General features: G+C 50.5%; 56 protein-coding genes (2 of these 56 only partly in view). 17 read left to right on the top strand and 39 right to left on the bottom strand.

Annotation, left to right across the window (positions count from 1 at the left end):
* On the bottom strand, positions 1–286 hold the beginning of the coding sequence (locus ACI3EW_RS05445; RefSeq protein ID WP_118299128.1) for an ABC transporter ATP-binding protein. The gene continues 539 nt to the left of window position 1, outside the view; 286 of the gene's 825 nt are visible here — the first part of the coding sequence; its start codon is at positions 284–286; its stop codon lies beyond the left edge, outside the window.
* Between the two features lie 3 nt (positions 287–289).
* Positions 290–1,612 (bottom strand): efflux RND transporter periplasmic adaptor subunit, encoded by a 1,323-nt coding sequence (locus tag ACI3EW_RS05440; RefSeq protein WP_405580339.1) that lies wholly within the window; start codon positions 1,610–1,612, stop codon positions 290–292.
* 432 nt (positions 1,613–2,044) lie between these two features.
* Between ACI3EW_RS05440 and ACI3EW_RS05435 the strand changes: the two genes are divergently transcribed.
* Together ACI3EW_RS05435 and ACI3EW_RS05430 are read left to right on the top strand one after the other, a co-directional pair.
* Positions 2,045–2,926 carry an ABC transporter ATP-binding protein gene (locus ACI3EW_RS05435; RefSeq protein WP_118299130.1) on the top strand — a complete coding sequence of 294 codons (882 nt, stop codon included), beginning with the start codon at positions 2,045–2,047 and terminating at the stop codon, positions 2,924–2,926.
* On the top strand, positions 2,913–3,773 hold the full coding sequence (locus ACI3EW_RS05430) for an ABC transporter permease (RefSeq protein ID WP_118529509.1): 861 nt from the start codon (positions 2,913–2,915) through the stop codon (positions 3,771–3,773). Before ACI3EW_RS05435 ends, ACI3EW_RS05430 begins: the two co-directional genes overlap by 14 nt.
* A 403-nt stretch (positions 3,774–4,176) precedes the next feature.
* Here ACI3EW_RS05430 and ACI3EW_RS05425 read toward each other — a convergent pair whose 3' ends face one another.
* Together ACI3EW_RS05425 and ACI3EW_RS05420 are read right to left on the bottom strand one after the other, a co-directional pair.
* A complete protein-coding gene (locus ACI3EW_RS05425) occupies positions 4,177–5,076 on the bottom strand; it encodes a YitT family protein (protein WP_405580336.1) in 900 nt (299 codons plus the stop codon).
* A gap of 388 nt (positions 5,077–5,464) precedes the next feature.
* Positions 5,465–5,806, bottom strand: coding sequence for a DUF3870 domain-containing protein (locus ACI3EW_RS05420; protein WP_118298490.1), 342 nt, complete (start codon positions 5,804–5,806; stop codon positions 5,465–5,467).
* A 503-nt stretch (positions 5,807–6,309) separates the two neighbouring features.
* Between ACI3EW_RS05420 and ACI3EW_RS05415 the strand changes: the two genes are divergently transcribed.
* Positions 6,310–7,200, top strand: a complete 891-nt coding sequence (locus tag ACI3EW_RS05415; protein WP_215703158.1) for a DUF4392 domain-containing protein — start codon at positions 6,310–6,312, stop codon at positions 7,198–7,200.
* A gap of 460 nt (positions 7,201–7,660) precedes the next feature.
* Positions 7,661–8,557 carry a LysR family transcriptional regulator gene (locus ACI3EW_RS05410; protein WP_118298492.1) on the top strand — a complete coding sequence of 299 codons (897 nt, stop codon included), beginning with the start codon at positions 7,661–7,663 and terminating at the stop codon, positions 8,555–8,557.
* A 166-nt stretch (positions 8,558–8,723) separates the two neighbouring features.
* Here ACI3EW_RS05410 and nudC read toward each other — a convergent pair whose 3' ends face one another.
* The gene (gene nudC / locus ACI3EW_RS05405; protein ID WP_215703157.1) at positions 8,724–9,608 is read right to left on the bottom strand and encodes an NAD(+) diphosphatase; all 885 of its coding nucleotides are present in this window, start codon (positions 9,606–9,608) and stop codon (positions 8,724–8,726) included.
* A 569-nt stretch (positions 9,609–10,177) separates the two neighbouring features.
* Between nudC and ACI3EW_RS05400 the strand changes: the two genes are divergently transcribed.
* Both ACI3EW_RS05400 and ACI3EW_RS05395 read left to right on the top strand, forming a co-directional pair.
* Positions 10,178–11,542, top strand: a complete 1,365-nt coding sequence (locus ACI3EW_RS05400; RefSeq protein WP_405580330.1) for an MATE family efflux transporter — start codon at positions 10,178–10,180, stop codon at positions 11,540–11,542.
* A gap of 446 nt (positions 11,543–11,988) precedes the next feature.
* Positions 11,989–12,399 carry a helix-turn-helix domain-containing protein gene (locus tag ACI3EW_RS05395; RefSeq protein ID WP_147352701.1) on the top strand — a complete coding sequence of 137 codons (411 nt, stop codon included), beginning with the start codon at positions 11,989–11,991 and terminating at the stop codon, positions 12,397–12,399.
* Here the strand turns inward: ACI3EW_RS05395 and ACI3EW_RS05390 are convergent.
* Positions 12,353–12,616, bottom strand: a complete 264-nt coding sequence (locus ACI3EW_RS05390; protein ID WP_118529503.1) for a helix-turn-helix domain-containing protein — start codon at positions 12,614–12,616, stop codon at positions 12,353–12,355. The genes ACI3EW_RS05395 and ACI3EW_RS05390 overlap by 47 nt on opposite strands.
* Positions 12,617–12,806: 190 nt before the next feature.
* Here ACI3EW_RS05390 and ACI3EW_RS05385 point away from each other — a divergent pair, with 190 nt between their 5' ends.
* Entirely contained in the window at positions 12,807–13,235 is a 429-nt protein-coding gene (locus tag ACI3EW_RS05385) for a hypothetical protein (protein ID WP_405580326.1), read from the top strand.
* A 7-nt stretch (positions 13,236–13,242) separates the two neighbouring features.
* Here the strand turns inward: ACI3EW_RS05385 and ACI3EW_RS05380 are convergent, their stop codons facing one another.
* Entirely contained in the window at positions 13,243–13,776 is a 534-nt protein-coding gene (locus ACI3EW_RS05380; RefSeq protein WP_405580323.1) for a GTP pyrophosphokinase, read from the bottom strand.
* On the opposite strand from ACI3EW_RS05380, the gene ACI3EW_RS05375 reads away from it, so the two are divergent.
* Positions 13,741–14,001, top strand: a complete 261-nt coding sequence (locus ACI3EW_RS05375) for an ATP-binding protein (RefSeq protein ID WP_405580320.1) — start codon at positions 13,741–13,743, stop codon at positions 13,999–14,001. The genes ACI3EW_RS05380 and ACI3EW_RS05375 overlap by 36 nt on opposite strands.
* A 147-nt stretch (positions 14,002–14,148) precedes the next feature.
* On the opposite strand, the gene ACI3EW_RS05370 is transcribed toward ACI3EW_RS05375, so the two are convergent.
* Positions 14,149–15,540: an alanine/glycine:cation symporter family protein gene (locus ACI3EW_RS05370; protein WP_485663318.1), complete on the bottom strand. Its 1,392-nt coding sequence runs from the start codon at positions 15,538–15,540 to the stop codon at positions 14,149–14,151.
* A 175-nt stretch (positions 15,541–15,715) separates the two neighbouring features.
* Positions 15,716–16,636 (bottom strand): LysR family transcriptional regulator, encoded by a 921-nt coding sequence (locus ACI3EW_RS05365; RefSeq protein WP_215703153.1) that lies wholly within the window; start codon positions 16,634–16,636, stop codon positions 15,716–15,718.
* 143 nt (positions 16,637–16,779) lie between these two features.
* Here ACI3EW_RS05365 and ACI3EW_RS05360 point away from each other — a divergent pair, with 143 nt between their 5' ends.
* The 3 genes from ACI3EW_RS05360 to ACI3EW_RS05350 are packed head-to-tail and all read left to right on the top strand — an operon-like array spanning position 16,780 to position 20,003.
* Positions 16,780–17,661: a DUF6282 family protein gene (locus tag ACI3EW_RS05360; protein ID WP_118298502.1), complete on the top strand. Its 882-nt coding sequence runs from the start codon at positions 16,780–16,782 to the stop codon at positions 17,659–17,661.
* Complete coding sequence (locus ACI3EW_RS05355) at positions 17,655–18,968, top strand: SLC13 family permease (RefSeq protein ID WP_405580315.1); 1,314 nt, start codon at positions 17,655–17,657, stop codon at positions 18,966–18,968. Before ACI3EW_RS05360 ends, ACI3EW_RS05355 begins: the two co-directional genes overlap by 7 nt.
* A 36-nt stretch (positions 18,969–19,004) precedes the next feature.
* Positions 19,005–20,003, top strand: a complete 999-nt coding sequence (locus ACI3EW_RS05350) for an isocitrate/isopropylmalate dehydrogenase family protein (RefSeq protein WP_118529495.1) — start codon at positions 19,005–19,007, stop codon at positions 20,001–20,003.
* A gap of 148 nt (positions 20,004–20,151) precedes the next feature.
* Here ACI3EW_RS05350 and ACI3EW_RS05345 read toward each other — a convergent pair whose 3' ends face one another.
* The 5 genes from ACI3EW_RS05345 to ACI3EW_RS05325 all read right to left on the bottom strand — a co-directional run bounded on the left by ACI3EW_RS05345 (position 20,152) and on the right by ACI3EW_RS05325 (position 26,091).
* Positions 20,152–20,937, bottom strand: a complete 786-nt coding sequence (locus tag ACI3EW_RS05345) for a tRNA threonylcarbamoyladenosine dehydratase (protein WP_118298505.1) — start codon at positions 20,935–20,937, stop codon at positions 20,152–20,154.
* Positions 20,938–21,252: 315 nt separating this feature from the next.
* Positions 21,253–22,302: an aldo/keto reductase gene (locus ACI3EW_RS05340; RefSeq protein WP_118298506.1), complete on the bottom strand. Its 1,050-nt coding sequence runs from the start codon at positions 22,300–22,302 to the stop codon at positions 21,253–21,255.
* Positions 22,303–22,321: 19 nt separating this feature from the next.
* Positions 22,322–22,681 carry a TIGR04076 family protein gene (locus tag ACI3EW_RS05335; protein WP_405580311.1) on the bottom strand — a complete coding sequence of 120 codons (360 nt, stop codon included), beginning with the start codon at positions 22,679–22,681 and terminating at the stop codon, positions 22,322–22,324.
* A 98-nt stretch (positions 22,682–22,779) separates the two neighbouring features.
* Positions 22,780–24,159, bottom strand: coding sequence for a Na+/H+ antiporter NhaC family protein (locus ACI3EW_RS05330; RefSeq protein ID WP_215703151.1), 1,380 nt, complete (start codon positions 24,157–24,159; stop codon positions 22,780–22,782).
* A gap of 534 nt (positions 24,160–24,693) precedes the next feature.
* On the bottom strand, positions 24,694–26,091 hold the full coding sequence (locus ACI3EW_RS05325; protein WP_405580306.1) for a P-loop NTPase family protein: 1,398 nt from the start codon (positions 26,089–26,091) through the stop codon (positions 24,694–24,696).
* A gap of 293 nt (positions 26,092–26,384) precedes the next feature.
* Here ACI3EW_RS05325 and ACI3EW_RS05320 point away from each other — a divergent pair, with 293 nt between their 5' ends.
* Positions 26,385–27,155: a hypothetical protein gene (locus ACI3EW_RS05320; RefSeq protein WP_405580303.1), complete on the top strand. Its 771-nt coding sequence runs from the start codon at positions 26,385–26,387 to the stop codon at positions 27,153–27,155.
* A gap of 133 nt (positions 27,156–27,288) precedes the next feature.
* Here ACI3EW_RS05320 and purD read toward each other — a convergent pair whose 3' ends face one another.
* From purD to ACI3EW_RS05235, 17 genes are all read right to left on the bottom strand, one after another.
* Entirely contained in the window at positions 27,289–28,566 is a 1,278-nt protein-coding gene (gene purD, locus ACI3EW_RS05315) for a phosphoribosylamine--glycine ligase (RefSeq protein ID WP_118529490.1), read from the bottom strand.
* Positions 28,567–28,653: 87 nt separating this feature from the next.
* Positions 28,654–29,247 carry a phosphoribosylglycinamide formyltransferase gene (gene purN, locus ACI3EW_RS05310; RefSeq protein ID WP_118298512.1) on the bottom strand — a complete coding sequence of 198 codons (594 nt, stop codon included), beginning with the start codon at positions 29,245–29,247 and terminating at the stop codon, positions 28,654–28,656.
* Positions 29,241–30,272, bottom strand: a complete 1,032-nt coding sequence (gene purM / locus ACI3EW_RS05305; RefSeq protein WP_118298513.1) for a phosphoribosylformylglycinamidine cyclo-ligase — start codon at positions 30,270–30,272, stop codon at positions 29,241–29,243. Before purM ends, purN begins: the two co-directional genes overlap by 7 nt.
* A 221-nt stretch (positions 30,273–30,493) precedes the next feature.
* Positions 30,494–31,012 carry a 5-(carboxyamino)imidazole ribonucleotide mutase gene (purE, locus tag ACI3EW_RS05300; protein WP_118298514.1) on the bottom strand — a complete coding sequence of 173 codons (519 nt, stop codon included), beginning with the start codon at positions 31,010–31,012 and terminating at the stop codon, positions 30,494–30,496.
* A gap of 550 nt (positions 31,013–31,562) precedes the next feature.
* Complete coding sequence (locus tag ACI3EW_RS05295; RefSeq protein WP_118529488.1) at positions 31,563–33,632, bottom strand: aminopeptidase; 2,070 nt, start codon at positions 33,630–33,632, stop codon at positions 31,563–31,565.
* 19 nt (positions 33,633–33,651) lie between these two features.
* Positions 33,652–33,969, bottom strand: a complete 318-nt coding sequence (locus ACI3EW_RS05290; protein WP_118529487.1) for a calcium:proton exchanger — start codon at positions 33,967–33,969, stop codon at positions 33,652–33,654.
* A complete protein-coding gene (locus ACI3EW_RS05285) occupies positions 33,950–34,417 on the bottom strand; it encodes a VanZ family protein (RefSeq protein WP_118298517.1) in 468 nt (155 codons plus the stop codon). Before ACI3EW_RS05285 ends, ACI3EW_RS05290 begins: the two co-directional genes overlap by 20 nt.
* 166 nt (positions 34,418–34,583) lie before the next feature.
* Positions 34,584–34,733, bottom strand: a complete 150-nt coding sequence (locus ACI3EW_RS05280) for a hypothetical protein (RefSeq protein ID WP_182426546.1) — start codon at positions 34,731–34,733, stop codon at positions 34,584–34,586.
* Positions 34,734–34,748: 15 nt separating this feature from the next.
* The gene (pyrE, locus tag ACI3EW_RS05275) at positions 34,749–35,423 is read right to left on the bottom strand and encodes an orotate phosphoribosyltransferase (protein WP_118298518.1); all 675 of its coding nucleotides are present in this window, start codon (positions 35,421–35,423) and stop codon (positions 34,749–34,751) included.
* A 112-nt stretch (positions 35,424–35,535) separates the two neighbouring features.
* Positions 35,536–36,438: a dihydroorotate dehydrogenase gene (locus tag ACI3EW_RS05270; RefSeq protein WP_118298519.1), complete on the bottom strand. Its 903-nt coding sequence runs from the start codon at positions 36,436–36,438 to the stop codon at positions 35,536–35,538.
* On the bottom strand, positions 36,435–37,268 hold the full coding sequence (locus tag ACI3EW_RS05265) for a dihydroorotate dehydrogenase electron transfer subunit (protein WP_118529486.1): 834 nt from the start codon (positions 37,266–37,268) through the stop codon (positions 36,435–36,437). Before ACI3EW_RS05265 ends, ACI3EW_RS05270 begins: the two co-directional genes overlap by 4 nt.
* 135 nt (positions 37,269–37,403) lie before the next feature.
* Positions 37,404–38,321 carry an orotidine-5'-phosphate decarboxylase gene (gene pyrF / locus ACI3EW_RS05260; RefSeq protein WP_118298521.1) on the bottom strand — a complete coding sequence of 306 codons (918 nt, stop codon included), beginning with the start codon at positions 38,319–38,321 and terminating at the stop codon, positions 37,404–37,406.
* A 318-nt stretch (positions 38,322–38,639) separates the two neighbouring features.
* Positions 38,640–39,407 (bottom strand): nitroreductase family protein, encoded by a 768-nt coding sequence (locus ACI3EW_RS05255; protein WP_118321566.1) that lies wholly within the window; start codon positions 39,405–39,407, stop codon positions 38,640–38,642.
* A 175-nt stretch (positions 39,408–39,582) separates the two neighbouring features.
* Positions 39,583–41,379, bottom strand: a complete 1,797-nt coding sequence (gene pepF / locus ACI3EW_RS05250; RefSeq protein WP_405580291.1) for an oligoendopeptidase F — start codon at positions 41,377–41,379, stop codon at positions 39,583–39,585.
* A gap of 28 nt (positions 41,380–41,407) precedes the next feature.
* A complete protein-coding gene (locus ACI3EW_RS05245; protein WP_118298524.1) occupies positions 41,408–42,082 on the bottom strand; it encodes an LrgB family protein in 675 nt (224 codons plus the stop codon).
* 2 nt (positions 42,083–42,084) lie between these two features.
* Complete coding sequence (locus ACI3EW_RS05240) at positions 42,085–42,444, bottom strand: CidA/LrgA family protein (protein ID WP_118529483.1); 360 nt, start codon at positions 42,442–42,444, stop codon at positions 42,085–42,087.
* A gap of 458 nt (positions 42,445–42,902) precedes the next feature.
* Positions 42,903–44,204 (bottom strand): IS110 family RNA-guided transposase, encoded by a 1,302-nt coding sequence (locus ACI3EW_RS05235; RefSeq protein ID WP_227117340.1) that lies wholly within the window; start codon positions 44,202–44,204, stop codon positions 42,903–42,905.
* Positions 44,205–44,624: 420 nt separating this feature from the next.
* On the opposite strand from ACI3EW_RS05235, the gene ACI3EW_RS05230 reads away from it, so the two are divergent.
* Complete coding sequence (locus ACI3EW_RS05230; RefSeq protein ID WP_215703143.1) at positions 44,625–45,485, top strand: GNAT family N-acetyltransferase; 861 nt, start codon at positions 44,625–44,627, stop codon at positions 45,483–45,485.
* Between the two features lie 94 nt (positions 45,486–45,579).
* On the opposite strand, the gene ACI3EW_RS05225 is transcribed toward ACI3EW_RS05230, so the two are convergent.
* Positions 45,580–46,311: a GTP pyrophosphokinase gene (locus ACI3EW_RS05225; protein WP_118298527.1), complete on the bottom strand. Its 732-nt coding sequence runs from the start codon at positions 46,309–46,311 to the stop codon at positions 45,580–45,582.
* A gap of 255 nt (positions 46,312–46,566) precedes the next feature.
* Between ACI3EW_RS05225 and ACI3EW_RS05220 the strand changes: the two genes are divergently transcribed.
* Positions 46,567–47,412, top strand: coding sequence for a D-amino acid aminotransferase (locus tag ACI3EW_RS05220; RefSeq protein WP_485663317.1), 846 nt, complete (start codon positions 46,567–46,569; stop codon positions 47,410–47,412).
* 120 nt (positions 47,413–47,532) lie between these two features.
* Here ACI3EW_RS05220 and ACI3EW_RS05215 read toward each other — a convergent pair whose 3' ends face one another.
* Positions 47,533–48,186 (bottom strand): endonuclease III domain-containing protein, encoded by a 654-nt coding sequence (locus tag ACI3EW_RS05215; RefSeq protein ID WP_118298529.1) that lies wholly within the window; start codon positions 48,184–48,186, stop codon positions 47,533–47,535.
* 81 nt (positions 48,187–48,267) lie between these two features.
* Complete coding sequence (locus ACI3EW_RS05210; RefSeq protein WP_182426547.1) at positions 48,268–48,510, bottom strand: acyl carrier protein; 243 nt, start codon at positions 48,508–48,510, stop codon at positions 48,268–48,270.
* 407 nt (positions 48,511–48,917) lie between these two features.
* Here ACI3EW_RS05210 and ACI3EW_RS05205 point away from each other — a divergent pair, with 407 nt between their 5' ends.
* Positions 48,918–49,610, top strand: coding sequence for an iron-sulfur cluster assembly scaffold protein (locus tag ACI3EW_RS05205; protein ID WP_118298532.1), 693 nt, complete (start codon positions 48,918–48,920; stop codon positions 49,608–49,610).
* 19 nt (positions 49,611–49,629) lie between these two features.
* The gene (locus tag ACI3EW_RS05200; RefSeq protein WP_118298533.1) at positions 49,630–50,649 is read left to right on the top strand and encodes a GGGtGRT protein; all 1,020 of its coding nucleotides are present in this window, start codon (positions 49,630–49,632) and stop codon (positions 50,647–50,649) included.
* A 267-nt stretch (positions 50,650–50,916) separates the two neighbouring features.
* Here the strand turns inward: ACI3EW_RS05200 and ACI3EW_RS05195 are convergent, their stop codons facing one another.
* The 4 genes from ACI3EW_RS05195 to ACI3EW_RS05180 all read right to left on the bottom strand — a co-directional run bounded on the left by ACI3EW_RS05195 (position 50,917) and on the right by ACI3EW_RS05180 (position 55,557).
* Positions 50,917–52,299 (bottom strand): MATE family efflux transporter, encoded by a 1,383-nt coding sequence (locus tag ACI3EW_RS05195; protein WP_485663316.1) that lies wholly within the window; start codon positions 52,297–52,299, stop codon positions 50,917–50,919.
* Between the two features lie 189 nt (positions 52,300–52,488).
* Positions 52,489–53,883, bottom strand: coding sequence for an NADPH-dependent glutamate synthase (gene gltA / locus ACI3EW_RS05190; protein ID WP_142411048.1), 1,395 nt, complete (start codon positions 53,881–53,883; stop codon positions 52,489–52,491).
* A 22-nt stretch (positions 53,884–53,905) separates the two neighbouring features.
* A complete protein-coding gene (locus ACI3EW_RS05185) occupies positions 53,906–54,793 on the bottom strand; it encodes a sulfide/dihydroorotate dehydrogenase-like FAD/NAD-binding protein (RefSeq protein ID WP_118529391.1) in 888 nt (295 codons plus the stop codon).
* Positions 54,794–55,023: 230 nt separating this feature from the next.
* Positions 55,024–55,557: a dihydrofolate reductase gene (locus ACI3EW_RS05180; RefSeq protein ID WP_118529390.1), complete on the bottom strand. Its 534-nt coding sequence runs from the start codon at positions 55,555–55,557 to the stop codon at positions 55,024–55,026.
* Positions 55,558–55,832: 275 nt separating this feature from the next.
* On the opposite strand from ACI3EW_RS05180, the gene ACI3EW_RS05175 reads away from it, so the two are divergent.
* Positions 55,833–56,453: a hypothetical protein gene (locus tag ACI3EW_RS05175; RefSeq protein WP_118298539.1), complete on the top strand. Its 621-nt coding sequence runs from the start codon at positions 55,833–55,835 to the stop codon at positions 56,451–56,453.
* 261 nt (positions 56,454–56,714) lie between these two features.
* Here ACI3EW_RS05175 and addA read toward each other — a convergent pair whose 3' ends face one another.
* A protein-coding gene (gene addA / locus ACI3EW_RS05170) for a helicase-exonuclease AddAB subunit AddA (protein ID WP_405580496.1) crosses the window boundary here: on the bottom strand, positions 56,715–57,026 show its end. The gene runs 3,435 nt beyond the window's last position; only the last 312 of its 3,747 coding nucleotides appear in the window; its start codon lies off the right edge, out of view; the stop codon is at positions 56,715–56,717.

Raw genomic sequence — 57,026 nt, 5'->3', positions numbered from 1 at the left:
AGAGTTCATCCGGCGACAGCGCCGCCGTGTCAATCCCATCCAGATAGTAATGACCGAGTGTCGGGCGGTCGAGACAGCCCAGAATGTTCATCAGGGTGGATTTTCCCGATCCGGAATGGCCCATGATCGCCACAAATTCCCCGCGGCGGATCGTCAGGTTGATCTTTTTTAATCCCAGGACCCGGATCGCGCCCGTGTCATAGATCTTCACGAGATTTTCTAGGCGGATCAGCTCGTCCGTCACATTTTCCGTAAGCCAGGCAGCTCCTCTCCATTTTTCAAACATCTCTTATTCCCCCTGTTTTGCCGCTGAATTGACAGCCATTCCTTCCGGATACTGCTCTCCCGGCTCCGCGATCAGAAGCGAATTTTCGTCCAGCGCATGGCCCTCCTGCGGGATGATCTCCGCCTCCACATCTCCTTCCACGCCGATGGTGACCGGAACCCAGGAGACGACCCCGTCCGTGAGCTTCTGGACATAAGCTGCCCCGTCTTTCTCCATGACTGCCGACACAGGGACTGTCAGGGCGTTTTCCGATTCCTCCAGCACGATCGAAGCGCGGGCGGTGATCCCGGCGATCAGCTTCGTATCGCTGTCCGTGATCCGGATCGTTGTCGGGATGACACGTTCGGTGGATCCGCCGCCTTTTTCCTCTCCGGTCGGGGAGATCGAGTCGACAACTCCGTGGACCGTCCCGCCGTTTAAAATATCCGCTGATATCTCCGCCTCCTGTCCGAGTGCGACTTTTCCGATCGAATATTCGCTGACTTTGATCTCAAGTTCCAGCTGGTCGAGGTTTTCGATCACAAACAGCGGGGCATCGTTCTCCATCTTGTCGGCAAACCGTCCGACTTTCGTATTTACGCGGACCACGGTGCCGTCGATCGGCGCTTTCAGCACGGTATCCTCCAGGGATTCCGTCGCTTTCTCGTAGTCATATTTTGCCTTTTCGATCTGGAGGCGGTAGGAATCGTCCGCAACCGCTGTCCCATTCTTCACGGTATAGGAGTCCCGCTCGCGTTTCGCGTCATTGAGTCCGTTTTCCGCAGTCTCAAGGTCTACTTTCGGCACGCTGCCGCCGTCATAGAGTGCTTTTGTCCGGTCGTAGTTCGCCTGTGCGGTGTTCAGGTCCTGTATGGCTTTCGCGTAGCCGTTTCGTGCTTCTTTGTCTTTCTCCGCGCAGGTGCTCACTGCGAGATCGTAATCGTTTTTTGCGATATCTGCCGTTTTTCTTACATCGGAGTCATCGAGGACTGCCAGTGTCTGTCCTTTTGTGACTTTGTCCCCTTCTTTTACCGGGATCTCCAGGATCTCCGCATGGAGGTTGGAAACGACGTCCACGCTGTCGGTTCCGGATACCGGGCCGGTGACGGAGAGGCGGTTCTGGATCGTTTTTCTCACAGGGTTTACGGTGTCCACCACCGGGACCATGTCTTTTCCGCCGCCGAGGATCTTTCCGGCTGCGATCCCAAGGACCAGGATGACGGCTGCCGAAACGGCGATCTTCTTTTTCTTTCCACCTTTTTTCTTTTTTGGTTCTTTTTTTCCGCTCATCAGAGCTTCCAGTTCCTGATCGAACTCATCAGGTGAGATTTTTTCTTCACTGCTCATGGTTTACTCCCTTGGTGTTTGTGTTTTTTTTTATACTAAGGAGTAGTATAGCAGGGAAAGCTTGCGTTTTTTGGACTTCTGTCTTTCGGTTTTCTTGCGGAATTTTTACGGTTTTGGGGGGATTGGCGAAGGATACGCGCAGGCCACCCACCAGGCATGGGTGCCGGGATTTTCGGGGCGGTTCCTCTAGGCTTGCGAAAGAATGCTAAGGGCGGAGGTGCGGGGACACAACTCGCTTCGCTCAGACAAGTGTCCCCGCACCTCCAACGCATTCTTTTGCGAGCCAATAGGAAGCCAAGCCCCGCAAATATGCACCCGTGCCTGGTGGGTGGTCTGCGCTGGTGCTGGACAAAAGGAAAGATTGATGGATAACGGTTCACGTGTGCAGATATGGATTCATATTTTATAATAAATACTGTTTGTGAGGTGTCCATGACTCCGAAGTTGGAAGTGAATGGGGTGGATTTCTCCTATCATACGTTGGAGGGAGAGACGAAGGCCCTTTCTGATATATCGTTTCATGTGAACAGCGGGGAGTTTCTTTGTATTGTCGGGCCGTCGGGGTGTGGGAAGTCTACGCTGCTTTCGCTGCTTTCCGGGCTTCTGGCGCCGGAGCGGGGGGAGATCCTTCTGGATGGGATCCCGGTCGCGAAGGGATCGTCCGGGATCGGGTATATGCTGCAGCGTGATCATCTGTTTGAGTGGCGCACGATTTTTTCAAATGCTTCTCTCGGGCTTGAGGTTCAGGGGAAGTGTGATCCCGGGCATATCGGGCGGCTGAGAGAGCTTCTTGATGCGTATGGGCTTCAGTATTTTTATGACGCAAGGCCGTCCGAGCTTTCCGGCGGCATGCGGCAGCGGGCGGCGTTGATCCGGACACTGGCGCTGGAGCCGGATCTTCTGCTTCTCGATGAGCCGTTTTCTGCTCTTGATTATCAGACAAGACTCTCCGTCTGTGATGATATCAGCTCGATCATCCGCAGCCGGAAAAAGACGGCGATCCTGATCACGCACGATCTCTCCGAGGCCGTCAGCGCGGCAGACCGGATCCTGGTCCTGACGAGCCGGCCCGGGCGGATCAAGGGGGAGCTTCTGATCCGTTTTCCGGATCATGAGACGAGTCCTTTGAAGCGGCGGAATTATCCGGAGTTTTCTTCTTATTTTAATGAATTGTGGAGGATTCTTGGAAATTCAGGGGAAGGTGATGAGATGGCTTTGGACGGAAATGATCGGAAGTATGGGGGTGTTCCTCTAAAGGATGAAAATGACGGACCGAAATGTGGGATCGGAGGTGGAGCGGATGAAATTTCATGATATCGCTTCTTTTCTTTTTTTCCGGCGGCGGGGTGCGATCCCCACGGAAGCGCTCTCCGTCTCTCCCGCCCAGCATCGCTATCTGGAACAGGAACGGCGGATCCGCAGACAGATTTTTGCCTGCCGGGTCTTGTTTCTGATCCTGTTCCTTGTTTCCTGGGAAGTCAGTGCCCGCATCGGGATCCTGAATGATTTTATTTTCAGTTCTCCGTCCCGCGTGCTCTCCTGTTTTCTTTCCATGGCGGCGGACCGGACGATCTTTTATCACACGGGGATCACGATTCTTGAGACGATGCTCAGCTTTTTTCTCGTGACATGCATCGGGATCTTCGGTGCGGTGGCGCTCTGGTCCAGCAGGCGGCTGGCAAAGATCCTGGAGCCGTATCTTGTCATGCTGAACAGCCTGCCGAAGTCCGCCCTCGCCCCGGTCCTCATCGTCTGGCTCGGCAACAACATGAAAACGATCATCACGGCGGCCGTCTCCGTGGCGGTCTTCGGCTCGATCTTAACGCTCTACAACGGCTTTCTCTCCATGGACCCGGATCAGATCCGGCTGATCTATACGCTCGGAGGGAAGCAGAAAGATGTCCTCACAAAGGTCCTGCTGCCAGGTTCTGTCCCTCTCATCATCAGCAACATGAAGGTCAACATCGGTCTCTGTCTCGTCGGCGTCATCATCGGGGAATTTCTCTCCGCGCAGGCAGGCCTCGGCTTTCTCATCATCTACGGCAGCCAGGTCTTCAAACTGGACCTCGTGATCATGTCTATCGTGATCCTGTGTGTGCTGTCGGCGGTGCTGTATCAGGCGGTGACGATGCTGGAGAAAAGGTGTGTGCGACATCATTAAGTCGAATGTACGCAACACTTAACGCAGGAATTTCCTGTCAAACAAGCAAAAACACGATTCGCGAGTTTCCCCTTGTTATCGCGACAGTCGCCAAGGTCTCGCGCAAGCGCGGACTTTGGCTCGTTGTCCGCGTAAATAAAAAGACAGCACACGTACTCCTTCCATGTCGACAATCAGAGTTCTGTGTGCTGTCTGTAATTTATTACGTAACTGTTCAGTACCCTCACACCTACAGGAACCTCCCCCGGAGCTTCCCTTCGGATGCATGGCAAGTTACGAGCAAAAATTCATTCCAGATCGGCTTCGCCGATGGGATTTTTGCCTTCCGTCCCATGTTTTATTACGGTCAGCGCAGCAAGTGCGCAGACCTACTGAATAGTTACTTTATTACTTTTTGATTTTCTTAATCCAGGGACTCCCGGTAGAATCCTCCGTAGAAGTTCTCCGTCTTAAATACGTTGATGATCACATGCTCATCCACATCCTGGATCAGCTGGACGATATCGTTGATCTCATAGGAAGAGATCACGGTGTGGAGCAGATACATCTTTTTGTGGCTGTAACCGCCGATCGCTTCCACACAGGAAATTCCGTGGTGGTACTGGCTGACGTACTTTTTCATGATCTCCTCCGCCTTCTCGGTCGTGATCTGTAAGGTCACGCGGTCGTAGCGGTGATGGAAGGTGGAGATCATCTTTGTGGAAATGAACTGGAACAGGATCGAATAACCTGCATATTTCCATCCGAACATGTGTCCGAAGATCACAAGGATGCAGACATTTCCCATGAACACGTAATTCCAGATCGACTTTCCTGTCTTATTTGAGACATAAAGTGCGATAAAGTCGGTACCGCCGGTCGATGCATTTCCTTTCAGTGCGAGAACAACAGAGAGTCCATAAAGAACACCTCCGAAGATCACATTCAGGGTCAGGTCATCAAACAACGGGGTATAATGGCAGACTTTTAAGAAAAAGCTGGCGAAAAATACCTGTAAAAGTGAAAATACGGTAAATTTCACGTTAATGCTGCGGCAGCACATGAGTGCGACCGGGAGATTCAGGACAACTAACGCCAGGGAAGTCGATACGGAAAATCCGTACAGCTCGGTAATTCGGTCGATCAGGATCGCAAGTCCTGTAAATCCGCTGGACAAAAGTCCCGCCGGACGGATAAACGCCAGGATCACATAGGACTGCAAAAGGGCAGATGCCAGAACTGCCACAAAAGAAATCGCACAGCGGAATGCGAAATTTTTCCGCATCCCGCGCACCTTTTTCGTTACATCATTCCACGAACTCATAAGTGGGGTACTCCTTTTTCATACTTTAGATTTTCATGATAACAGGGTCACATGTTTCTCAACATATCGCAGAAAACCTGTCTCCCGGATATTTCTGTGGAATCATTTTTTCATGCCAGACCTCTGTCTATCTGCCGCTTTTTCATGGGGTTTTGAAAAACAGCATTCATAACTTTATCATGTTTTTTCCCCTTGTCAATCCATCCCGGAAAAAACAAGAAAAAAACAGCCGGAGACAAGCTCCGGCTTAAGAATGTTAAAATTTATACTCTTTTGTTTCCAGATCTATACAATTATGTTATAGTTCTCATCTCTGCTCTGTTAAAAGTTCCTTTAACCGGTCGTTCAGCTCAGTCTGATCAGACATTCCTGCATCTTTTCAGTCTCCTCAGCTCTTCTTCTGCGGACAATTCTCCCCGATTGCCGTGAGATACCGGTTGCACGCGTCCTTCATACACGCGATCAGAGGCTTTTGCGTCAGCGCAAAATACCGCTCCCGGATCTCCTTCTCGATCGCCGGAATATCCGTCTTTAAACTTTTTCCGACAAACATCGATGCCACAAACCGCTTTGTCACATCCAGGATCGTATTGCAGTCCAGCTCCAAAATTTTTCCAGTCTCCCGCTCCACGATCAGACTGATATAAAATTCCCCGTGCAGATTGTAGATCGCATCCTCTTTGCTCGGCTTCGCCTGGCCGACCACGAGGATCGTGTTCCTGTTCTCCATAATGTATTCCCCTTTTCCCAAAACTCTGTACTTCCATTGATCAACTTATAACCTTACTGCGTTACAGTACACGGGCACTCTATGCCCGCGCACTGTAACAGGATTTTGCCGATGCTTCGCATTCCGAATCGGCAAAATCTGCGGTCATAACAGTATCATACGGAATTTTCAGTTCAGAAAATTCCTACCCATAAAAAGTAACTTTACTGCTTATTATACCACCGGAATTTCCCTTTTTCCATTGACATTTCCACCCATTTCCACTAAACTAAAGATACAAAAACAGATTCTTTTATTTATCGGGACTCCTGCCCGGATGCTCCCACCGTAAATAAGAGCCATGAATCTTCCAACAAGGGGATCAGTGGCTTTTTTTGTTGCCCTGATACGAAAAAAGCATTCTCCTTCTCATCACATTCGCGCTGCCGCAAAAGCCCCGGACCGTCCCAGGCGATCCCATCTCCGCTTCCCTGCAGCCCGATCATCAATTGGAGGATATGAACATGACATTCTTTAAAGATCTGGATACCATTATGAAACAGGACTTCGGAAACCGCGGACTCTTAAAAGCACTGCCGGACAACCCGATCCGCGAAACACTTGAAACACTCTCCACTGCCCGCCGCGTGATCCTTCTCACCGGTTTCCCGGTCCGCCTTGAAGACGGAACCTATGTAGGCGAGACAGACGGACCTCTCGGCATCGCCGATATCGCCGCCGCCCTGACAGCACTCGGCGTCTCCGTCCTCGTGATCACCGACGAACCCGCCTTCTCCATCGTGAGCGACGTCGTCTGCTACCGCGCACCTAAAGCAAAACTCATGATGCTGCCAAAAACAGACACCGAAGACTTCATCCGAAGCTGCATCAAAAACTTCTCCCCGACCCACTTCATCTCCTTAGAACGCCCAGGAAAAGCCGCCAATGGCCACTATCACAGCATGCGCGGTGAAGTCCTCGACGACATGATCACCGACTCCGCCCTCTTCCTCTCCGAGGCAAAAAAAGCCGGAGCAGTCACGATCTCCATCGGTGACGGCGGAAACGAAATGGGAATGGGAACCTACCGGAATGTGATCGAGACATTTGTCCCGTTCGGAGATAAGATCTGCACCGCCGAAGCCGCCGATCTCACACTCGCAAGCGGCGTCTCCAACTGGTGGGGCATCGGCATCGCCGCCCTCTGCTCCCTCCTCGCCGAGAAGAGCCTGCTCCCGACCCGCGCCGAAGAGACCGAATCTCTCCGTCTCGCCGTAGCCGCAGGCAGCGTCGACGGCTGCACCCGAAAAAATGAAATGACCGTAGACCACCTCGATCTCGAGACACACCTCGGAATCCTCGACTCCGTCGATGAAATCCTCAAAAAAGAACTGGGCCTCTGTGCGATCGCCTAAGCCAGGATTGCACACAGTCCAGTACCAGATATCAGAAATCTTCAAAACATACCGCATCTGACATCACCACTATCCAGGATCGCACAGCGCAGCGCCTGCGATCCCCACCCAGCACAGCCAATTTCAGCGCCGGCCGGCCTCCGGATCCGGGTGCCTGATTTCAGGGGCTTGGCTTCCTCTTGGCTCGCGGGAGAATGCGTTGGAGGAGATGGGACACTTGTTTGAGCGCAGCGAGTTGTGTCCCATCTTCTCCGCCCTTAGCATTCTTCCGCAAGTCTAGAGGAACCGCCCCTAAAATCCCGAGTGCCCGGAGCCGGAGGCCGACCGGCGCGTACCTTTCGCCATCAATTTCATATTGACATCCCCACCCCCATTCATTATAATAGCTATAAATAATACGAATACCACATATGAAAGGGGGTTATGTTCCTGCGGTCCCTGACAGGACAGCGGTATTTTCATGGAACAACATCTGTCACAATACAAAATCTTCTACGAGGTAGCCCGCTGCGGCAACATCTCCCGGGCTGCCAAAGAACTCTACATCAGCCAGCCCGCCATCAGTAAAGCCATCAGCAAACTTGAAGAAAGCCTCGGAACCAGACTCTTCAACCGAAACTCCCGCGGAGTCCAGCTCACAAGAGAAGGAACCATCCTCTTCCAGCATGTGAACACAGCCTTCGACTCCATCGGTCACGGCGAACGCGAACTCAAACGGATCCATGACTTCCATATCGGAAACTTAAAGATCGGCGTCAGCAACACCCTGTGTAAATACGTCCTCCTCCCCTACTTAAAAGGCTTTATCGGAAAATATCCACATGTAAACATCGCCATCGAGAGCCAGTCCACCTACCAGACACTCGACATGCTCGATGCCAGAAAGATCGATATCGGCCTTGTCGCTGAGCCAAAAAACAGAAAAGGACTCCACTTCCAGCCCCTGATGGAGATCAGCGACATCTTCGTCTGTACGCCTGCCTACCTGGAGAATCTTCATTTAAGAGAAGGAAACGACCCGGATATCTTTAAGACCGGAAATATCATGCTCTTAAACCGCTCCAACATGAGCCGGAAACACGTCGATGCCTACCTGTCCGACAATCAGATCGAGATCAACCAGATCCTCGAGACGACTGACATGGAACTCCTCATCGAGTTCTCCCGGATCGGACTCGGGATCGGCTGCGTCATCAAAGACTTCATCGAAGATGATCTGAAAAACGGTACGCTTATCGAGATCCCGCTTGATATCCCGATTCCGAAACGCGTGATCGGATTCTGTTATCATCCACAGGATGTTCCTGATACCCTGCGAGAATTTCTGGAATTCTGCCGGACATTCCGCAAAGCCTGATCCATCTGTCTTTTTAGCAGAAAATTTCTGTTGCAAAAAGCCGGAAACTGAATTTCTCGTACAGTCTGAAATTCAGTCTCCGGCTTTTTTTCAATTTACAACCTGCCATCGATTCTTTCTGCAGGATCCCCATCAGGATCACACTTGATCCGATATTCCCATATCCCTAATTTTCGTCGTGATACCCGGTCGCCTCATAGAACTTCTCGAGACTTCCGTACTTGAACACCATCTTAAGCTCACTTCCAATGCTGTTCATCATCGTCTCATCCGGGATCTCATCGCGGTGGTACCAGCCAGCCTCGGAGAGCTCGTCCTCCTGAAGCTTGATCTTGTCCGGTCCATCGAGCTCCGCGAAGAATCCGATCATCTCCGTGTCGGAGAATGCCCACGGCTGGCTCTTATAATAGCGGATATTTTTGACCTTCAGGCCAACTTCCTCCATGACCTCGCGGTGGATCGTCTCCTCAAAACTCTCTCCGATCTCTACAAAACCGGCGATCAGCGCATATCCGCGGTACGGATTGTTGTTCACACGGTATCTGGACATCAGGAGACGGTCCCCATCGGAAATCGCAACGATTACAGCCGGGGAGATCTTCGGATACTCAGTCTGTCCGCACTCCGGGCATACCAGCGCGCGCTCGGTCTTGCTGTTTTCCATCAGGTGACCGCAGCATCCGCAGTACTTTCTGCTCTCCTTAAAGCGGTGAAGCTGGGTAGCAGTGATCCCTGCGAACGCCTGGTACATCGGATGCATCTTCCGATATGCCGCTGTCGGGCAGAGCTCATATGCGTCGGAGACATGTTCCGGCATCTCTGTCACATAATAATAATGATTTCCATCGATCGCGAACAGATAGTACGCGTTCTCTTTGAGCGCTTCTTTGTCTTCCTGGAAATCAGAAAACTTCGGAATCTCATGATTCTCCTCAGCTGTTTTTCTCAAAAGTGTCTTGCTCTTCTTGATAAAGAGGACAAAGTCCTCATCCTGCGCCTTCGGCTGTCCGTAAGTCAGATCAAATTTATGTGGGGCGATTTCCTGGATCATTCTTTCTCTCCTATTCATTAATATAAGTTTCCGCTCTCTGCTCTGTACACAGCTTTCCTCGTTTTTCTCAGACGGAAACCATGAAATTTTCATGCTGCAGTACACGGACACACTCTGTCCGCAAAAATTACCGCATCGTTTTTATGATACGCCGCCCCCGCCCTTTTGTCAATCCGGCAAAATCCGCTAAGATCAGCAAAACTCTTCCCCCGGCACGGCAACCTATGAGATCTATGTTGACGAACATTTTTATTTGTCGTATAATGCCAGACAGTATGCCTTTTTCAGGAATCCTGACTGCCAAAGTACAAACTTTCGGCAGTCTTTCCACATTTGTAACTGTTCAGTACCTTCACACCTACTGGAACCTCCCCCGGAGCTTCCCTTCGGATGCATGGCAAGCTATGAGCAAAAATCCATTCCAGATCGCTGCGCCGATGGAATTTTTCCCTCAAGTCAAGGCTTTCTTACGGTCAGCGCAGCAACTGCGCAGACCTGCTGAATCGTTACCTACATTTTTTCTTTTCTGAAAACAGGCAGGGATGTATGTATGAAAGGAGTCATGTTCTATGGCAACAGAAAACAAGATGGGAGTCATGCCGCTAAACCGGCTTCTGATCTCCATGTCCGTGCCGATGATGATCTCGATGCTCGTCCAGGCACTTTATAACATTGTCGACAGTATGTTCGTCGCACAGCTCAGTGAAAATGCCCTGACCGCCGTATCCCTGGCGTTCCCGGCCCAGAACCTGATGATCGCCGTTGCGACCGGAACCGGCGTCGGTGTCAACGCCGCCCTCTCGAGAAACCTTGGGGAAAAGAACTTTGAATGCGCCAACAAGATCGCGGATCACGCTCTGTTCCTTGCTGCATTGAGCTATGTCGTATTTGCACTCTTCGGCCTCTGCTTTGCAAGACAGTTCTTCTGTCTCCAGACCGATATCGAGGAGATCGTGGATCTCGGAACTACTTATTTAAGAGTCTGCACGATCGCTTCCTTCGGACTTTTCATGGAGATCGCCTGTGAGCGTCTCTTACAGTCCACCGGAAAAACGATCTACTCCATGTACACCCAGGGTCTCGGCGCGATCATCAATATCGTTCTGGATCCGATCCTGATCTTCGGTTATTTCGGAGCGCCTGCTCTCGGCATCGCGGGTGCGGCCGGCGCTACCGTGATCGGGCAGATCATCGCCTTTTGTCTCGGTTTCTTCTTTAACAAGACGAGAAACCATGAGATCACGATCTCTCTCCGTGACTTTAAACCAAACAGCGAGATCATCAGCCATATTTATGCAGTCGGTATTCCGTCCATCATCATGGCATCCATCGGAAGTGTCATGACCTTCGGAATGAACAAGATCCTCATCGCATTCTCTTCCACGGCGACTGCGGTATTCGGCATCTACTTTAAGCTCCAGAGCTTCGTGTTCATGCCGGTCTTCGGTCTGAACAACGGAACGGTCCCGATCATCGCCTACAACTACGGCGCCGGAAAGCCGGACCGCATCATGGGAACCCTGAAGCTCGCTGCCATGTATGCCGTAACGATCATGCTGATCGGTTTAGCGGTCGTTCAGCTCATACCGGATAAGCTCCTAATGATCTTCAGCGCCTCCGACACCATGCTCTCCATCGGCATCCCGGCACTCCGGACCATCTCCCTGAGCTTCCTGTTCGCCGGATTCTCCATCGTCTGCTCTTCCATGTTTCAGGCGCTTGGTCACGGCATGTTGAGCTTATGGATCTCCGTGTTCCGTCAGCTGGTCGTTCTTCTCCCGGTCGCATTTGTTTTTGCGAAACTCGGAGGACTTCACGTCGTATGGTTCGCATTCCCGATCGCCGAAGTTTTCGCGATCGTTTTCAGTGCAGTCTGCCTCGGCTATGTGTATCGGAAAGAAATCCTTCCGTTAAAGGCACGTCAGGAAAATTAAAATAACATCATTTATATTTTTCAGAGGTGGAAAACAGATTCCCTGCAGACCATTTTCCCGGTTCCTGTCCGGGGATAAGACAGTCCTGCCGGATTCCTGTTTTCCATCTTTTTTATCTTTATTTCCCATTACATCTGAAAAATGTGCATTTTCTGTCTTTCCCGCTGTAAGCTGTACATCTCCCCGGATCCACTGCCCTGATATTTTTTCATAAAATTTCTCATTTTAACCTTTTAGTTCAAGACAAACCCGGAATTTTATAGTATGATAGACCTGCCTGCAGAACAAAGGCTTCAGATCTTCACACCGGCCGGCAAGGATCCGCCGTCCGTTTCCCTTGAAAATATATTGAATACTTTCCCATCCGGCTGCCGGCAACGTTTTTTATGTCCGACAGTTGATATTGATCTGTTCTGATTGGAAATATGGAGGATAAGATTGAAAGTATGAAAAATCTGTCGAAAAAACTGACCGGAAAAAAGATCCGGGATGAAATGCGAAGAAGAAAAATGACCGTGCGGGATCTCCAGGACGCGCTGGAACTGGACAGTCCCCAGTCGATCTATAAATGGCTCCGGGGGGAATCCTTTCCTTCCCTCCCGAATATGCTGGTACTCGGTGAATTATTTCAGGTTCCGCTGGAAACACTCCTGATCCGTGAGGACGGAAGTCCCGCCTACCACCGCATCTTTGACGGCGGTTTTCCGTACCATATCGGTCTTCTCTTCCAGGAAAAAGACGATTTTTCCTCAAACAGACGGTCGAAAGCACGTTCAGATCTGTTTGCGGGAAATTACTACACAAAAGCTTTTACTCATTCTCAGGAACATCCGGATCCAGAAGTGCCTCATAACTGACGTTTAAGACCTTTGCGAAATAACGCAGCTCAATATCGGTCACAAACCGCTTCCCGCTCTCGATCCTCTGGATCGCATTCTTATCAAGATCCAGTCCCTTGAGCTGGAGCATGTCCGCCAGATGCTTCTGCGATACATCCGTCATCGCACAGCGAAGCTCATGAATTTTGATCCCGCAGATATTGTTCCTGCCGGATATTGTTTTATTTTTATACATATAATAACACTCCTTGTTTGGCATTCACTGATTGTCACTCCAAACAATATATGTTATTATTGAAACACCGATGACATTCAGTGAATGTCATTTGTGGAAATTATTGGATTATCATCATGAAAAATAATCCTGCTGCCGTTTCCGGAGCAGGTTTCTCAATTCCCAAATATATTTAAAGGAGGATGTCTTTATGGAAATCACAAACGAACTGAAGCAGGATCTCTCCACGCTGGAATCCGCATGCGGAAATTTTCTCGAAAAATATGAATCCGTACTCACAAGCGCTCTGAATAAACAGGAAATGTCCGCCGAGGAAAGCCTGAAGATCGACCTGATGCTGGAACTCATCACACATCTCTCCTCCGCTCAGTTTGCCGCTTCTTATATGCAGAAAGACGTCGTGAAAGAGGGGATCCTGATCCAGGATCCATCCGGCAGCTTCACGCTCGGCGGAACTCCGCTCCCGCCGATGACCGATATCGAAGTGTATGTCCATGACGATGAACTGGACCAGGATGTCTGGAAACGCGTCTTCATCGGCGGCAGCCCGAAACAGCGGATCTGCGGTCTGAAACACCCGAATCTCACTTCCGGGATCCATGCGCGGATCCGCAGCTGAGAGCTTTTCACTCTTCCGTCTCGATGATATCGCGGATCGTCTGCATCGAAAGATCTACGGACGCGATATCATCCGCGCACTGCTTTAATTCCCCGCTCATCATCGCCGCATGTCCGATCTCCTTTTTATATTTCAGCTGGTGTTCCAGGCTCGCCCAGAAATCCATGGCGATCGTCCGGAGCTGGATCTCCACATAAGTTCCCGCCGTTTTTCCGGTCATTCCCCGAAGGATCAGATGGATCCCGCGATACCCGTTTGGCTTCGGATATGAAATGTAGTCCTTTTCTTTGACCAGTTCATAGTTTTCCTGACTTTTCAGCCATTTTTCCACCCGGAACACATCATCCGCAAAGGAACAGATGACCCGGACTCCCACCGCATCATGGACTTCACAGAGTGCCGACTCCAGTGTCTCCGGCAGCGCTTTCCTCTTTAACTTCTCCATCATGCTCTCCGGCGATTTGATCCTGGAACAGATATACTGGACCGCGTGGAATCCGGATCTTTGATCATCCGGAAATTTCTTCAGCAGCTCCAGCATGTCGGTTCTCGCAGTTTCAACACGGCATCTGAGGTCGATCCTACTGAGCTCCCGCACCTTTTTGACCGTTTCTACCGCTCCGACCGATCGAGGAATTCCGCGACCGGCGGCTACGGGATCGGTCTCGCGATCGCAAAAGCCATCGTGAACACGCACCGCGGAAAGATCCAGGCGTCCACGGAGGATGGGAAGTCGCTGACGATCGAGACGGTGTTTCCGGGATGATGATCAAACAAAAAAGATCCGCCAGAATACCGAAAATTTCTTCTCCCCGGTATCCTGACGGATCTTTTTATGCGATCATGGAACTGTCCCGTTCCTCCGCTCACAGTTTTTCAGATTTCTGCCGCTTTTCTATTCTTTTCCAGCATTTCATTTCATCTTTTTCTTCTCTTCATACTCCCTCAACGCCCGCAGCGCCTCCCCGGACAGCGGGAACAGTACCATGAGGTTGAACACGGTCATCAGTCCGATGCCGACATCGCCGAGGTCCCAGACGACTGTGTAGGCCTGAAGACCGCCGACAAACAGCATGATCAGGGCGAAGATCTTATAAAGAGTCTGATAGCACCAGCGGTTTCCGAAGAGGTATGCCACGTTGGAACGCGCATAGAACAGGATTCCGAGGAATGTCGAGAAACTGAACAATGCCAGCGTGATGGCGATAAAGACCACTCCGAACTCGCCCATATAGTAGCTCATGACTTTCTGGAGAAGGTCCATTCCTGCGAGTCCCATCGTCAGTTCCTCCGGGACAAGCAGCATGATCATCGCCGTGCAGCTGCAGATCACGATCGTATCGATAAATACGCCTAGTGCCTGGACAAGTCCGACCTTTACCGAGTCACTCTCCTCCGCCGCTGCCGCTGCACACGGTGCGGAACCGGAACCGGCCTCGTTGGAGAACAGACCGCGCTTGACTCCGTTCATGAGAACCGCGCCAAAACCACCCGCTGCGATCTGGCGGAGTCCGAATGCCTCCTCAAAAATCCTCTTAAAAACGCCCGGAACGCTTCCGAGATGCGTCGCGATGATGAACAGGGTGATCACAAAATAACATCCCGCCATGATCGGAACGATCACATCCAGCGCGCGGACCGTTGCATTTTTTCTTAAGACGATCACCGCCGAGAGCACAACAAGAATGACCGTCGTGATCATTGGTGAGATTCCAAATGCATTTTTAAATGCCGATGCCACCGAATTGCTGATGACCTGGCTGATCCCGCCCCAGCAGATCAGACCGGACAGCGCAAACAAAACGGCAACGATGGAGTGTTTCAATTTCTTTTTTCTCACGCGCTCCGCATAGCTGTGGATATAATAAGCCGGACCGCCGTGATATCCGCCGTAGAGCGGATCTTTTTCTTTGTATAGATGCGCCAGGGCTGCCTCCACAAATGCCGTGGAGGAACCAAAGATCGCCGAGATCCACATCCAGAACACGGCTCCCGCGCCGCCCGCAGAGATCGCAGCGACAACTCCGACGAGATTTCCCATTCCCACACGGGTCGCTGTCGACACAAACAAGGTCTGCACCGGTGACAGACCGCCTTCTTCCTTCTTTTTTCCGCCCAGCGCCCGGATCATATCCGGAAACAGCCGGACCGGAAGGAATTTCGTCCGGATCGTAAAATAGATCCCCGTTGGGATCAAAAGCAACACGAGAAGAGGGATTCCGATCCCATTTCCGTTGCCGATCGGGATCGTGAACAGATCTCCCCACAGGAAGCGGTACACCGCTTCGATGACTGCTAACACCATAATTTTCTTTTCTCCTTTTCAGATCGATCTTTCCGGCTGTTCTGTCATTTCCCCTCTTACAGCCGTCGTTCCAGACCGGCACCGACAAAAAGCTTCACCACCACGACGCGCCAGTCTGTTAAATTGTCATGCATTGATTTCTATTATACACATACAAGTGTGTCTCTGTCAAATCCTATCGGTGAAGCAGTTCCGGTGCCATCTCATGGAGCAGATCCGCGAGCGCTTTCGCCGCCCTGGACCGGTATTTTCCTGCCGGCCAGACCAGTGCAAGGTCCAGGAAAATCCCCTCTTTTCCGATCCGCAGATACCGGAATCCATCCCGCATGATCCGGCAGGACCGGTAGGTAAAGGCCAGCGCAACACCTTCCCGCGCAACAGCTGCCGCAAACGCCGCGGAAAGGTATGTATCGAGTCCGAGAGGTTCCACACCTGCTTCCCGCAGAGAATGGCGTGCCGTCCGGCCGAGTACCGTGTTCGGCGGACCTAAAATATATTCATACGGGGCGGTATCCTTCAGATCGATCCACAGTTCTTCCGGATCATTCTCGCATTCGTGTGCATATTTCATGACAGGATGCTCTTTCGTAGTGACGAGCATGATCTCATCCCTCATCAGTTCCTCGAATCCATGCTTGATCCGGACCGGAGGTGCTGCGATCAGTGCGAGATCCAGGATTCCCTCCAGGATCTGGTTTTCCAGATCAATACTGTCCATCTCGCTGATCTCCACATGCACCTTTGGATAACGCTCGTGAAATTTTTTCAGGACCGGCGGCAGCAGATACGTTCCCCGGTAGGTGCTGATCCCAAAGATGATCGTCCCGCCTTTTAAGTTTTCGATATCAGAAGCCTCACTGCGCGCTTCCCGGTACTGCTGCAGGATCTGTCTGGCATGAGAAATAAACGCCTCCCCGGCAGCCGTCAGGCGGACTCCTCTGGCAGTGCGGACAAAAACAGATGTACCGAGATCCTGTTCGATCAGACGGACAGCCTGACTGAGACTTGACTGCGCCATAAACAATTTTTCCGCCGCCCGGGAAATACTCCCCTCATCGGCAACGGTTACAATGTAATCCAGCTCTTTTAAGTCCATAAAACACCTCCGTCAGATATCGGAATTACCGATACCTGGTATCGTAAATTGTGGCTTTCCCCTATATCAAGACTAGTATAAAATATAACCATAGCAAAATCAATGTCTCTGAAGACAGCAAAAACACACAGGAGGGAATTTGAATGAAACAGGATCTCATGAAAGGCGTGATCGACATGCATGTCCATACGAATCCGGATCTGCGCCTTCGCGCATACGATGACTTCGAACTCATGGAAGCAGCGATCCGCGTCGGCGCGCGTGCCATCGTCATCAAGACACATCAGGGGACAACCATGGACCGCGCATATCTCTGCAACCGTCACAACGAGATCGTACATGGAAACACGAACAACTTCACCATGTACGGAAGCATCACATTAAACCGCGTTGTAGGCGGGATCAATCCGAAAGCCGTCGATACCGCACTTCGTCTTGGAGCAAAAGTTGTCTGGCTCCCGACACAGTCCGCAAAAAATCACATGCAGAAAATGGGCCAGGATCTGAGTCAGTGCGTGGAAGTCGTAAAAGACGGAAAGATCGTTCCGGAACTGCGCTCTGTACTGGAACTTGTCCGCGATCACAATGCAGTCCTTGGAACTGCCCATATCGCACCTGATGAGATCTTTACCGTCGTCGAGGCAGCCCGCGACCTCGGAGTCAAAAATATCGTGATCACCCATCCGGAGTGGTGGATCGTGGGAATGAGCCATGAAGACCAGCTCCGCCTCGTGAAGGATTACAACGTCATCCTGGAGCGCTGTTACGCACAGAACATGGGCGGCGGAAAATATAAGAGCAATCTCGCAGACAATCTGGAGATCATCAAAGAAGTCGGCTACCGAAATGTCATGGTCGACACCGACGGCGGACAGACGGAAAATCCGCACTGGGAACTCGCACTTGCGGAATACATGCAGTATCTGGTCGATCACGGAATTCCGGAAGAACATGTTTACCATATGACTCACACGATCCCGGCATCCCTGCTCGGCATCAACGAACAGGAGGAATCCGCATGTTAAGTATCATTCTGGTCGCATCCATCGCAGTTGCCGTCGTTCTTGGCTACAAGACAAAGATCAATACCGGATTCTTCTGTATCTCGTTCGCTTACCTGATCGGATGTTTCGGTATGGGGATCAAGACAAAAGAGCTAATTAGTTTCTGGCCGGTCAGCACGATGTTTGTGATCCTGTCCGTCTCCCTTTTTTACAACTTTGCGGCTGTCAACGGAACGCTTGAGAAGATGTCTGCAAGTCTTCTCTACATGTGCCGCCGTTTCCCGGGCATGCTGCCGTTTGCCCTCTTCTTTGTAGCAGTTGTTCTCTCGGTAATGGGAGCTGCCTACTTTACTGTTCTCGCATTTCTGGCTCCGATCACGATCCTGATCTGCGAGGAAGCAAAAATGGACAAGCTGACCGGCGCTGTCGCGATCAACTGCGGTGCGCTTGCAGGCGGAAACTTTCCGACAGCCTCTCTCGGTGTCGTATTCCGCGGTCTGATCGATACCGCTTACGAGTCAGAACCGGCTTTTGGAACACCGAATTCGTTTGTGGACGAAATGAAGATTTTTGGATTCGCCATCATCTTCTCCCTGATCCTGATCGCGATCTTCCGCTTCGGTTTTAAGAGCAACCGCGGCATCGGCAAAGGAGTTACTTTCTCCAGGCCAGAACCGTTTGACAGGAAGCAGAAGCTGACTTTATACTTGATGCTGCTGATGATGGTGATCGTCCTGATCTTCCCACTCTTAAAGCTCGCGCTTCCGGACAATGCCCTGATCGGAACGATTGCAGGAAAAGTTGATGTCGGTCTCGTTGCTTTCTGCTTTACCATCATTGCCCTGTTATTTGATCTGGCACCTCAGAAAGAGGTCATCGCCCGTGTTCCGTGGAATACGATCCTCATGATCGCCGGAGCCGGCATGCTGATCGCGGTCGCTGTAAAAGCAGGCACGATCGATGCCCTCTCCGCATGGATCGGATCCAATGTACCGGCTGCCCTGATCCCGCTGGCATTCAGCTTCGTCGGTGCGTTTATGAGCTTCTTCAGTTCCACGACCGGCGTTGTTGCACCGGCATTATTCCCGCTGATCCCGGGACTCGCCGCTGCAACCGGACTGAACCCGGCCGCTCTCTTTGCCTGCACGATCCTCGGCGCACAGAGCAGCGCGATCAGCCCGTTCTCATCCGGCGGAAGTCTGATCCTCGGTTCCTGTGGAAACGAGGAAGACCGCAACCATCTGTTTAACCGGCTTCTCTTTGTTGCCGTTCCGATCAGTGTGATCTGCTGTGCAGTCTATAACCTGATCGTGACATTTGTACTGTAGGATCAAATCAAATCATTCAAAAAGGAGAATCATCATATGAATCACAAAATTACAGTATTCCGCGGTGACGGAATCGGTCCGGAACTTGTTGACAATGTGTTAAAGATCTTAAAGGCAGCGAACGCACCTCTCGAATATGAAATCTACAACGTCGGAGAGGACGAATGGAAACGCAACGGCGCACTGATCCCGGAGGAAGCCTACGCATCTTTTGAGCGGACAAAAGTGCTGTTAAAATCCCCGATCACGACCCCGGTCGGAAAGGGATTCCGCTCCCTGAACGTGACACTCCGCGGAAAATATGATCTTTACGCAAACATCCGCCCGGTAAGATCCAACGATGCCGTAAAAACACCGTTCAAAAATGTGGATATCGTCATTTTCCGTGAAAATACGGAAGGCCTCTACGTCGGCGTCGAAGAGCAGATCGATCCGGACACCGTCCATGCGATCAAGATCGTTACACGAAAAGCGAGTGAGCGCATCATCCGTGACGCATTCGAGTATGCAAAGAAAAACGGCCGCAGAAAAGTGACCTGCGTCCACAAGGCAAACATCTTAAAGATGTCCGACGGCATGTTCTTATCCATTTTCAAGGAGATCGCGAAAGAATATCCGGAGATCGAGAGCGATGACAAGATCATCGACAACACCTGCATGCAGCTCGTGATGAACCCGAACCAGTTTGACGTGATGGTCATGCAGAACCTGTACGGAGACATCCTCTCCGACCTCTGCAGCGGTCTGATCGGCGGTCTCGGACTCGTTCCATCCAGCAATATCGGTGCCGATTACGCCATGTTTGAAGCTGTACACGGCAGCGCGCCGGATATCGCCGGAAAGCACCTTGCAAACCCGACTGCATTCCTCTGGTCCGCCTGCATGATGTTAGAGTACCTCGGGGAAAATGAGACTGCAGCGCGGATCCGCAAAGCCGTCGATGAAGTTCTCGCAGAAGGAAAACACCTCACAAAAGACCTGCACGGAACAGCAAGTACCGAAGAGTATGTGGATGCGATCCTGGAAAGATTATAAAACTGAAATCAGAGGGGGCTGCCATTGGCAGCTCTTTCTGTATCCCTGAAAGTAAAAAGACATCACAAAACCTTGTTCGAATGGAATCCACTCCAATTTCCGGTTTTGTGATGTCTTTTTATGATCTTTTATTCGCTCCTGGCATTGATCACTGCCCCTGCTCTTCCACCTTCTTCGGCGGCATCACTGTCAGGTCTTTCACGATCTCCCCTGCAAGGATCAGTCCGGCAACCGACGGAACGAACGCGATGCTGCCCGGAATCGCACGGCGCTCGGTGCATTTATGTTTCGCGCCCGGCGGACAGATACAGTTCTTTCTGCAGCTGATGCTCATGTCTTCCTGCTGCTCAACCGGCTGCTCCGTGGAGTAAACGACTTTTAACTTCTTCACTCCGCGCTTCTTTAATTCGCGGCGCATGACCTTCGCGAGCGGGCACATGCTCGTCTTATAGATATCCGCCACATGGAACTGCGTCGGATCCAGCTTGTTTCCGGCGCCCATGCTGCTGATGACCGGAACTTTACAGTCGATCGCCCGCATGATGATCTCGATCTTTGCCGTCACCGTGTCCACCGCATCGACCACATAGGAATATTCCGTAAAGTCGAACTCATCCGCATTTTCCGGGAGATAAAAGCACTTTCTGACCTCGACCTGGGCATCCGGATTGATATCCAGGATCCGGTCGCGCATGACTTCCGCCTTATACTGTCCAACTGTCTTTCTCGTCGCGATGATCTGGCGGTTGATATTTGTCAGGCAGACCTTATCATCGTCCACCAGCACAAAGGAACCGACTCCGCTTCTCGCCAGTGCCTCCGCCACATATCCGCCGACTCCGCCGATTCCGAAGATCGCAACCTTCGCCTTCGCAAGGCGGTCCATATTTTCTGCTCCTAAAAGGAGCTGTGTTCTTGAGAACTGATTTAACATCTCTATCTCCAATCCTGTCTTTCCTGCAATGTTACCGGCAATCTCCCTGTTAAAACAACCATTCGACGGGATTTTGCCCCTGAAACCTTTACCATTATACCTACTAATTCGGTATGTGTAAAGAGAAAGATTCCTTCCCATGAAAAGCAGCAGTTTTTCTGCGTCCTGTAACGAAACAGGACACCATCTCTGGTGTCCCTTCCGTACTTTCTGATATTCTCACAAAACTGTCCGAACCATTCTTGCAGTCTGATTCTCTGTCATCGCTGATCCTGCTTTTCTGGAAATCTCCTGCCATGATCCCTGCATGTCATTTTACTTATCCACATGGTTTCTGTCCGTCAGAATGATCCCCTTGTATCTCGGAGAGGTGCGCTCAAGCTCATAGCATTCTCCCTCCGGAGTCGGGTACTGATCGATAAAGTCGCGGATCGTCTTCATCTCCTCCGCGGTCAGATCAAATTCCAGTGTCTGGATGTTGGATCTTACATGTTTGGAGTTTCTGGTTCCGACCATGACGGCTCCGACGCTCTTCTGGTTTAAGATGTACTGGGTTGCCACGTTGGCGATGCTGACGCCGTGGTTGTCTGCGATCGCTTTCAGGACCGGAAGGAGCTTCTGCATTCCGTCCCAGCCGAGGGAATCCTCGATGATCTGCATGTATTTCACCTGGGAACGGGTCTCCGGCGCCTCATATGTCTTTCCCATGTAGCGCTCCGCGAGAAATCCACCGGCCAGTGTGCCGTAAGCGAATGTGTAGATGCCGTGCTCTGCGCTGTAATCCAAAAGTGTTCTCTCCGGACGGCGGTCAAAGACGGAATACTGCGCCTGGTTGGATACGACCGGGATACCGGCGTCAACCATCTGCTTTAAGGCGTTTGTATCCATGTTGCACATACCGATGTTGCGGATCTTTCCTTTTTCCTGAAGCTTTACAAGGTCAAAGGCCGTCTCCATCATGCCCGGCACATTGAAATCCCACCAGTGGAACTGTACCAGATCCAGAGCTTCGCGGTGCATTCTCTTTAAGGAGCGGTCCACGATTCCTTCCGTGTACTCCATGTTGATCACCGGAAGAACGTCCTTGTCCGGCACAAATTTCGTGTGGATCTGGATGTCTTCCTCCTGATAATGTCCGCTCGCCTTTAACTCTGTCACAAAGCGGCCGAGGACCTCCTCAGCGCCCGTGTAGATGTCGGCACAGTCAAACGTCGTAAATCCCTGCTCCACCAGCTCGTGGAACGCGCGGATCGCATCGTCATAGTCCAGGTGTCCCTGAAGACAATGCTCCGCGGAGAGCTGCCAGCAGCCATTGATGACGCGGTTGAAGGTATATCCATTTTTAAACTGAGCTTTTTTCTGCATGATCGATTCTCCTTATTATCTAATTCTCATGATATTTTCCCGCATCCAGTCTCATGAGCGGCACGACCGTGCACTGCCCATGACTCTGGATCCGCTTTCCGACTCTTGTGATCTTAAATCTCGCCCCGCAGTTCGGATCCGGGCAGGCGATCTCCGCGTCGGAGAGCATCCAGTCGTTCGGGTCCAATGGCCGTTCTTTTGCCGGAAGAAGCGGCAGGATGGCGCTCAGGGAATACATGGAAAACGATGTTTCCTTCGGAAACACCAGGTTTTCTCCCTGTACCAGGAAATAGTCCCCCACCTTGTGGCTGCACACCATCGGGCAGTCACCGGCGACTACTTCCACCTTGAGATCGTATAATGTAAAGGTATCATCCATTTTTCCATAACCTCTTTTCTCTCGTGTACTCGTTCCAATGTCTGTGCCATCCTGACACTTCATGAGCTTTCATGATCCAGATCCGGGAAACCACTCCCCTATTCTTCTTTCTGGCATCCCCATCCCGTAAGGACAGCTCCAAGGAATACAAAGAACAGGACAAATCCGTAGATCGTTCCGCCCGCAACGATGACCGGGGAAAGACCTGTCAATGCGGATCCGATGAATACGAACACGCTCATGAACGGGATGATCGCCGGAAGACTGTTCGCCGTTCCATCTAAAAGGTTCGCTCTGCGGTACGGGTGAATGTTTCTCGCCGCTCCGATCTTATTTAAGATCGGTCCGAATGTCAGGATGGAGGCACTCGTCACACCGCCAAGTAAGATCGTTGTAAATGCGATCCCCATCATGCAGACGAGCTCCGCGCCTTTCGCTGTACCAGCCATCTTACTGTCGAGGATCTTCTCGGCGATCAGGTTCAGCATGCCTGCGTCGCTTAAAACTCCCATGATGCCGAATACGGAGATGACAAGCGCACAGGTTGGTAAAATATTGTTGATCCCGTCAACCAGGAAGCCGACTGCGGCGTTGTTTGCCGCGTCGTTGGAAAATACCTGCGCCGGAGTAAATAATCCCGCTGCAAGGCCGACAAGCGTTCCTGTCGCAAGACCAACGAGGATGCCTTCATAGATATTTCTTGTTTTTGTCGAAACCGTCAGCATCAGGACAACCGGGATCAGCATGACTAACGAAACCGGGTTGGACGCCGCATCGATGGAACCTCCCTCATAAGTACCGCCAACACCGCCGAAAATCGCGAAGATCACGATCGTGATCAGTCCTGCCACCAGCGAATACTTGATACGGCTTGACACGACACCACCGATATCGGCCGGTTTTCCGTTCTTAAACTGCTGCGTGGAAGCCGAAGCGATCGTCGTGTCGGAGATCGGCGCCAGGTTATCTCCAAAGATCGCGCCGGATACGATGCAGCCGGCCATCATCATCTCGTTGGCACCCAGCATGATCCCCGCCGGGTAAAAGATCGGGAACGCGATAAACATGGTTCCAATCGAGGAACCGGTCGCTGTCGATACGATGCATGTGGCAAGAAATGTAAATGCAACGAAGATCCCGCCTTTCATGCCGACTGCGTTGGCGATCCATACGAATCCGCCGGAAAGACCGCACAGCTTGATCAGGGCGCTGAACATGCCGACGAGCAGCAGGATCACAACGACCGATACCGACGTGATCGAGGAAATTCCCCGGATCGCACTCTCCCAGAACTCACTGTAGCTCGTGCAGAACACGCCGCCGATCAAAAGGGCTAAAAATCCTCCGACTGCAAGTGCTTCCATGTTGAATGCTTTAAAGCCGACGAACAGCACCATGCAGAAGAATACATAAATTGCTACCGGGATCAGGGACATTCCGATCCCGCCGCGAAACTGAAGTTTTCTCTCCTCGCTCATACGATTGCCTTCCTTTCTTCTGTAACATAACTCTTGTCATATACGAAAGCCTCCCGGGAGACTATGCGTTTCTGCATGCCACGATGCATTTTCTCACCGCTCCGTTTTCCGGCTTTCATAAAGGACTGACATTTCAAGTTCAGAAGATCGGGAAATCTTTTTATCAAAAAAGCCCATCCCTGAACTTCGTTCAAGGACAGGCTGTCATATACCTGCGGTACCACCTTGTTTGGTGCCAAGCACCCACTCTTTACAGAATGCAGTTACATTCCTGGTCTCGTAACGCTGACCCTGCGTCTCGGCTACTAAAGATTCCTCTTGATCCGTTCCTCTTTTTCACCTTGCCCTCTGAGGCCCACTTACCACAACACTCTGTCCGGATCCCACCGCCCCGGACTCTCTGGGAGACTGTTCTTTCTGGTACAACTTCCTCTTCAACGGTTTAAAGCAATAATAGCAATGTCATACGGATTTGTCAAGACTTTTTTATCGGAAACTGGCTGCTGATATCCCAACTATCTTCTCCCATGCTCTTCACAACAACTCCAATACTCTCTCATAAACCGGAGCATTCTCTTTCACTACGATCATCAGCTTCTCCTTCGCACCGTTTAGCCTGTAAAACAGTGTGCGCACCGTATGATCCTGCGATCGCAGATACCTGTTTTCATCGTAATAATACTTCTCATCCAACAGCACCGCCAACCGGTCCATCGTTTTCCCGTTGTCTTCCTGTCGCGAAAGGATCTGAAACCCGTGTTCCCCTGCATCCAACATCAGATTTTCCGCTTCCCGCTCATCATTTGCATACAGCACTGTGACATTCGGGAAATGCCGGGTGGTCTTCCGGTCCGGAAGGTGCATCAGATTCTGGATAAACGAGGAAAGCTCCACATTTGTCCGGATCCTGTTTGTCAGTCGGAAAAGCTGGATCCCCGGAAGTTTTTCCAGCTCATTCTTCGCACTCCGATCCGCCTCTTCCGGGGAGAGCTGGTCCTCGCAGTCACTGGAAAAGATAACCGGACGTGTTCCTGCTGCCCGTATGATCCGCTTCAGGGGCTCCTCACTCAGCAGATGCGCCTCATCAACAAAAACAGCACCATAATCCTCAAAACCGGTCTCCTCCGTGATCTCCCGGTCCGACATCCAGAGAATTCGCCTGAGTCTCTCATGAAGCTTCTTCCACTCCTCTCCCGATGTCCCGCAGTGGATCATGCAGACCTTCTGACGCCCGGAAAGTTTCATCGCGATATCGTAGAGAAGCAGCGTCTTTCCCGTCCCAGGAAGTCCGGAAAATGAGTAATATCCGCTTCGCTCCGCGCGGACTTTCTTTAAGATCTGCCGCTCAATATCCTTCTGTTGGGCCGTCAGGAAATATTCCTTCTGCAAAAACCGCTCCGGCTGTGTCAGCGGGGAGATCAGATACCATTCTGCCCGGAAGCAGTCTTCGAGATCTCCCGGCTCATCCTTACCCGGCTCCTTCAACTCTTCACATAGCCGGTCCCAGTCCGCATCCACAAGGTTATCATGATTCGTCAGACGGACCAGACGGTCCTCACTGCTGATATAGGTATAGGACCGGATCGGTCTCCCCAGCACCGATAAGTAATAACGGTTCTGGATCAGCTGCCTGCGGATCGCGTCCCCGGAGACAGCGCCGCTCTTCAGCTCGATGTTCACGATCTGTTTTTCCTTCACCTGGAGCAGGTCAAACTCTTTTCCGAGACGCGGGATCTGGAAAGAATAAAAGAAGCGGAGCCGGTACACCTCCGGCATATGTTCTTCCAGGTGATCCACAAATGCCCGCATACTGTTCAGTTCCCATGTCCGGATCTTTAAAGGTTTTTCCCTGCCCGACAGCTGATGCTCCAGCCTGGAAAGACAGGCGATATTCTGTTTTCTAGTCAGTGCGTAGATGGATATTGATTTCATGGATACACTCCTGAATATAAAATGCGTCGTAAGTGCGCAGACCTACTGAACAGTTACAATGCGCCAATGTGAGCACATCGGTCATCACATCAATATTCTAACATCATGAAACAAAAATTTCATCCTGTCAATTGTTTTATTGATATGGCAGTGACCGTGCACTGTAATGGGAGCTTGAATGTTGACACTGGATCAGCAAACCGTTATTATATAAGTACAATTTAAACAAAATCTTATTTTTGTCAGTACATTATCGCATAAAACCAAGATAAGCAGAATTTTTAGGAGGCCATATGAATAAAGCGGAAAAATCCCAAATAATTGTTCCTGTTATTTGTTTTGTGTGCGTTTTTTTGTCTGCAGTTCTGATATGGAGTTATTATAGCAAGCCCGCTGATGAGGACGGAACCTTAAGCGTTACAATAAAGTATCCAGAATATGAAACTGCCGTTATAACACCGGTTTCTACGATGGAATGTGCCATAGATAACAAGTTCTTACATGAACTTCAACAAATTTCAGAAAGTTCCGATGGAAATACAAATGAACATATTTATAATTATCAATATGACACACTGCCTGATAAAATTTATATAAAGGCACCAGATATTTATGTATTTGAACAAGGCAGATCAAACTCATCCATGACACCATGCAGCGTTGGAAGTGTGGCTTACTATGCTGATGAACCTTGGTTCTCTATCACTTCAGTCACTGTAGATAAATTATATACCGGAGTTTTTGATATAACAATTTCGATCGAGTCATTTAAGGATATCGTTCCAGTAATGGCAACCTTAAAAATAGGAGATATTGTTTTGAATGAAGAAGGAAGTGCACCAGAAAAGGAAATGGCGTTTGAAAACGATAATTATATTTCAGAAACCTTTCAATTTCGGTATAATCGGGGTGCATTAAACGATATCTCTGATTTAGTTAATGAAGCAGCCTTCTGTACTGAAGATGTTTTCCGCAGAATAAGCGGAGCCCAAATAACAGCAGAATGCAATATCCCATCTGTTAAAGTTGTTATTGAGGATTCAGGATTATCTTCCAGCTTGTGATGATGAGCTATGAGAGCATTTCAGATGCATGAGAGCAGAAAAACCGGCGAAGATTTATTCATCGCCGGTTTTCTCAATATCAATCTGTCATTTTTCTTCTGATCCTGCAGATCCAGAAAATTTTCCGGATCACTTACGCCTCGTCGATCGCCCGTCCAATATCATGTCTCATATACTTATTCTCAAAGGAAACCCACTCCGTCGCCTCATAGGCTTTCTTTCTGGCTTCCTTCAGGTCTTTTCCGGTTGCGGTCACACCGAGGACACGGCCGCCGTTTGTGACGATCTGGCCTTTGTCGTTGAATTTTGTTCCGGAGTGGAAGACATAATAGTCGTCTTTTCCCTTGAACTTCTCAAGTCCTTCGATCGGGAATCCCTTTTTGTACTCGACCGGGTAGCCGTCGGATGCAAGGATAACGCAGACCGTCGCACGATCATTGTCGAACTTTAAGTCTACCTTATCGAGCGTTCCGTCGATGCACGCCTCAAAGACGTCCACGATATCGTTCTCCAGTCTCGGAAGAACAACCTGCGCCTCCGGATCGCCGAATCTCGCGTTATACTCCAAGACCTTCGGTCCCTCCGGTGTCAGCATCAGTCCGAAGAAGATCACGCCCTTGAACGGTCTTCCCTCTGCCTTCATCGCATCAACGGTCGGCTGGTAGATGTACTTTTTGCAGAATTCATCGACTTCCTCCGTGTAGAACGGGCTCGGGGAGAAGTTTCCCATACCGCCTGTATTTAAGCCCTGGTCGCCGTCCTTTGCACGCTTGTGGTCCTGGGCGGAACTCATGATCTTCACGATATTTCCATCCACAAAGGACAGAACGGAAACCTCACGGCCGGTCATAAACTCCTCGATGACGATCTCATCCCCTGCGGAGCCGAATTTCTTATCCATCATGAGCGTCTTCACGCCCTCTTTTGCCTCTTCCAATGTCTGGCAGATCAGAACGCCCTTTCCGAGCGCAAGACCGTCCGCTTTTAAGACGATCGGCATCTTCGCCGTCTCAAGATACTCCAGCGCCTTCTCCGGGTCTGTGAATGTCTCATAAGCGGCTGTCGGGATATGATATTTCTTCATGAGGTCCTTGGAGAATGCCTTTGAGCCCTCAAGGATCGCCGCATTCTTTCTCGGTCCGAATACGCGGAGTCCCTCTTTCTCGAAGACATCCACAATCCCACCGACGAGCGGATCATCCATTCCGATCACGGTCAGGTCGATCTCTTTCTCTTTTGCAAATGCAACTAATTTATCAAATTCCATGGCTCCGATCGGCACGCACTCCGCCACCTCGGAGATTCCGGCATTGCCCGGCGCACAGTAGATCTTGTCGACTTTTTTGCTCTGGGCGACCTTCCATGCGATCGCATGCTCTCTTCCGCCGCTTCCAACGATTAAAACCTTCATCTATTCTTCCTCCTGTAAACTTCCCTATGACATAAGCCGACTGTCCTGGCAACATGTAAAAATACATATCAGCCAGGACAGATACGATCAGATCTCGTGGTTCGCGATCATGTCGATCGCCTTCGGAAGGATCTTCCACTCCGCCTGCTCCATGACACGGCGCTGAAGAACCTCCGGCGTATCGCCTTTTTCCACTTCAACCGCTTTCTGCAGGATGATCGGACCGGAATCCATTCCCTCATCCACAAAATGCACCGTCGCACCGGTGATCTTTACGCCTCTCGCAAGCGCAGCCTCGTGGACCTTCAGTCCGTAAAAGCCGACACCGCAGAAGGACGGGATCAGGGACGGATGGATATTGATGATCTTATTTCTGTATTTTTCGATCATAGCCGCCGGGATCTTTACCAGGTATCCGGCCAGCACGATCAGATCCAGATGGTAGGAATCGATCTTCGCGACAAGCGCCTCATTAAATTCCTCTCTGGACGCAAACTCCTTCGGGGACAGGCATTCTGCCGGGATCCCGTGCTTTTTCGCGCGTTCTAAGGCAAATGCACCCGCATTGTTGCTGATCACGACCTCCACCTTCGCATTGCGGATCGTACCCGCATCGATCGCATCGAGGATCGCCTGAAGATTTGTTCCTCCTCCGGAAACGAGAACGCCGACTCTTAACATAAGGTCACTCCCTTTTCTCCTGCCTCGATGGAACCAATGATATACGGGGTATCTCCCGCTGCCTTCATGGCTGCCATCGCCGCACGGACATCCTCCTCAGCGACTGCAACGACCATACCGATTCCCATGTTGAACGTGTTGTACATGATCTTCTCATCGATCTCACCCTTCTGCTGCATCATCGGGAAGATCGGCGGGATCAGATAGCTGTCCTTGTGGATCACCGCACGGACGCCATCCTTTAACATACGCGGAACATTCTCATAGAAACCGCCGCCTGTGATATGGCTGCACGCCTTGATCGTAACACCTGCATTCTTTACGTTCTTTAAAGCCTTTACATAGATCCTTGTCGGAGCAAGAAGCGTCTCGCCGAGAGTCTTTCCAAGCTCATCATAATAGGTATTTAAGCCCTCTTTTGTCATCTCTTTCTCAAAAACCTTGCGTACAAGAGAAAAACCGTTGGAATGAACACCCGTGGAAGCCATTCCGATCAGGACATCACCCGGCTGGAGATTCTCACCTGTGATCATCTCCTTCTTATCGCAGACGCCAACCGCAAAACCGGCAAGATCATACTCATCCTCAGCCATCAGACCCGGATGCTCCGCAGTCTCACCGCCGATCAGAGCAGCTTCGGACTGGAGACAGCCGTCCGCAACACCCTTGACGATATCCGCGATCTTCTCCGGATAGTTCTTGCCGCATGCAATATAGTCCAGGAAGAATAACGGCTCGCCGCCCGCACATGCGATATCATTCACACACATCGCAACTGCATCGATACCGATCGTGTCGTGCTTGTCCATGATCATCGCAAGCTTTACCTTCGTTCCGCATCCGTCCGTACCGGAAAGAAGAACCGGCTCCTCCATATCCTTGATCTTTGCAAGAGAAAAAGCACCGGAAAATCCTCCAAGACCACCTAAAACTTCCTCACGCATCGTCTTCTTCACATGCTCTTTCATCAGCTCCACAGACTTGTAACCAGCCTCAATATCAACTCCGGCTTTCTTGTAATCCATATGTATTCCCGGCTATCGCAGACATCCAGAAGATGTATGATAGCTTTTCCTTTCCTTAATTTTTCTATATCAGATGATATCGTGTGCAAAATTTTTTGCCCCCTGATACCGTATTGTTCCACACTTCGTGCTCCTGCAATTTCCTAAAACAGCCATACTCTGCTCATTTTCCTGCGCAAAACGGCTGCTTATTCATGGTTTGGGATGGTGGTATCATCCGATCACTTCTTCATGGAAGCAAGATACTCCTTATATCCGATCTTGTCGAGCTTCTCCGCCTTGCTCTCCACTTCCGTCTTCATCTTCTCAGAATAAGCCTTTAACTTTTCAAGGAGATCCGCATCCGAAGCCGCAAGGATCTTTGCAGCAAGAATACCAGCATTCTTTCCGCCGTTGATCGCTACCGTTGCAACCGGGATCCCGGACGGCATCTGCACGATCGAATAGAGGGAATCCACCCCGCCAAGGTCAGAAGTCTTCATCGGGATTCCGATAACCGGAAGCGGGAAGATCGCTGCACACATTCCCGGAAGATGAGCCGCCTTACCTGCACCGGCAATGATCACCTTCATGCCCCTGCTCTCAGCACTCTTCGCATACTCAAAGAAAGTGTCAGGCTCCCTGTGTGCGGAAATGATCGTCATCTCAAAATCAATCCCAAACTGTTCCAGTACCTCGGCAGCCTGCGCCATAACCGGCATATCAGAGTCACTGCCCATTACAATTCCAACTTTTGCCATTGTCTTTTCTCCTTATGAGTGTAACAAATATTGATAAGTTCCACTAATATATAGCATTTGAATAACAATAATTCCTTATCAATCATAATACAAGGTTTTTCCATGCACGTCAAGTGGGAATCGTAGATTTTGCCACATCCCCGCACGAGCGTCCCTCCAATCTTATTCCTGCCACTCCTCAGCGATGCGCCCCACGCGAGCATACATCTGCCGCATCTCTCAGCGATGCGCCCCGCGCGAGCGCAATCTCTGCCACATCCCAGCGGTGAGCTTCCGGGCTGGAGTGCCTTGATCCGGGGATCTGGCTTTCTCTTAGCCCGCGGGTGACTGCGTTGAAAACAAGACGACACTTGTCTGAGCGCAGCGAGTTGTGTCGTCTTGTTTTCGCCCTTAGCAGTCACCTGCAGGCTTAGAGGAACCATCCCCGCATCCCTGTGCACTCCAGCCCGGAAGCTCACCGCGTACCCTCGCCAATACACAAAAAAGGTGCCCCCGAACATGCAGCCCACCTGCACCTCCAAAGGCACCCATTTCAACTTAAAAAGCGATCTTACTCCTCCCCCAGCGGCCTGTTCAACTCCTCCAGCCCCGCCAGCACAAATCTCCCATCAAGGATCAGATCCACCTTCGTCCCATCCTCACGCACAGCCGAAATCCTCTCCAGCTCCTTATATGGGATCGTAATATCCGTATGCACTCCGAAATACGCCTTCGAGACATCTTCCTTCCGCAAGATCGAAACCTCATTGTCCCGCGCGATCATCTCTTTCCCATCCGGATTATACATCGGACTGTCCTCCGACCAGCTGTAACAAGTATCACCGACCGCAAAATGCGGCCCCATCTTCTCCACGATCAGGATCGGCAGCCGGTCCAGGATCCCGAACTTCTCCGCCATCGCATACGCCGTCGTGTTCGTTCCGATCGCAAACTCGCCGAGCGGCAGGATCTCATGTCCATTCATGATCCCCTGCACGATCAGGCGGTGTCCCGCCTCTTTATCGATCTCTCCATTTTCCGCAAAGTTGTCGCAGACTGCAGAAACCACACGTCCGTCTTTGAACTCCATCAGAAGATTCCGGTACTGGATATCTCCGATATAGACCGTTCCCACATTTAAGATTCCGTTCGTCCCCGCAAGCTTCGGTGAAGTGAACACCTCACCGAGGGGAATATTCACATCGGCCACGCAGTTCTCAAACTTCGTCTGCTTTTCCGGATCAGAAAGGGCCGCCAGACGTACCTGCATGTTCGTCCGGTTCTCACCTTTTCCGATCACTTCCACATACTCTGCTGTATCGAGCACATCGATGATCTTCTGCTGCATATCGCGGTAAAGCTCGTAGTCCAGAGTGTTGATCCGGATCGTCTCTTTAAATATTTCCGGGAAGTGTTCCCCGATCGCCGGAACCGGGAACGCGATGATCGTGAAGCTCGTCTCATCTCCCGGAATATATTCGTTCACCACCGGCATGGATAGATTCCGGTATTCCAGATAAAGGTTCTGCTGTTTCTCCGTAAACGCCCATGCCTCCGATTTGTTCACCGGTTCAAAGCCCGGCTCACCGAAGGTTTCGATGACCGCCGGTCCCGCGTAGGCTGCCGCTTCCTCCTTATACTGCTCATAGGCAGTCTTTAAAACACCGATCTTCCGGTCACGGAACGCCTTGTCCATGTAGACCGCGCTGTCATACCGGTGATCATAGTCATACTGTCTGTTCGGGGAAGACGATGTATAGCCGCCGCGCCCCGCCGGATTCCGGTTGATGCTGCCGACCGCACCTCGCGGGAAGATCACGGAAAGACCTGCTGCCTCGAAATTCTTCACTGCCTGGCGAACCATACGCTCCATTCCGACCGGATACCGGATTGCCGCCGTTTTCTTCTTTGCGAGATCACGTCCCATGACCTCAAACCCGCGGATATATCCGTCCGTATAGGTATCCGCCATCTTCCTGATTTCTTCCTCCGGCAGGCTGTTTAAGAACGCCGCTATCTTTTCCTCCTCCGGGGAGATATACTCGCCGAAGCGGTACAGGTAAGAAAGATCCGAGAGATCACTCTCCATGATGATCTTCTTCGCAAAATCAAGCGTCGGATCGACACCTTCCCGCACACGGTAAGTCAATGTCACATCACAGTAATCACTCGCACTCCAGTAGAGGACGTCCTTGATCTCCTTCGCCGCCGGAAGCGCCTCGCCCTCAAACAGGTTGTAGATCTCGATCAGCGCCTCGTTTCCGATCACAAGGTCCAGAACACGCCCCTCAAATGCATAGACGATGTCCGCACGGATCTCCGCATAGAGATAAGAAAGAAGCTTTCCATACTCCTCTCCGAGCGTCTGCACAGCATAAGCCGGATTCGCATAACTTGTCTCATAAGCTCCCGGGAGAACGTCCGCATAGAGCTTCTGATTTAAGGCTCTCCCCTCTTCCAGAGTCATCTTGTCAAGACTTCCGTCTTCTTTTGCCTTCAGGACTTCGCCGCACTGAATGATGAGCTCCGTCACCTTTTTATAATAATCCCGGTAAACTTCCGGTACTGTCTCTTCCGTCAGAAAATCCCGGATCCGCGCCATGGAAAGGTCATAGCGCTCTCTGATCAGATCTTGTTCCATATCTCATGCCTCCATTTCATTACAGCGCAAATACGATCATCAGTGCCCACACGAGCAGCAGGATCCCCGCCGCCGCAAGACAGATCTTCGCCAGAATGTAATTTTTCTCCTTCTCCATCATCGCGAAGATCCCGTAGACCACCGATGATACCGCAGTGATAATACTGCAAAAACCCAGAGCTGCTGCCGCAAGCGGCGCATTCCCCTGGGTGTGATAGGAAAAACCGATGGCCGCGGCGTAAAAAAGAAGCGCCGCCGCCACAAGTCCCGCCGCCACAAAACTGTTTTTTGCCAGCGGCTTTTTTATATACGATACTTTATTTCCGATTCGTTCCACTGTATCTCTCCCACACGCCTTTCGCAAGGGCAAAAATAATATACCCGACAAAACCGCCGATGGTATTTAAGAGCAGATCATCCACATCGAAACTTCCAACCTTGCCGACGAGCTGCATCGTTTCCACGGTGAGACTCATGGCAAAGCTTAAGATCACGGTGATATACCAGTGTCTCGTCCGCTCCCAGATGACCGGCAAAAAAAAGCCAAACGGCATAAACGCCAGCACGTTGCCGAAAATATTTAAAAATACCGCGCGCCAGCCAAGAATGTCCCTGTATAAAATAAAACGCCGAATCTCTTTAAAAAGGGTCAGGTTGTAGGAATATTCGGCCCTCGCATCGGGGCTGCGCCCCATCTCTTCGGCGAAAAACAGGAAATATGTCAGCAGAACCAGATACAGGACGAAAAAGACCGCCCCAAGAATCCGATGTCTGTGTTTTTTCATCTTCAAACTTCTCCATTTTTATTTTCTCCCGTTCCCGGGCGGGTGCTTTCCCGCATTCTTTTCGCATTTCTTGCAGAACCGGACCTTACGGGAGAAAAGCAGGAAAGGAGATGCCGCCATTTCAGCCGCATCTCCCGCTGCATCATCTTTCCCTGAAATCAATTTTTTAGAAAGTAATATCTGATTTTCTCTTAAGAAGCAGTGCGCCGTTCACGATCGCGATGATCCCGGCAGCAAGTCCGACAGATGCAACGATGATTCCGACCGCGATGCTCGCTGCGCCTGTGTTTCTCATGGTCTTATAAATCTTTTCCATAGAACCGCTCCTTTATTATTTTACACCATACTGCTCATAGTATGCGTCGATCGCTGCTTTTAATGTATCGTCGATGATCACTTTTCCCTTGTACTCCTTATTGTAAAGGTGCTCAACGACTTCCTTCATGGTTACGATCGCTGTTGTGCGGAAACCGTATTTCTCCTGGATCTCTGTGAGTGCGGATTTCTCGCCTTTTCCTCTCTCGCAGCGGTCAACAGAGACAACAAGACCGAGAACATCGACATCGCCCTGTGCCTTGATGATCGGAAGAGTCTCCTCGATGGAAGTACCTGCTGTTGTTACATCCTCGATGATCACAACCTTGTCACCGTCAGCGATCGGGCTGCCGAGAAGGATTCCCTTGTCGCCGTGATCTTTTACTTCTTTTCTGTTGGAGCAGTATTTGATGTCTGCGCCGAAGTGCTCGTTGATCGCCATGCTGGTCGCAACAGTCAGCGGGATTCCCTTGTAAGCCGGTCCGAAGAGAACATCGAAGTCTGTTCCAAATGTGTCATTGATCGCTTTCGCATAGTACTCGCCGAGCTTGCGAAGCTGAGCGCCTGTGCGATAGAATCCTGTGTTTACGAAGAACGGGGTCTTTCTTCCGCTCTTTGTCACGAAGTCTCCAAATTTTAATACACCGCAATCAACCATGAATTCGATAAATTCCTGCTTGTACTTTTCCATTTTTCATCCATTCCTTTCAAGATAATATACTGTTTCGCAGATTTCTGATATCGTTATCTGCCGGCTTTTTGTCAGATGGCGTCCCTGCCGTGCAGGAATGCGATCCTTATGTTCAGTGTACGGCGCCGATCAGCTCGTGGATGTCCTCCACGCCGTACTTCTTCATATATGCCTCAATTCCCTCGATCACCTGGATCGTTGTATCCGGGTTGATGAAGTTCGCGGTTCCGACGGACACGGCTGTCGCGCCCGCGAGGATGAACTCCAGCGCGTCCTCAGCTGTCATGATGCCGCCCATTCCGATTACCGGGATCTTTACTGCGTTCGCAACCTGATATACCATGCGGACAGCGACCGGTTTGATCGCCGGACCGGACATACCGCCGGTCTTGTTTGCCAGCGCGAAGGTCCGCTTATTGATGTCGATCTTCATACCCGTGATCGTATTGATCAGGGATACCACGTCCGCTCCGCCTGCCTCAACGGCTCTCGCCATCTCCGCGATGTCGGTCACGTTCGGGGAAAGTTTCATGATCACCGGCTGCTTTGCAACCTTTTTGACTGCCTTTGTGATCTGCTCCGCGCATTTCGGATCCTGACCGAACGCGATCCCGCCTTCCTTTACATTCGGGCAGGAGATGTTGATCTCGAGCATGTCCACGTCGGCGTCCGCAAGGCGCTCCACAACGTCCACATAGTCGCTCTCGGACTTTCCGCAGACATTGACGATGATCTTTGTATCATGCTGTCTTAAGAACGGAACGTCGCGCTTCATGAAAACATCAACGCCCGGTCCCTGAAGACCGATCGCATTTAACATTCCGCCGTAAACTTCCGTCACACGCGGAGTCGGATTTCCCGGCCACGGAACATTTGCGATTCCCTTTGTCACAACAGCTCCGAGACGGTCAAGGTCGATCATCTCGCCGTATTCCATACCGGAACCAAAGGTACCGGAACAGGTCATCACTGGGTTCTTTAACTCCACACCGGCCAGTGTTACTTTTGTATTCATGCCTGTTCCTCCTTTTTGATCATGATGCCGGAGGCGATGCGCTCGCGCTGCTCGTCCGGAGTCAGGAGCTCTACCTCTTCGGCGCGGAAGACCGGACCGTCCTTGCAGATCCTCTTGTTTCTCACGTTGCTGTGCTCATCGATGTCTTTGCTGTGGCATACGCAGCCAAGACAGGCACCGATCCCGCACGCCATCTTCTCTTCCAGGGAAATGTAACACTCGATCCCGTTCTCCATCGCATAGGCTTTCAGTGCCTTTAACATCGGAGTCGGTCCGCATGCGTAGATGATATCCGCGGTGAGCTTCTCCGCGCGGATCGCATCGATGACATTTCCTTTTGTTCCGACGCTTCCATCCTCCGTTGCGATCACAACATCAGCATATTTGCGAAGCTCGTCCGCAAGGAAGGTCTCCTGATCTCTGTAACCGATGACTGCTGTCTTTTCGCAGTCCAGGTTCTTCGCGAGTTCCAGCATCGGCGGGATTCCGATCCCTCCGCCGATCAGGAATGCCTTTTTCTTCTTTAAAGGGAATCCATTTCCCAACGGCCCCATAATATCCAGGGTATCGCCTGCCTTGCATTCGGAAAACTCCTTTGTGCCGGCTCCCGCGATGCGGTAAACGATCCGAAGTCTTCCATTCTCCTTGTCCGCCTCACAGATACTGATCGGACGCGGAAGAAGTTTTGACGGGTCATTTGTGTAAACAGCGATAAACTGTCCCGGAACAGCCACTTCTGCCATCTCCGGTGCGTCAAGCCACATGCTGTAGATCCCCTCCGCCAGCTTCTCCTGGCTGTGGATCACAGCGTTTACTTTTTTCTGTGCCATGGTTCCCTCCTTATTACAACACATCAGCCACGGACGAATGGCCATGGCTGATGATTATTTTTTCAATGTGGATCATTCCGCAGTTGTACAGCTTTTCTGGTTACAATACTTTTCTGAACAATTGCGTTTTTTCATTTATAATACAGAATTGATATCTGCGATCATGTCGATAACGGCCTGTCTGGATGCCTCTGCAAAGTGCTCCGGACCGAATTTCGCATATTTCTCCTGCTTATAAGCTGCGATGATACCACGGGAGGAGTTTACGACAGCTCCGAGTCCATCTTCGTTAAAGCAGTGCATTAAGTCTTTCGCAGTACCGCCCTGTGCACCGTAACCCGGTACCAGGAAATAAGTCTTCGGCATGAGCTTTCTTAAGATCTTGCTCATCTCCGGATAAGTAGCGCCGACAACCGCACCGACGTTGCTGTAATCGCCGTCCATGCTCGCTTCGCCCCACTCAACGACCTTCTCAGCGACTAACTCATAGAGAGGTCTTCCGTCTACAAGACGGTCCTGGAACTCACCGCTGGACGGGTTGGAGGTTTTAACGAGAACAAAAAGTCCTCTGTCTTCATCGTTGCAGACATTGACGAACGGTTTGATGCCGTCTGTTCCGAGGTACGGATTTACGGTAATGAAGTCTGTATTGAAGCCACGGCATACGTTGCTTCCGACTTTTACGCTTCCGATATGTCCAACTGCATACGCGGAGGAAGTGGATCCGATATCGCCTCTCTTGACATCGCCGATCACAAGGAGTCCCTTGTTCTGGCAATACTCGATCGTGCGGGCATATATTTTAAGACCCTCAATGCCAAACTGCTCATACATTGCAATCTGCGGTTTCACTGAGGGAATCAAATCATAAGTGTTATCGATAATTTCTTTATTAAACTGCCATACAGCCTCGGCAGCGCCTTCCATGGTCTCGCCGAAGTCCTTGAATGCTCTCTGTACAATATGGTTCGGGATATAACCTAACATAGGGTCAAGACCGACGCAGATCGGTGCCTTTGTCTTCTGAATCTTCTGTATGAGCTGACTGATCATAGTTTCCTCCTCCGATGTAGTTACGTTTCTAAAACACCTTATTCTTACCAATTTTAGCATAAGAGTTTTTCTGTTTCAAGTAAAAATATAGGTTCTGAAAAAATTTCCGCATTTTGCAAAGATTTTTCAAATATTGTGACAGAAGTCTTTTTCTGCATCGTTATGATGTTCAATTCATCTGCTAAACAAAATGGAATGTGCCTCGGCACATTCTCGCGCCGAGCGCGGTCGCCTGCGACAACCTTCATCTTCGCGCGAGTGCGCATCTTAGGCACCTGGTACCCACGCCAGCTGCCGTTCTCTGTTTTTATACTTTTATCAACTGTGGAACATGATCGTACAGACGTATTCCCCGTTCTTGTAATCTTTCTTCGCGAACTGGTCTTCCACCTGGGTCTCCATGTTCATCCAGAGCTCCTCGGCGGCCAGCATGATGTGGGAGAGCATGATGCCGATGTTGAATTCCTTAAAGGCGCGCTTTTCTTTTCCGGAAAAAGGGAGTGTTTTTTTCGCAAAGATATAGATCCGGTCCGAATAGACGACAAAGCGCCATGGCTGGGAATTGAATGAGGACGGAGCGAGTCTCGCGGCACGCAGGATCGCCTTCACCTGCTCCCCCGGTTCGTCCTTGAACGCGCAGAGCGCCGCAAGGGAAGCGCGGTGAGCCAGGGAAGAATCGCGGGACGGGCGTCCCGCAGCCCGTCCGAACGCGATCACGAGGAAACGTTTCAGACCGTCTTTTTTCTCCTCTCCGGCCTTCGTCGCCCCGAGATAACAGGTTCCGAGTTCCTTTGATGTGAGGTAAAGGACTGCCTGCTCAGCCGCATATCCGGCATTCCGCACGGACAGCTGGTCATTCCCGCAATAGACGGCAAGATAGTACGGCGCCTCGACCTTCCAGAGACCATGGATCTTCTGCTTTCCGTCTGAATTGTCTATGATCTCAAATTTTACCGTTTTCTCCTCATCGAGGAGCGCGATATTTTTCAGATACCGCTCCAGCGCCTCCAGCCGTCCCGGTGCAAGTTTCTCCATCTCATACTCGCGGACCGAACATCTGTTAAAAATCGCCTCATAAATACTCATAACCGCTCGCCTCTTCCCCTCATGCCGGATGATCGATCGCCAGATCCGGCAAAACTGTCAATTTCTTTTTTCCATCCACTCCGGTCCGCTCCTCACCAATTCAGTCCGGAAGACGTTCTGACAAGATCCGCCCCGCAGCTGATCACACGGAATTTTCAGTTCAGAAAATTTCCGTTCATGAAAAGGAACCTTCCAACTCTTTGATGAGTCCTTCAAACACCTTCATCGCCTCATTGACGACATCCGGCTTTTCCATGTCAAGCCCGACTAACTTTAAAAGCTCCACCGGCGTCTTTGAGCATCCGCCCTTTAAGAACCGGAAATAACCTTCTTTTGTCTTTTCGTCCCCAGAAAGGATCCGCCTTGCGATCGCCATCGCCGCGGAAAATCCTGTCGCGTACTGGTAGACATAAAACTGCATGTAGAAGTGTGGGATCCGCTCCCACTCATGATCAATGTCCTCATCGATCACAGTCTCTTCTCCATAATACTCCGAATTCAGCTCATGGTAAAGACTGCAGAGCAAATCTTTTGTGAGAGGAGTCCCGCTCCAGGAAAGCCGGTAAGTCTCTGCCTCAAATTCCGCGAACATCGCCTGGCGGAACAGCGTTGTGCGGAAACGCTCAGCGAGCTGGTTGATGAGGTAAAACTTCTCCTTCCTGTCCTTCGTCTCATTGATCATATAGTTTAAGATCAGGATCTCATTGCAGGTCGATGCAACCTCCGCCACAAAGATCTTATATCCGGCATACGTGTAGGTCTGGTTGGCATTGGAGTACCAGGAGTGGATCGAATGTCCCATCTCATGTGCCAGGGTGAGGACGGAATCCAGCGTTCCGTCAAAGCTCATCAGCACGTACGGATGCACGCCGTAAACGCAGTTCGAGTAGGCTCCGCTCCGCTTTCCCTCATTTTCATAGACATCGATCCAGCGGTTCCCGAAACCATTCTTTAAGAGGTTTAAATATTCCTCTCCGAGAGGTTTTAATGCCTTCAGGATCAGTTCCTGTGCCTCTTTGTAGGAGTACGTTTTCTCATACTCATCCGTGAGCGGCACGTAGAGATCATACATGTGTAGCTCCGGAAGGTCCAGGCATTTTTTCCGGAATCCCATATACCGGTGCAGCAGCGGGAGCGCATCATGGACTGATTCCAGGAGGTTATCGTAAACACGCTCCGGGATCTCGTTTTCCGCAAGGTACATGGCTCTTGCCGACGGATACTGACGCATTCTCGCATAGAAATTTCCCTGCTTGACATTTCCCTCGTAGGTTGCCGCGATCGTGTTCGCAAACTGGTGGTATCCTTTGTAGAGGGAATGGAAAGCCGCCTCTCTGACACTCCGCTTTTTGCTCTCGATAAGTTTCCCGTATCTCGCGTGGGTCACCTCAACGAGTTCCCCGTTCTCGTCCTCAACCGGGTCAAATTTCAAATCTGCATTATTAAATAAGGAGAATACCGATGACGGAGTGTGCGCGATCTCGGAAGCAGACGCTAAGATTGCTTCCTCCTTCTCTGAAAGCATATGCGGTTTTTTCGCGAGCAGACGTTCGATCTGGAGTTTATACGCCTTTAACTCATCCGTTTCCAGGAATCCGTTCATCGTCTCATCCGGGATCTCCAGGATCTCCGGCTGGGCGAAGGACGAAGCAGCCATTGCTTTTACCGCAAGAGACTGGACTCTGGACACCAGTGCCTGATTCTCGCTGACAGAGGTATCCTGATCGCGTTTCTGCATCGCATACGCATAGAGGAGAGAGATCGTCTCATCCATCGATTCATCAAATTCCAGGTAACTTTTAAGCAGATCTGCCGAACTTCCGAGTTTTCCCCGGTATGTCTCATACCCCGGGATCCGCTCTTCCACTCCGTCCGCAAGTTCTTCAAACTTCTCCGGCGATGCGATCATGTCCTCCAGTTTCCAGGTATCCTGTTCTCTGATCTCTGAACGTTTCTTTACTCTCTCAGCCATGGTTTTCTCTCCTTTTGCACTTTTTATTTTAGAGCAATCCTGACATGATCGGCACTGCAACGACCGTCATAAGACCTGCTACTGCGATCGACAGGCTGCTCATCGCACCTTCTACCTCACCGAGCTCCAGCGCCTTTGCGGTTCCGATCGCATGCGCGGAAGTTCCGAGTGCCAGTCCTTTCGCGATCGGTTCCTTGATGCCGACAAGCTTAAACCAGCCATCTGCAACGATATTACCGAGGATTCCCGTCAGGATGATGCTGACGATCGTCATCGTCACGATCCCGCCGGCTTCCTCCGATACTCCCATTCCGATCGCTGTCGTGATGGACTTCGGAAGCAGGGAAACATAGTGGACATGTTCCAGACGGAAGATCATGGACATCACATAGACGCTGACGACACTTCCGATGACTCCGGCTGTGATCGCTGCTGCGACTGCTGTCAGGTTCTTCTTTAATAATTCTAACTGCTTATACAGTGGAATTGCAAGACAAACCGTTGACGGTGTCAAAAAATAACTGATATAGGATGCACCTGTGTTGTAATCGGTATAGCTGATCCCGGTCGCTTTTAAGAATGCGATCACAAGGATGATCGCGACGAGCAGCGGGTTTAACACTGGCCATCCGAATTTTTTCTTTAACTTCATACCGATCAGGTATGCGAACAGACTGATAAATACTCCAAAGTACAATGACATTTCTATTTCTCCCTCTTTTTCTGTCTCTTGATGATCCACTCTGCCGTCTTGCCGGTGATGGTCATGACGATGAAAGTGGTCACAAAGGTGATGATGAGCATCGGGATCATAATGGCTTTTAACTCTTCGATCTTATCGATGATCCCGACAGCGGCCGGAATAAACATGACCGGCATCAGATCCAGAAGCAAGTTTCCCGTCACTTCCACATCGGAAAGGGAGATCACTTTCGTGCATAAACCGCCGAGAAGAATGAACAGTCCATACACTCCGGCGGGAACCGGCAGCGGAATGAACATATTCAAGAGTTCCCCCACCATCGTGATCCCGAAAATGATCACAATTTCTTTCACGTACTTCATTTTTGTTTTCCTCCTGTTGTCAGATTCTGTCTCTGTTTTCTGCGATGTTCGCAGGCTTGCGGAGAGACAGTATAAAATGGTCCAACCATTTTTGAGACTAGGAACCATTTTATCACCCCGTTTGCATGGCGGCAATAGAAAAAAACACGGAAAATTCCTTGAATTGAAGTATTTTTCTGTATATACTTATCTTCATCTGAACACGATGGCGGCAGTGATTCTATGGTGCGGAATTTGTCTCTCTTCCGCATTTCACTTCTGCATTTTTATCCCCGGCAGATAAAACTCCCGCCGGATCCACATACTTTGTTCCTGAAAGGGAATGTTTTTCACCGATTTTTCCACTTAGTTACAGCATTCTGGTGATATGTCAAGAGTTTTTAAAAAAGATTTTGATATATTTTTCAGGAAAAAGGGTAACTTTAATAGACCTTCGGCGGAAAATCCAAAGGCGAACATCAGTTCTTGTTGATATTTGATTGAGTGTCCAGCTTTTCGCCGGTGTACAGTTGGTTTTTGACCAGCAATCCAAAAACAAGCCGTACAAGTTTACGAGATGTAAGCGCGAGTGCTCTTTTGTGCTGATGCTTGGTAACTTCAGCATATTTTTTTGCATAATACTCAGTGTATTCTGGCACATGCTTCCTGACGCTGTTAGCCGCTTCTCCCAGATAATAGCGCAGATACGGATTCCCGACTTTTGAGACTTGATTGTCCTCGGAAATAAAATCGCCGGAATCGTTTTTCAGCCAGTACAAACCGGCATACTTTGCAAGTGCATCGGATGAGTGGAACGCAGTTATGTCGCCTATTTCGGACAGCATGCCGGAGGCCCATACCGGTCCGATACCGGGAATGGACTTCAGGATAAGAAACGCATTCGGGTTCATCCCATTGATGCACTTTTCAATTGCCTGCTCTATCAGTTTTATTTCTTTTTGATAGGCCTGGATGCAGTTAAATGAGCTTGCAAGTGAAATATTCAGTGGTTCATACATGCATTGATCCAAACGGTACGAGTCCCTTGCGGCTTTCCGCAAAAGCTCGGATGTCCTGGATATGTCAGAAATACGGTTCCTGCTTTTTTCAGCGAGGAACGAAAGGAGTTCTTCCTCTGAGAGGTCGATGATCTCCTGGGGGGACAGGAACTCCGTCAGTATGGCAGAAGATGTTGCGCCGTAAATATTGCTGAACGGCTTGTTATCACCCTCAAGAAGCTGCAGTTCGCTGAACTTCAGATACAGGTTTGAAACCATGTAGGTCTTTTCCCTGGTAATGCATTCTGACAGGTGCATGCGATGCCTGGTAAGACGCTTCAGGGCGATAAACTGGCCGCCGCGCCAAGGCTCAAGCTTTTTCGTCCTGCCGACCCTTGCGAAGTCAGCAATGAGAAAAGCATCGATAGGATCCGTCTTTTCCATTCCGATATAGGATTTACGGTAATTGGATGTAGCCTTGGGGTTGACACAGAAAACATAGGGCTTGTACGGCATAAGCGTCTCACATGTAGAAAGAAAATTTGCGATATGGACGCTGTAAACAGAGGTAGACTCTAAAGCAACGATGATTGTATCAAGGTTTTTATGTTTCTGCATGCATTTAGCGATCATATCGGCAAGTTCATCAGCGCCGGGCTGATTGTTGCCAAATGAGGATGAGATGTACTTGTTTTCTTCAAAATCCATGGCATAGACCGCATTGGATTTTGAGCTTACATCAATACCTACAAACAAGGTGGACATATAGTTGATCTTTAACAAGATATCACATCCTTTCCGATCTGGATTTGTGGAGCCTGAAGTAAAAGGTTTATCCTGTGCTGCATATGGTGACCGAAGCCTCGCGCAATGAGCATGCACCCGGCCAGCCTTTCTTGCTGGAGCTACGGCGGGGGACGAAAATTCTGTGTTAGCGGAATGTGCCATATGTGCCAGGCTGAATGCTAAAAAAGCAGTCACGGCCAAAGCCGGCTGAAAGGAGGAAAAGCAGTGCCTTCGGACATCAGACTCTGCCTGATATCATAACACAGGATGAATCATATAAAAAGTAACTGTTGACCGTATGGATGGGATTCAGGATGAGGGGAGTTCCTCTTGGATGTCCTTACCATCTATACCCATAAAAAGAATAAGTTCATAAGCGATATTTCTTGCCTACGAACTTATTATACGAGGAGGTTTATGATGAAATCATACTGCGTCTCTTCTTTAGATTCTTTCCGGAAAGACCAGATCCAAACCATGGTAAATACATGCACAGCTCACGATCACACCTCGCTCTCTTTCCCTTTTGAGGATGCATCCCTGTTTCTTTTTTCTGAATACGACGGGCGCATCGTCTCCGCCATCGCTTTTGTTCCGGTGGACGACCTTCTGTTTGAGTGCTCCGCCTTTACAGATCCGGAATTCCGCGGTCAGGGACTCTTCTCTGCGCTTCTGGATCAGGGGATCCAGGAACTTCCAGAGGATTCCGAACTGCTCTTCTATGTGGATCAGAAAGACCGGAACACTGCCGCTGTCCTTGAGGCGATCGGAGCGGAACAGGACTCTGAGGAACATATGATGGAGCTGCTGCCGGAGGATTTTTCTACTGCTGTCCGGCGAACTGACCATGCGGAATCTGCGGCTGCACCATCCGGCTTTCTCACCGATGTTCAGCTCGAAACTCTGGATATCGACGGGACCCTGACACTCTGTTTTCGATCCGGACATGCCATCGTAAATTTTTCTGTCTTCCCGTCCCACTACTATCTCTACGGTTTTGAAGTGGAAAGATCGCAGCGTGGAAAAGGATACGGAACCTCATTTTTACAGACTGTCCTTGTAGGACTGTTTTCAGACACCGAAAATCTCCTGACGGATCTTTACACCGGTCGGACTGTTTCCGACACCCCGGTCGCGGTTTCATCCCGCACCGGTGCTTCTGGTGATCATAAACGTCCGGTCCTCCTTCAGGTTGCCGGAAATAACACTCCGGCTCTTGCCCTGTACAAAAAAACAGGGTTCCGGATCACCGAAACCCTGTGCTGCTATCTCTATTAAGGACGCATTCGACAAACAGCTTTTTCCTCAGCTTTCTTTTGTCGTCTGCCCGCTCTTCTCTTTTTTGCATCTGCTGCCGGCTGTTCTTTTCGGCCTACGGCAGATCTTTATCAAACTTGAGGGGATTTTCCCTGCTCTCACGATCTTCGATCTTCCGGCGGAGCGCCAGCATTTTAAGGTCTGTCTGTGCGATCACCTCTGCACACTCTTTCAGTTCATCGCTGATCTCACTCGCATCTTCCACATCCTTCTTATACTTCATCTGATGATCCAGACTTGCCCAGAAGTCCATCGCGATCGTCCGGATCTGGACCTCCACGCGCATGTTTTCCCTCCGGTCGGAGAAGAATACCGGAACTTCGATGATCATATGGTAGCTGCGGTATCCGTTGACCTTCGGGCAGCGGATATAGTCTTTTACCATGAGAACGTTGATATCATCCTGTCGCGCCAGCATCTCGGCGACGGTATAGATATCATCCACAAACGAACAGATCACGCGGATCCCCGCCACATCGTAGAGATTTTCCCGCACCGACTCTACGGAGATCGGGAATCCTCTTCTGTGGAGTTTTTCGATGATGCTCTCCGGCTTTTTCACTCGGGATTTGATCATCTGGATCGGGTTTCTCTGATTCCGAACTGCGAGATCGTCGTTCAATACTTCCAATTTCGTCTTCACTTCCCGGATCGCGCATGCGTAGCGCATATTTAACTCCCGGAACTGACGTGCCTCATTTAAAAAGCTCTCCGGGATATCGATCGCTCCCGGCGCGTTGACAGCCGACTGGTACAGTTCACCATTTGGGTTCATACTGATGTTCATTGGTAATTTCCTGCACTTTCCTTCAATATTATGCTCGCCACCCATTTCTGCACAGGTGGTTTCTTTTCATGATCATTCCTATTATACCGGAAAATATGCCATATTACAACGAAAGATTTCCGAACTTTTTATGAAGTTTCCACAACCCTGTTCACCCTATATTCTTTACAACGCCCGCGTTTCATGCTATGATACCACAAAGGGAACAAGCCCTGCCCTTGTGCCGCAACCACTTGAATTCAGGAGGAAATCATTATGAAAACACTTGGATATTACAATGGGAAATTCGGTCCTCTCGAGGAGATGACCGTGCCGATGAATGACCGTGCCTGCTACTTCGGGGACGGTGTATATGAAGCAACACTTGCAAGAAACGGAAAGATCTTCGCCTTAAAAGAACATCTCGACCGCTTTTTCAACAGTGCGGGCCTTCTCAGGATCGAGATTCCTTATACACGGGAAGAACTGACCGCGATCCTCTATGACATGCTCGCGAAGATGGACGACAGCGATATCTTCATCTACTGGCAGATGACCCGCGGAACCGGCATCCGCCAGCACCAGTTCCCGGAAAAAGGCACAAAGCCGAATCTCTGGATCTTTATGAAACCGGGAAAACCGGCAGATTCCAGCAAACGCCTGAAGCTCACCGATGTTGAGGATACCCGTTTCCTTCACTGCAACATCAAGACCTTAAACCTCCTTGTGAACGTTATGGCTGCTGAGAAAGCCGAGTCCATGGGATGCGGGGAATGCGTCTTCCACCGCGGCGATGTTGTCACCGAGTGCGCCCACAGCAATGTCTCCATCATCAAAGACGGGATCTTCAAGACTCACCCGACCGACCACTACATCCTCCCGGGCATCACAAGAATGCATATCATCCAGATCTGCAAAGACAACGGGATCCCGGTCGATGAGACACCGTTCACAATGGCGGACCTCATGGATGCCGATGAGATCATCGTCTCCAGCTCCACAAAATTCTGTTCTCCGGCTTGCGAGATGAACGGAACTCCGATCGGCGGAAAAGCTCCGGAACTCGTAAAGCTGATTCAGGAAAAATACATGGAGAAATTTGAGAACGAGACGGCAAACTAGGTCAGAGTTCCTGATTTCCCACTGCACGATCGCAAAAACGAATCCTGATACCAAAAAGGTCAGAATGGACGCCTTTCCATTCTGACCTTTTTTATGGATTCATGGCAGTTCAGACCTTCTTTACTCGACCCCGTTCTTCTCGCAGAACTCCGCCAGGCAGCACCTGTCACAGTACGGCTTTGTTCGCGCAGTGCAGACAGCCCGTCCATGTTCCACGAGGCGGTGGCAGAAATCATTTCCTTCCTCCGGCGGAATGATCTTCCAGAGCGCCATCTCAACTTTTTTCGGGTCCTTGATCCCGTCCACGAGACCAATCCTGTTTGTCAGGCGGATGCAGTGGGTATCGGTGACGATCGCCGGTTTTCCGAAGACATCACCCATGATGAGGTTCGCGCTCTTTCTTCCGACGCCCGGGAGTTTTAAGAGTGCGTCAAAGTCATCCGGCACATTTCCATGATACTGTTCCCAGAGGATCTTCATGCAGGCGCTGATATCGCGCGCCTTGCTCTTCCCGAGTCCGCAGGGACGGACGATCTCCTCGATCTCGTTCACATCCGCTTCCGCCAGCGATTTCACATCCGGGAATTTTTTATAGAGATCCTGAACGACCACATTGACTCTCGCATCCGTGCACTGGGCCGCCAGGCGCACGCTGACCAAAAGTTTCCAAGCTTCGTTGTAATCCAGCGTGCAGTCCGCATCCGGATACTCTTTTTTTAATGCCGCGATCACCTTCGCAGCAAGTTCTTTTTTCTCTTCCAGTGTTTTTTCCATATGTATTTTCTCCTGTCCTCCGGTTCTGCTGTACGAGCCGCTTTCCGGTATTCGGCTGCAGCTTCACGCCTTTTTGGCCGGTCACTTTCTCCCGTTTAACTGATCCAGCACATCCTGGACCGTCATATACTCCACATGTTCCGGCATCTCGATTGCAGCGCCGAAACGGTCGTCTACTTCCGATATAAAATATACAATCAGAAAGGAATCGAGACCAAGATCTCCGATCAGAAACGCATCCTTTTTGATCGGCGTATCGACATACGCTTCCAGGATTTCTCCGAGAATTTCCAGTTCCTGCTCTTCCTTCCGTTCGATTTTCATCTTTGCATCCTCATGAAGGTTCATTGATCCACCTCGTTATTTTTTACATGAGCCGCCGATCGTTTCCCGCACCAGGCAGGATCTGACCGCCGCCCCGATCACATTTCGTTCCTTTTAGTATAACGCTGAAATCCCGGGTTTACAATCTCTTTTCTCTTCTCCTGTATGAACAGGATTTCATTGGTTTGATCCATCGTTTTTCCGCTATATAGAATGTGTTTCGCAATAAGAAATCCCATTCTTATTCCTACCCGGGGAGGTTCTTTTTTCTGTTGAAATTCCTTCCCAAAACCTGAATATTTTGGAAAAAGGTATGGACGAAACTTCATTTTTGTGAGAAAATGGAACGGGTATGATGTGATTTTTTTAACGAGCATTAAAAACCATATATTGAAAGGAGTCTCAACATGATTTATTCACATGAAGTAGAACAGATGTGCACGGTTGCGCAGGGCGTAAACCATGGCGCAGCTCCGATCCCGGAGGAAGCGAAATGGGTACAGTCCAAGGAAATCAAAGATATTTCCGGTCTGACACACGGTATTGGCTGGTGCGCTCCGCAGCAGGGTGCCTGTAAGCTGACCCTGAATGTAAAGGAAGGTATCATTCAGGAGGCTCTTGTGGAAACCATCGGATGTTCCGGTATGACTCACTCCGCAGCTATGGCAGCAGAGATCCTTCCGGGCAGAACAATTCTTGAAGCATTAAACACAGACCTTGTCTGTGATGCGATCAATACAGCAATGAGAGAGCTCTTCCTCCAGATCGTTTACGGAAGAACCCAGAGTGCATTCTCCGAGGAAGGTCTTCCGATCGGCGCTGGTCTTGAGGATCTCGGTAAAGGTCTTCGTTCCCAGGTTGGTACGATGTACGGTACTTTAAAGAAAGGTCCGCGTTACCTCGAGATGGCAGAAGGTTATGTTACCGGTATCGCTCTTGACGCTGATGACCAGATCATCGGCTACCAGTTTGTAAACCTCGGCAAGATGACCGACTTCATCAAAAAAGGCGACGATCCGACAACTGCTTACGAAAAAGCAAAAGGTCAGTACGGCCGCGTAGCAGATGCAGTGAAGATCATTGACCCGCGTCAGGAATGATTGGAAGGAGAAGAAAACAATGGCATTATTTGAATCCTATGAGAGAAGAATTGACAAGATCAATTCCGTTTTAAACAGCTATGGCATCGCATCCATTGAAGAAGCTGAGAAGATCACAAAGGATGCAGGCCTTAACGTATATGACCAGGTAAAGAAGATCCAGCCGATCTGTTTCGAGAACGCATGCTGGGCTTACACAGTAGGCGCTGCGATCGCGATCAAGAAGAACTGCCGCCGTGCCGCAGACGCTGCTGCTGCGATCGGTGAAGGTCTTCAGGCTTTCTGTATCCCGGGTTCCGTTGCTGACCAGAGAAAAGTTGGTCTCGGACACGGCAACCTCGGAAAAATGCTCCTGGAAGAGGACACAGACTGCTTCTGCTTCCTCGCAGGTCACGAGTCCTTCGCAGCCGCTGAGGGCGCGATCGGTATCGCTGAGAAAGCAAACAAAGTTCGTAAAAAACCGCTCCGTGTTATCTTAAACGGTCTCGGAAAAGACGCTGCACAGATCATCTCCCGTATCAACGGCTTTACTTATGTTGAGACAAAGATGAACTACTACACAGGCGAAGTTGAGGAAGTTTTCCGCAAATGCTACTCCACAGATCCGGAGAGCCCGCGTGCAAAAGTAAACTGCTACGGCGCTAACGACGTAACAGAGGGCGTTGCGATCATGTGGAAAGAGGGCGTAGACGTTTCCATCACCGGTAACTCCACCAACCCGACCCGTTTCCAGCATCCGGTTGCAGGTACATACAAGAAGGAATGCGTAGAGAAAGGCAAGAAGTACTTCTCCGTAGCATCCGGCGGCGGCACAGGCCGTACTCTTCACCCGGATAACATGGCAGCAGGTCCGGCTTCCTACGGTATGACAGATACCATGGGACGTATGCACTCCGACGCACAGTTCGCAGGTTCCTCCTCCGTTCCGGCTCACGTTGAGATGATGGGTCTGATCGGTATGGGCAACAACCCGATGGTCGGCGCTACCGTTGCTGTTGCTGTTTCCGTACAGCAGGCTGCTGATGAAGGTAAATTCTAAAAAAATCAGGCGCTTCCTTGCGAAGCATCATACGAAAAACCCGGGGATCATAATTCCCCGGGCTTTTCTATTTATGCGAACAACGAACCAAAGTCCGCGCTTGCACGAGACCTTGGCGACTGTCGCGATAACAAGGGAAAAACTGCGAATCGTGTTTTCACTTGTTGACATCATCAAAAACTTCACGCTCAACCGTATCTTGCAGAATCTCCGGTTTAGAAATTTCCATCTTTTTGAAGCAGCAATTGCGCCTCGTCCGGGATTCCTTTACTGCTGCATCTGCACTTCTTCCCTCTGCTTTTCCTTCAGTTCCCTCAAAATTCCAAGAACGATCACCACGCCCAGGACAAATGTCAGCGCATCTGCGACCGGCTGGCATAACTGCAGTCCGCGGATCCCGAATGCAGACGGAAGGATGAAGAGCGCCGGGATCAGGAAAAGTCCCTGGCGGCCGGACGCGACAAGTGATGCGCGGAACCCGTATCCGATCGTCTGGGTCATCATGTTGGACATGACGATCCAGGCGGACAGCGGCAGCGTGACGCACTGGAACCGCATCGCCCAGGTCCCGATCTCGATCACATCGAGGTCCTCTTTCCGGAATGCACGCATGATCTGCGGCGCACCGACAAAACTTCCGACTGCAAGAACTGCCAGAAAGACAACCGAGACCTTCACACAGAACCAGAAGGACTCCAGGACTCTGTCATACCGCTTCGCACCGAAATTGAAGCCGCAGACCGGCTGGAATCCCTGTCCGAATCCGATCATGGCGGAGCCGATGAACATCATATACCTGCTCACGATGGAGAGAGCCGCGATCGCCGCATCCCCAAATGGGTTTGCCGCAAGGTTCAGCGCAGCAGTCGCAATGCTCGCGATCCCCTGACGGCAGAGGGACGGGATCCCGCCGTGAAGGATCTCACCGTAGAGGGATAAAGAAAGCGTGATTTTTCCCGGTTTCAGGTGCACACAGTCCTTTCTCAAAAGACTCTGGAAAAACAGGATCCCGAAACTGATGCACTGGCTGAGTGCAGTCGCAAGTGCGGCGCCGGAGATCCCGAGATCCAGTCCGAAGATAAAGATCGGGTCCAGGATCATATTTAAGATGCCTCCGGTCGTGATCCCGATCATCGCGTAGACAGCCAGTCCCTGGAAACGGAGCAGGTTATTCATTGCCAGCGACCCTGTCATGACCGGGGCCGCGATCAGGATATGCTTTGCATAATCCTTTGCGTAAGGAGCGATCGTGTCCGTAGCTCCTAAAAGTCTCACGAGCACATCAAGATTCGGCAGACACACGACCGCGAACAGGAGCCCGATCAGGATCGCGGAATAAAAGCCGGTGGAAGCGATCCGCTCTGCTTTTTCCTCATCCCTGCTTCCGAGGACCCGCGATAGATAGTTTCCGCTTCCCATTCCGAGCGTAAATCCAAGTGCCTGGATCATGGACATCAACGAATAACTCACGCCGACGGCCGCCGATGCACTCGTGCCGATCCGGCTCACGAAAAATGTATCCGCCATGTTGTAGATGGAAGTCACCAGCATACTGATGATCGTCGGGATCGCCAGGCTCGGGATCAGCCGGGAGATCGGGGTTTCCGTCATTTTTATGTAGCGTTGTTCCTGGGTCATGGGGCTCTTCATGTTCTTTTTCCTCCGTTTCGTATATTAACTCTGCAAAAGGTGCGGCTGTCCCATCCTGCCGCCCCGGGGCCAGATAGTATAAAGAGCCGCCTGCGGAAGAATCCCCTTCCAACGGCAGCTCTTTCTGTCATGATGACTCAAGCAGGTGCCTTTCGGAACGCATCTGCGCTCCGTCAGGCACAACTCTTTTTATTCAGCTTTCTTACCGCTCAGATACTCGTGGATTCCGCGCGCTCCTGCTTTTCCTGCCTCCATGGCAAGAATAACGGTAGCAGCACCTGTCACAGCATCTCCGCCTGCAAATACGCCCTCACGGGAAGTCTTTCCGTTCGACTCATCCGCAACGATGCATTTATGTTTGTTGATCTCAAGTCCGCCTGTTGTGGAGGAGATCAGCGGGTTCGGGGAAGTACCGAGCGCCATGATGACCGTATCAACATCGATCGTATAATCGGAACCTTCGATCTCGACCGGACGGCGTCTTCCGGATGCATCCGGCTCGCCAAGTTCCATCTTTCTTACGACCATGCCTTTTACCCAGCCCTTTTCATCGGTCAGGATCTCAGTCGGGTTCGTTAAGAGATTGAAGATGATCCCCTCTTCTTTTGCATGGTGAACTTCCTCTGCTCTTGCCGGAAGCTCTGCCTCACTTCTTCTGTATACGATATGAACCTCTGCACCGAGACGGAGAGCCGTTCTCGCTGCGTCCATCGCTACGTTTCCACCGCCGACAACAGCAACTTTCTTACCAGCAGCGATCGGTGTGTCATAATCGTCGCGGAACGCCTTCATAAGGTTGCTTCTTGTCAGGTACTCGTTTGCGGAGAATACGCCGTTTGCGTTCTCGCCCGGGATTCCCATAAATCTCGGAAGACCGGCACCGGAACCGATGAAGACTGCCTTGTAGCCCTCTTCGTCCATCAACTCGTCAACGGTTACAGACTTGCCGATAATTACGTTTGTCTCGATGTCAACGCCGAGTTTCTTCACGTTCTCGATCTCCGGCTGTACAACGCCCTGTTTCGGAAGACGGAACTCCGGAATTCCGTATGTTAAAACTCCGCCCGGCTCGTGAAGTGCCTCGAAGATCGTTACTTCATAGCCAAGTTTCGCGAGATCGCCTGCACAGGTAAGTCCGGACGGGCCGGAACCGATGACAGCGACCTTGATGCCGTTTGTCTTCTCCGGCTTTTCCGGAACGATCCCGTTCTCTCTGGACCAGTCGGCAACAAAACGCTCAAGTTTACCGATGGAAACAGCCTCGCCCTTGATGCCGCGGACGCACTGGCCTTCACACTGGCTCTCCTGCGGGCACACACGGCCGCAGACAGCCGGGAGTGCGGAAGATTTTCCGATCACCTTTGCAGCCTCAGCATAGTTTCCTTCTTTTACTTCTTTTACAAATGCCGGAATATCGATCTTGACCGGGCATCCCTGAACGCATCTCGCGTTTTTGCAGTTTAAGCATCTGGACGCCTCAGCGACAGCCTCTTCCTCATTATATCCGTAACAGACCTCCTCAAAGTTCGTTGCGCGAACCTTCGGCTCCTGTTCTCTTACCGGGACTTTCTTCATTCCATCCATGTCATTTCCTCCATATCACCGATCAATCGTTGCCGCAGTTTCCGCATCCGCCGTGGTGGGTTTCGCCCTCACGGAGTTTTAAAAGGGCACGGCCTTCTTCTGTCTTGTACATCTGCTGGCGTTTCATTGCCTCATCAAAGTTTACGGCATGTCCGTCAAATTCCGGTCCGTCAACACAGGCAAATTTTACCTTTCCGTCAACCGTCACACGGCATGCACCGCACATTCCGGTTCCGTCTACCATGATCGGGTTTAAGCTTACGACTGTCGGGATCTCAAGCTCCTTTGTCAGGAGACATACGAATTTCATCATGATCATCGGTCCGATCGCAACACAGACGTCATATTTCTTTCCCTGCTCATTTACGAGTTCTTTGATGACCTCGGTAACCATTCCTTTATGTCCGTAGGAACCGTCATCGGTCGTCACATAGAGGTTTCCGGCAACCGCCTTCATCTCGTCCTCGAGGATCAGGAGATCTTTTGTCTTGGATCCCATGATGACGTCAGCGTCGATCCCATGTTCTTTTAACCATTTTACCTGCGGATATACCGGAGCTGTTCCGACACCGCCCGCAACGAACAGATATTTTTTCTTCTTTAATTCTTCGATGTCTTCTTTTACGAAATCAGACGGGTTTCCGAGCGGTCCGACAACATCACGGAAGGAATCTCCGACCTGTAATGTGGACATACGCTCTGTGGACGCACCGACTGTCTGGAATACGATCGTGATCGTCTCCTTCTCGCGGTCATAATCGCAGATCGTAAGCGGAATACGCTCGCCTTTCTCATCGATCTTTACGATCACAAACTCACCAGGTTTGCAGTTTGCGGAAATTCTCGGAGCTTTTACGACCATCAGATAGATCTTATCCGCAAGCTTTTTTGCCTCTAAAATAGGATACATATCCCATACCTCCTGTTTTCTCAAACATGTTCCGCCGAAAAGACTTTTCCGGCAGCTGAAATCAGATTGCAACACAGAACTTTTCAGATCATTCTCCCGCCCTCCATCGGAGCTGGGTCTGCAAAGTCACTGACACACACTGAGTTCAGTGTAACATTTTTTAGTCAGATACGCAACATCGATTCTTCCGGTTTTGCGTTTTTTCTGCATTTCTGTATCACTTTTACGCGTCACAGCAAAGAATCTGTTTTTTCTCCCAGTGCCAGAGCCTTCTTTCCCGTGCGCTCATACCGCCGGAATTCATAGCAAAGGTCGAAATACGTCTGCTCATCGCTGTCCGCCGTCACTTCCCAGTCCGGATCTTTGTCGAGATCCGGGAACCATGTATCCGCCATGTACTCGTAGTCGATCCATGTGATGTGGGCCGTGTCGCAGTACGGCAGGAACGCCCTGTAGATCTCCGCGCCGCCGATAATGTAGATATTCTCCGACGCAAACTGTTTTAAATATTCCATGGCTGAAGAGAGATCATGAAAGATCTCACACCCCTTTGCCCTGTAAGACTCGTCTCTCGTGAGAACGACATTGACTCTCCCCGCTAACGGCTGCCCGCCCGGAAGACTTTCCAGCGTCTTTCTTCCCATGACGATCACTTTTCCTTTTGTCTCCTCACGGAAAAGCTTCTGGTCATCCGGGATCGTCACCAGAAGTTTCCCCCTGTTTCCGATCGCCCAGTGTTTATCCACCGCCGCAATGATATTCATGGCTGTTTCCTCCTTTATATTGATGGCAAAGCCACTCTTCTTTCTTTTTTCCCTATTATAGCGAAAAGACGCCTGAATCGCAAGCTGTCATATCCGCATTCCCGATCTGCCCAGAAGAACAGCCCAAAAAGCATGTGATCCTCCTAATTTTCATCTTGTATCCTCCCACAAAACCCGTTATAATAGGGAAAGCATCCGGCGCAGGACAGGCGGTTGGAAAATCCTTCCGCTGCTTTCTCTTCCGCCAGACTTTTTTATGAAGGAGAACACCCATTATGATAAAATTTGAACGCACAAGCGTCATGAATTTCGAGAACGCCATGCGCGGCGCAAGAAACCCGATGAACAGCTGGGCACGCATGGACAGCAGCTACGATGAGGATGGAAATTTCGTCTTCGGCCCGAATGACATCGATCTTGCGAAACGTCTCCGCATGGCCGGAAGCGACCACCGCAAATTCATCCGCCAGATCTTCGTCTCCGTGGACATTACAGCTCCGCTCTACTGGTGGAAGGAATATGATACCTACAAAGTGGCGACCGTCGCAAACTCCACGAGTACCATGCACAAGATCCATTCCAAACCGTTCGACATCGACGATTTCAGCCACGACCATATGACTCCGGACACTCTCGCCTACATGCAGACCGTTGTGGACCGCCTTGAGCAGATCCGCCTGAAATACATGAACGAGGGCAAGAACAAAGAGGACTGGTACGATATGATCCAGCTCCTCCCGTCCAGCTACAACCAGATGCGCACCTGCACGATGAACTATGAGACTCTCGTGAACATCTATCACGCGAGAAAGAATCATAAGCTCACCGAGTGGCACACCTTCTGCGACTGGATCGCATCTCTCCCGTATGCGAAAGAGCTGATCATCGCGGAATAAATAAGTTTGCATAAAAAGACTGCCCGGCGCTTTTTTCGTTACAGTACACGGTCACTCCATGCCCGCGTACTGTAACAGGATTTTGCCGATGCTTCGCATTCCAAATCGGCAAAATCCGCGACCACAACGGTATCTTACGGAATTTTCAGTTCAGAAAATTCCTACCCGTGAAAAGTAACCTTTTTTCAACAACATCGGGCAGTCTTTTTTATGCAGCCTTCCTTTTCAGTCAGCTCCGGCAGCCTTCCGCAACTGCCTTCTCTACTGCCCGATCGGTACGTTTATCTCCTTCTGGATCGTCAGGGAATAGATGACCGCTTCCTTCACTCTTTTTCCTGTGATCTGGGAGAGCGCCCGGGCATAATACTGAAGCTGGACCTGATAATGGTCCAGAAGAGTCTGTTCTTCCCCTTCCTTCACTCTGTCGGTTTTATAGTCTACGATCACAAGTCCGTCCCTCTCCTCAAACCATGCATCGATGATTCCCTGAATCAGAACGAGTTCATTCGAATCCGCCGCTTTCATCTCCCGGGCCGGAATTCCAAGGATAAACTGGCTCTCTTTTCTCAGTTT

This window comes from Pilosibacter rotomagensis (genome assembly GCF_045062245.2).
GTDB lineage: Bacteria > Bacillota > Clostridia > Lachnospirales > Lachnospiraceae > Pilosibacter.
The sequence above is the reverse complement of the archived record's forward strand: the minus strand, read 5'-3'. Positions and strand labels throughout refer to the sequence as shown.

Excerpts from the sequence above, each read along its gene's own strand:
- ACI3EW_RS05400 (WP_405580330.1), top strand. The coding sequence starts at position 10,178 with ATGGCAACAGAAAACAAGATGGGAGTCATGCCGCTAAACCGGCTTCTG.
- ACI3EW_RS05215 (WP_118298529.1), bottom strand. The coding sequence starts at position 48,186 with ATGGAAAAAACACTGGAAGAGAAAAAAGAACTTGCTGCGAAGGTGATC.
- ACI3EW_RS05175 (WP_118298539.1), top strand. The coding sequence starts at position 55,833 with ATGATAAAATTTGAACGCACAAGCGTCATGAATTTCGAGAACGCCATG.
- ACI3EW_RS05330 (WP_215703151.1), bottom strand. The coding sequence starts at position 24,159 with ATGAGCGAGGAGAGAAAACTTCAGTTTCGCGGCGGGATCGGAATGTCC.
- ACI3EW_RS05225 (WP_118298527.1), bottom strand. The coding sequence starts at position 46,311 with ATGAACATCAGTATGAACCCAAATGGTGAACTGTACCAGTCGGCTGTC.
- ACI3EW_RS05345 (WP_118298505.1), bottom strand. The coding sequence starts at position 20,937 with ATGTTAAATCAGTTCTCAAGAACACAGCTCCTTTTAGGAGCAGAAAAT.
- purN (WP_118298512.1), bottom strand. The coding sequence starts at position 29,247 with ATGTTAAGAGTCGGCGTTCTCGTTTCCGGAGGAGGAACAAATCTTCAG.
- ACI3EW_RS05270 (WP_118298519.1), bottom strand. The coding sequence starts at position 36,438 with ATGAATACAAAAGTAACACTGGCCGGTGTGGAGTTAAAGAACCCAGTG.
- ACI3EW_RS05415 (WP_215703158.1), top strand. The coding sequence starts at position 6,310 with ATGACATTCTTTAAAGATCTGGATACCATTATGAAACAGGACTTCGGA.
- ACI3EW_RS05195 (WP_485663316.1), bottom strand. The coding sequence starts at position 52,299 with ATGAAGAGCCCCATGACCCAGGAACAACGCTACATAAAAATGACGGAA.
- ACI3EW_RS05425 (WP_405580336.1), bottom strand. The coding sequence starts at position 5,076 with ATGAGTTCGTGGAATGATGTAACGAAAAAGGTGCGCGGGATGCGGAAA.
- ACI3EW_RS05185 (WP_118529391.1), bottom strand. The coding sequence starts at position 54,793 with ATGTATCCTATTTTAGAGGCAAAAAAGCTTGCGGATAAGATCTATCTG.
- purE (WP_118298514.1), bottom strand. The coding sequence starts at position 31,012 with ATGGCAAAAGTTGGAATTGTAATGGGCAGTGACTCTGATATGCCGGTT.
- ACI3EW_RS05420 (WP_118298490.1), bottom strand. The coding sequence starts at position 5,806 with ATGGAGAACAGGAACACGATCCTCGTGGTCGGCCAGGCGAAGCCGAGC.
- pepF (WP_405580291.1), bottom strand. The coding sequence starts at position 41,379 with ATGGCTGAGAGAGTAAAGAAACGTTCAGAGATCAGAGAACAGGATACC.
- ACI3EW_RS05245 (WP_118298524.1), bottom strand. The coding sequence starts at position 42,082 with ATGTCATTGTACTTTGGAGTATTTATCAGTCTGTTCGCATACCTGATC.
- purD (WP_118529490.1), bottom strand. The coding sequence starts at position 28,566 with ATGAAGGTTTTAATCGTTGGAAGCGGCGGAAGAGAGCATGCGATCGCA.
- ACI3EW_RS05255 (WP_118321566.1), bottom strand. The coding sequence starts at position 39,407 with ATGAGTATTTATGAGGCGATTTTTAACAGATGTTCGGTCCGCGAGTAT.
- ACI3EW_RS05280 (WP_182426546.1), bottom strand. The coding sequence starts at position 34,733 with ATGGAAAAGATTTATAAGACCATGAGAAACACAGGCGCAGCGAGCATC.
- ACI3EW_RS05370 (WP_485663318.1), bottom strand. The coding sequence starts at position 15,540 with ATGGTGTTAGCAGTCATCGAAGCGGTGTACCGCTTCCTGTGGGGAGAT.
- purM (WP_118298513.1), bottom strand. The coding sequence starts at position 30,272 with ATGGATTACAAGAAAGCCGGAGTTGATATTGAGGCTGGTTACAAGTCT.
- ACI3EW_RS05360 (WP_118298502.1), top strand. The coding sequence starts at position 16,780 with ATGAAACAGGATCTCATGAAAGGCGTGATCGACATGCATGTCCATACG.
- ACI3EW_RS05295 (WP_118529488.1), bottom strand. The coding sequence starts at position 33,632 with ATGGAACAAGATCTGATCAGAGAGCGCTATGACCTTTCCATGGCGCGG.
- ACI3EW_RS05390 (WP_118529503.1), bottom strand. The coding sequence starts at position 12,616 with ATGTATAAAAATAAAACAATATCCGGCAGGAACAATATCTGCGGGATC.
- ACI3EW_RS05335 (WP_405580311.1), bottom strand. The coding sequence starts at position 22,681 with ATGGATGATACCTTTACATTATACGATCTCAAGGTGGAAGTAGTCGCC.
- ACI3EW_RS05180 (WP_118529390.1), bottom strand. The coding sequence starts at position 55,557 with ATGAATATCATTGCGGCGGTGGATAAACACTGGGCGATCGGAAACAGG.
- ACI3EW_RS05380 (WP_405580323.1), bottom strand. The coding sequence starts at position 13,776 with ATGCTGGAGCTGCTGAAGAAATTTCCGGATGATCAAAGATCCGGATTC.
- ACI3EW_RS05220 (WP_485663317.1), top strand. The coding sequence starts at position 46,567 with ATGAAAACACTTGGATATTACAATGGGAAATTCGGTCCTCTCGAGGAG.
- gltA (WP_142411048.1), bottom strand. The coding sequence starts at position 53,883 with ATGGATGGAATGAAGAAAGTCCCGGTAAGAGAACAGGAGCCGAAGGTT.
- ACI3EW_RS05240 (WP_118529483.1), bottom strand. The coding sequence starts at position 42,444 with ATGAAGTACGTGAAAGAAATTGTGATCATTTTCGGGATCACGATGGTG.
- ACI3EW_RS05285 (WP_118298517.1), bottom strand. The coding sequence starts at position 34,417 with ATGAAAAAACACAGACATCGGATTCTTGGGGCGGTCTTTTTCGTCCTG.
- ACI3EW_RS05230 (WP_215703143.1), top strand. The coding sequence starts at position 44,625 with ATGATGAAATCATACTGCGTCTCTTCTTTAGATTCTTTCCGGAAAGAC.
- ACI3EW_RS05355 (WP_405580315.1), top strand. The coding sequence starts at position 17,655 with ATGTTAAGTATCATTCTGGTCGCATCCATCGCAGTTGCCGTCGTTCTT.
- nudC (WP_215703157.1), bottom strand. The coding sequence starts at position 9,608 with ATGATCCAGGAAATCGCCCCACATAAATTTGATCTGACTTACGGACAG.
- ACI3EW_RS05200 (WP_118298533.1), top strand. The coding sequence starts at position 49,630 with ATGGCATTATTTGAATCCTATGAGAGAAGAATTGACAAGATCAATTCC.
- ACI3EW_RS05430 (WP_118529509.1), top strand. The coding sequence starts at position 2,913 with ATGAAATTTCATGATATCGCTTCTTTTCTTTTTTTCCGGCGGCGGGGT.
- ACI3EW_RS05350 (WP_118529495.1), top strand. The coding sequence starts at position 19,005 with ATGAATCACAAAATTACAGTATTCCGCGGTGACGGAATCGGTCCGGAA.
- ACI3EW_RS05320 (WP_405580303.1), top strand. The coding sequence starts at position 26,385 with ATGAATAAAGCGGAAAAATCCCAAATAATTGTTCCTGTTATTTGTTTT.
- ACI3EW_RS05410 (WP_118298492.1), top strand. The coding sequence starts at position 7,661 with ATGGAACAACATCTGTCACAATACAAAATCTTCTACGAGGTAGCCCGC.
- ACI3EW_RS05265 (WP_118529486.1), bottom strand. The coding sequence starts at position 37,268 with ATGGCACAGAAAAAAGTAAACGCTGTGATCCACAGCCAGGAGAAGCTG.
- ACI3EW_RS05210 (WP_182426547.1), bottom strand. The coding sequence starts at position 48,510 with ATGAAAATCGAACGGAAGGAAGAGCAGGAACTGGAAATTCTCGGAGAA.
- ACI3EW_RS05340 (WP_118298506.1), bottom strand. The coding sequence starts at position 22,302 with ATGCAGAAAAAAGCTCAGTTTAAAAATGGATATACCTTCAACCGCGTC.
- ACI3EW_RS05395 (WP_147352701.1), top strand. The coding sequence starts at position 11,989 with ATGAAAAATCTGTCGAAAAAACTGACCGGAAAAAAGATCCGGGATGAA.
- ACI3EW_RS05440 (WP_405580339.1), bottom strand. The coding sequence starts at position 1,612 with ATGAGCAGTGAAGAAAAAATCTCACCTGATGAGTTCGATCAGGAACTG.
- pyrE (WP_118298518.1), bottom strand. The coding sequence starts at position 35,423 with ATGGAAAAGTACAAGCAGGAATTTATCGAATTCATGGTTGATTGCGGT.
- ACI3EW_RS05385 (WP_405580326.1), top strand. The coding sequence starts at position 12,807 with ATGGAAATCACAAACGAACTGAAGCAGGATCTCTCCACGCTGGAATCC.
- ACI3EW_RS05205 (WP_118298532.1), top strand. The coding sequence starts at position 48,918 with ATGATTTATTCACATGAAGTAGAACAGATGTGCACGGTTGCGCAGGGC.
- ACI3EW_RS05325 (WP_405580306.1), bottom strand. The coding sequence starts at position 26,091 with ATGAAATCAATATCCATCTACGCACTGACTAGAAAACAGAATATCGCC.
- ACI3EW_RS05365 (WP_215703153.1), bottom strand. The coding sequence starts at position 16,636 with ATGGACTTAAAAGAGCTGGATTACATTGTAACCGTTGCCGATGAGGGG.
- ACI3EW_RS05435 (WP_118299130.1), top strand. The coding sequence starts at position 2,045 with ATGACTCCGAAGTTGGAAGTGAATGGGGTGGATTTCTCCTATCATACG.
- pyrF (WP_118298521.1), bottom strand. The coding sequence starts at position 38,321 with ATGATCAGTCAGCTCATACAGAAGATTCAGAAGACAAAGGCACCGATC.